The sequence below is a fragment of the Microbacterium sp. R86528 genome, from assembly GCF_044596335.1.
GTDB lineage: Bacteria > Actinomycetota > Actinomycetes > Actinomycetales > Microbacteriaceae > Microbacterium > Microbacterium marmarense.
This window is the reverse complement of the sequence record NZ_CP138996.1, coordinates 2,525,506-2,581,714: the sequence shown is the minus strand read 5'-3', so window position 1 is coordinate 2,581,714 and position 56,209 is coordinate 2,525,506. Positions and strand designations below refer to the sequence as shown.

The following is a 56,209-nucleotide window of genomic DNA, read 5'->3' as shown; positions in this document are numbered from 1 at the left end:
TCACGGCGCATGGCGAGATTCGAGCCGAACACCGGAAGGTGACCGAGTGCCGGCAGCGTCGTTGCGACGTAACTCGCGAGATAGGCAACCGCGATGGGGCCACGCAAAGCCTTGGGGCCATCGATAAAGCGCGCCCCACCCGTGAACACGGCAACGTCGGGGCGTCGAACGAATGCCTCGCAGATCGACTGCACCCAGATTCCCGACGGAACGCAGTCTGCATCGAGCCGCAGAATGAAGTCTCCGCTGGCGAGGTCGTAGCCGTGGGCACTCGCTGCGGGAATACCCGGCTCTTCGCATGTCACCACGGTTGCGCCTGCCGCTGTGGCCACGTTCGCGGAGGAATCAGACGAACCGTTGTCGACAACGATGATCTCGTCGATGTTGCGCGTCTGCTTCTTCAACGCGCGCAAGCATCGCGCCAGCGCAACGCTGTCGTCTTTCACCGGAATCACAACCGACACCGTGGCCTTTTCGGCGGCCAGCCGGGCGCTGTTCATCTCACCTCAGGCATGCATCGACACTACTTGGGGCGCACACAAGGCAAACGATGACGTTCAGCTCGGCTATCCTTTGCCGACTCGCGACGCTGTTGAGCATAAAAAAAGAGCGTCGGTTTCCCGACGCTCTTTCTCAATTACTGTCTCAACACAGTGTGCGCCCGAAGAGACTCGAACTCCCAACCTTCTGATCCGTAGTCAGATGCTCTATCCATTGAGCTACGGGCGCATGGTGCTTGCTCTCACAAGCACCGAGAATCAAGAATACCCCACGCGCGCGCTACTCGCGAATCGGGGCAGGATGCCGCGAATCGGCGCCGGCTCAACTGTCTAGTTCGCTCAGGTCGATGCCAGCTCGACGGGGCGCGGGCGCGTCTTCGCTCGGTGCCGCAGCGCTGACCTGTGCGGATTCCCCGTCTTTCAAATGTCGCCGGTGCGCGGCAAGTTTGGGCAGATCGACCAGTCGCAACGACTGCATTCGGGCATTGCGCATCATCTGATAGTTCGGGTCCAAGTCGGGGCGCATGCCCTCAACGTTGAGGCGACGCTCGAGGTTGGCCGCGACATCTCCCCACGCCGCATCGCGTGATTGCTCTACGAGCACTCTCACCGCGTGAGGGTCTTCGGCATGCAGACGCAGCTGCCTGGCTACGCCGCGGTACTGCTTGCGTCGCTTGCGGAGATTTCTCGTGTCGCGGTCGCGATAGTCATGGGTGCCGCCCGAATCGCTGAACTTTCCCCACGCCCGCTTGGCTTGACGCCTCGCGAGCTCAGCGGCTTCTTCTTGTTCCCGGGCAAGGTGGTTGAGCGTCTCTTGGGCGAACGAGGCGAACCTCGCCGCGTCGAAATCTTCGCCGCGAGCAATCGTGTCGACCAGAATGCGGTTGCGAATCACCAATTTGGCGGCGGCGTACGCAATAGCGACGCCTTCAGCAATGGCATCCGCTGTCTTTCCCATCACAACCTCCAACCTGAAGGCTAGCGTCAGTAGCACCCTGTTCCATCAGTGACAATAGACGGCGACCCTCTTCAATGACGACAAGGTGAAACTGTGGCCAGGAACAAACCCCTCGAAACGCGCGACAAGACAACCGTCATTACGGGCGCTGCGAGCGGAATGGGTGCTGATGTTGCCCGCGATATCGCTCGCCGCGGCGGCAGAGTCGCCCTGCTCGACCGCAACGAAGACGGTCTCGCGACAATCCTTGCCAGCCTGCCCGGCACGGGCCACACTTCTCATCTGATCGACCTCACCGATGACGACGCCGTGGTCGCAGTGGCAGCAGACATCGAGGCGTCTCATGCACACGTCCAAGCGCTGATCACATGCGCTGGGTCGTCGATGCTCGGAAACATCGATCAGCTGACCATGGCTGAAATGCGTTGGCTGATGGATGTGAACCTCTGGGGCACCGTCAACATCACGAAGGCGCTAATCCCGGCGATGCGCCGCGAATCCGCCGCTCATATCACTCATCTGGTCAGTATCTACGGGCTCGCCGCGCCCGCTGGCCGCATCCCGTACGCGATGAGCAAATACGCCGTACGCGGGTTCACCGAGTCGCTGCGACACGAGCTAGAGGGTTCGACGGTGAGCGTCGGTGGTGTGTACCCCGCGGGAGTCAAGACCGGCATCATTCTGCACGGCCGCTACGCCGCTGCCCTCGATCCCGCGATCGCGCAACGTGCCGCGCACGCCCAGGCGAAGATGTACCACACCGAGCCCGCAGACGCTGCGCGCACCATCGTCGATGCCACAGTCAACCGGCGTGCGCGCACCTTCATCGGTCGTGAAGCGCGACTTGTTGACGCGATCACCCGCATTGCACCGAGTCACTATTGGTCGGCCATGCGCAAAACACTGCGCGAGGCAGTCGACACCACAACGCCAATCAATGGGTAGACACGCACCCGCACGTCGTTTACCAATTCGTAACTCTTCATTCAATCAAAGATCTGTCATAGCAAGCACATAGGCGCGGGGCCCTCAATAGGAATGTAACGAATTCCCGGAGGACACCCCATGAGTCAACTCATCGTCATCGCCATCGATCTGCTCGCGATCGGCCTGCTTGCTTTCGCGGTGTATTACCCCCGCCATCGCCGGCGTGACCTTGCCGTCGCGTTTGTGGGCATTAACGTCGGCGTGCTGGCCGTCGCAATGGTACTCGGCTCATCCACGATCAGTGCTGGCCTCGGCCTTGGGCTGTTCGGCGTGCTGTCGATCATCCGGTTGCGCTCGCGTGAAATCGAACAGAGCGAGATCGCCTACTACTTTGCAGCTTTGGCTATCGGGCTGATCGCCGGCATCTCGGGTTCGATCACCTGGCTGAGCGCGCTGCTCATCGCGCTGGTTGTCATCGTGATCTCGATCGTCGACTCGCCTCAGCTGCTGCGGCGTTCGCAAGAGCGTTCGTTGACGCTGGACCGCGCGTACCTCAACGATGCTGAGTTGCAGACAGCGGTCGAAGAGCTGCTCGGCTGCGAAAATGCTACCGTCACCGTGCGCTCGATCGATCTGGTCTCAGACACCACTTCGGTCAACGTCCGCTACAACTCACCCCGAGTACCTCGCCGCGCAAACCCGAGCACACCCGCGACTCCCCCAACGACGAACTCGGCAACCATCACGTCGGCAACAGGCACTCTGCAGGTGCAGCGATGAGCGCCGCGATCGCGCAGCTGAGCGCACTGCCTACCGTTTCTCTTGCTGACCTCAATGAGCAGGCGTCGCTGCAGACCCGGGTCGACCGCAAGTACATCCTGCGCGCCGCCGACGTCGCAGCGGTGCTGGCCGAGCTGCCCGAAGGCGCCGCGATCCTTGAGATCGACGGCGAACGCGCCCTGCGATACGCCTCGCACTACTACGACACCCCGAGGTTCGACAGCTACCTCGGCGCAGCGCACGGTCGTCGACGCCGGTTCAAGGTGCGTTCGCGCACATACGTCGACTCGGGCGGCTCGTTTCTCGAGGTAAAGACCCGCGGTGGTCGTTCCGCCACTGTCAAAGACCGCGTTCCGGTTATCGACGAATCGCTCGACGACAACGGCGTGCGCTACGCCGCAGAAATGCTCGCTGATGCCGGCATTCCCGCTGCTGGCCGCATTGCCCATGGGCTGCAACCAGTCCTCGAGACGCGCTACCGTCGAGCCACGTTGCTTCTGGCACCCGAAGCGGGCGAGGCATCCACGGCGTCGCGCGCGACGATCGACATCGAACTTGAATGGGCCGATGCCAACGGAACTCGGATGAGCCTGCCTGGGGCGGTCATCATCGAGACCAAGTCAGGCCAGCGTGCTGGAGCTCTCGACCGAGCGCTGTGGCGACACCACCACCGTCCCGCCAAGATTTCAAAGTACGGCACCGGTCTCGCTGCGCTTCGCCCTGACCTGCCCTCCAACAAGTGGCGCAGGGTTCTCACGGAGCACTTCCCGCAGGCGATCGCCGCCTAGCGACCTCTCTCCCTCTGCAATCTGAACGAGACAGCCCCGTACGTGGCACTTCACGCCAACTGCGAAAGGCCCGTATGCACTGAGTGCATACGGGCCTTTGACATCCGGCGACTACACGGGCTTGGTGTAGGTCTCCTTGCCGAAGCCGATGATGAAGTAGCCGATGAATGCGAACATCCACAGCAGGAAGAACGAGAAGACGCCGCCCTTGTCGAAGGCGCGACCCACGCGAAGCGCGACGATGATCGAGAACACGATGTTGACGATCGGCACAAGGAAGAGCAGACCGAGCCAAGCAGAGAAGCCCGCGATCTTGGTGAGGATGAAGAAGTTCACGATTGGGATGATGGCGAGGATTCCCGGGTATCCCGCCTTGTCGAATACCCGCCACAGTGCGACAGCGACCAGCACGTAGACGATGATTCCTGGAATTGAGATTGACCCGAAGAGCGTGCCAATGTCTGCGGTTGACGTGACAGAGTTCATGTTCAGCATATTCACAGCATAGGGGTGATCGCGCGACGCCCGCGATACCCGATCGCGGAGCCCCAGCCATGGCAGTCTGGGCCGTCTAACAAGCCACCACGATTAGCGCAAGGGCCTTGTTCGAGAGGATGTCGGTTTCTATCGTGGAACACTAGAGCAACCCCGGAAGGAGCGCGACATGGGATTCATGGACGATGCCAAAGAGACCGCAGAAGCGGTTGGAGAAAGTATCAAGCGTTCTGCACACGACACCACCGACAAGATCGGCGATAAGGCTGACGAGATGAAGGCAGATGCTGACGTCAAGAAGGCCGAAGCGGAGCGCGACTCAGTCGAAACGCGCAATGAGATCAAAGAAGACCTGCGCGACAACTGATCGCGCGTTCGACCGCTGAGAGCGGCATTGCAAGGGCCTCGGAGAACACTCCGGGGCCCTTTGCATTGCCGAGACCGGCGAATCCCCGTCAGAGCGCGACAATTCTCCAGGACGCCACCGTGGTGTCACCGGGTTCGATCACGATAAGCCCGGTGTCGTAGTCGTAGGTGGCGTCGTTGAACGCGTCGGGCGCACAGGTCATCGGTTCAACCGCCAGACCGATTCGGTGCGTTGCCGCAACCCCGGTGTCGGCGGTATGCACCTGAACCCACGGGCACGAGGCATCCCACGACATTGAGACTCCGCACCCGTGGGAGTCGGTGAGATTCACCGTCGCACGGTCGTGAGCGTCGCGGGCGAGTCCGGTATAGGCGTGGTCGATCTCAGCGGTGCCGATCAGACGCGGCGCGCGAAAGTCGAACCGCGAGGGATTCACGGCATCGACCTGCTCAAGACGCTCGGGAATCAAACGTTCTTGCGTCACGGTCAGCACCTGCGCTGCGGGCAGTTCGAGCGTCCAGCCGTCGACGCTGCCCGCACCCGCCACGAGGTAGGGGTGTGGGGCGGTGCCGAACGGCGCAGCATCCGCCGACTCATTCGTCGCCTCGACGCTTTGCGTGAGCCCTTCCCTGGTAAGAGTGAAGGTCGTGCGAATCGAGATGCGCCACGGGTACGACGTCTGCGCGGGAATTACCGCAGCCAGAGTCACGTGGCTGGGTCCTTTGTCAACGGCTTCGTAGTCGAGCCACGCCGCGAGACCGTGCAGGGCATGGTCTCGTGCGGGTTCGGTGAGAGCGAGTTGATATTCCGTTCCGTCAAATGTGTACCGGCCGTCGGTCACCCGGTTCGGCCACGGCACGAGCGTCGCACCCCGATACGCGGGCCGCACTTCGTCTGGCGCGAAGGGCACGACGAGGTCGCGCCCTTCGAAGGTGAGCGAGCGAAGCGTGGCGCCCACGCTCGCAATGACAGCTTCATAGGCGCCGGTCCGAAGCGCATGCTGAGTGCCGGAAAGAGGAGTGCAAGGCATTGTTGTGGTCCTGAACGAGTCGCTAGTGATTCGGATTATGCCGCACCCCACTCGGAGTGGCCAGCGTGGGGGGCCAGCCATGTCGCAGCGTGGCGCGGCACCCATGCATTGACGTTACTGCGAGGCGCGAGATCAACACGACCCGGCACGCGTATTCTGGAACCGGTCAATGCAACTGAGAGGACCCCCGTGGCACGTTTTCCGTCGTTCGTATACGGCCGCGGTGATGAACCCGACGCACGCTTCACCCTCGCGAACGAGCGAACCTACCTCGCCTGGATCCGCACCGCGCTCGCTCTGGTGGCGGCAGGTGTGGCGTTAGAAGTGCTCGGCCTCGATCTCAACCCCGGCCTGCGCCTTGCCGCATCTATCGTTCTCGTTATCGCGGGCACACTCGTTCCCGTGCTCGCATGGATCAGTTGGGCTCGCACTGAGCGTGCGCTGCGCGAAGACAAGCCGCTGCCAGCCTCGCTGCTCGGAAGTGTGCTCATGGTTGCTGTCAGCGTTGCCGGAGTGCTCGTCACTCTCGCCGTCATCATGCGATGAGGCCATCTGACTTCGACAAGGGTCTGCAACCCGAGCGAACTGAGCTCGCGTGGCGGCGAACAATGCTCTCGATTGCCGTCGGTTCGATCGTGGCGATGCGGCTGCTCCCCACGATCTTGGGCAATCCGCTCTGGTTTCTGCCCGGACTGATCGGTCTCGTCGGTGCAGTCACGATCTGGCGTATCTCTGCGCATCGGTATCGACGCGTGAGCCACGCGACCATCACGCGCGGTGACAGAGCGATTCTGCCCGACGGAAAGCTCACCCTTGCGCTCGCCATCATGGCCGGCGGTATCGGCGCATTTGGGCTCGTTGTCCTTGTTCTTGTCACCACCTACGCGCCGCTGTAGCCGAGAGACTGAGGCCTTACCCAGGCGGCTTCGCTACACTCGAGCGACGATTCTTTTCGTGCATCTACCTCGCGCTCTCGGCGGTCCAAGGCGGCACACCAACACCGCCCTGGAGCAAAGATGACCGATACCCTGACGAGAGTTGCACCGCGCCCACCGACGCTTGTGGGCGAAGCGGGTTGGGGCTACTTTCCGATCGCCCTGACCGCACGCTTGCCGTTCGCGATGATGGTCGTCGGCATTCTCACGCTGATCGTGTCGGCTCGTGACTCGTTGGCGCTCGGTGGTATCACCTCTGCAATGACCGGCGTGGGCACAGCGCTCTTCGGTCCGCTGCTCGGTGCAGCTGCCGACAGGTTCGGCCAACGGCGCGTGCTGTTGATCACCGGCACCGCGAACAGCCTGTTGCTGATCGCTATCGCCTGGCTCGCGTTTACGACCGCCGCCGATGGTGCACTTCTTGCCTTGGCGTTCTTGATCGGCGCCACGATGCCACAGGTCTCGCCGCTCTCGCGAAGCCGACTGGTCGGCATCATCCGTCGCTCGTTCGAGGGACAGCGCAAAGCGAAAGTGCTGAGCGGAACGATGGCCTACGAGTCAGCGGCCGACGAGATCGTATTCGTCTTCGGTCCGGTTGTTGTCGGACTGCTCGCCACCACGCAAGGACCAGCAGCCCCCGTAATCGGCGCCGCTCTGCTTGCCCTCGTCTTCGTGACGGCCTTTGCGCTGCACCCGACGGCGAAGACTCCCGCATTACGCGAGGGAGAAAGCGCGGATCAGCAGGCCCCCGTCAAACAGCTGTTGCGACCAGAACTGCTGATCACGGCAGTCGGAACGCTGGGCATGGGGCTGTTCTTCGGTGCGATGCTCACTTCTCTTACAGCATTCATGGCAGAACGAGGAGTGCCCGAGCAAGCAGGCCTCGTCTACGGCGCAATGGGAATCGGCTCTGCGGTGTTTGCACTGGGCGTCGCCTTTCTGCCCGTGCGCTTCAGCCTGCATGCCCGCTGGCTCACCTTCGGCGTAGTCCTCTTCACCGCCTCGCTCGGGCTGATCATGGTCACGACCGTCACGGCGATGGCGCTGTGCCTGCTGGTGATCGGCATCGGCATCGGGCCCACCCTCGTCACCCAATACAGCCTCGCGGCGGCGCGCAGCCCCTGGGGTCGATCAGCGACCGTGATGACGATGCTGGGCTCAGGCGTGATCGTTGGTCAGTCCGCCGCAACCGCACTGACTGGCATTGTGGCTGAAGGTGCGGGTTGGGGTATCGCGTTGTTCGCCCCGATCGGCGCGGCAGCCGTGGTGCTCGGTGCCGGGATCATCAACGCGAGGTTGTCGCGGCGCTAGGCTCCACTTAGCGCGCGAGTGCCCGGTCCCGCACCAGCGGGACCGGGCACTCGCGAAGACGGCCTAGAAGTCGAAGTCACCGATGTTGTCTGCGTCAAACACGTAGGGGTCACCGAGAAGGACGACACCGTCGGCGCCGACTTCGTACGAGCCGAGCTTGCCGCCGTCGAACGAGTCACCTTCAGCACCGGAAATCTCGCCAGTAGCCAACGCCTGAGCAGCAAAAGCCGCGAGGTAGCCGAGGTCCGACGGGTTCCACAGCGCGAACGCGGTGACGGTTCCGTCCTCGACGTATTCGCGCATCTGGTTGGGCGTGCCCAGACCTGTCAGTGCAACCTCACCCTTGTACTCTGAAGTCGACAGGTAACGTGCGGCTGCTGAGATACCCACAGTCGTGGGCGAAACGATGCCCTTGAGGTCAGGATAGGTTTGCAGCAGCGCTGCAGTCTTATCGAATGACGTCTGATCGTCGTCGTCACCGTAGACCACCTCTACGAGCTCGATGTCGGGGTGGTTGGCAGCGAGATCTGCTTGCATCATCTCGATCCACGCGTTCTGGTTCGTCGCGTTGGCCGAGGCCGAGAGAACCGCGATCTGACCAGCATCGCCGATCTGCTCTGCGATGAGATCGACCTGAACTCCGGCGATGCCTTCCGCCGTGGCCTGGTTGATGAAGAGGTCGCGACAATCCGGGTTCGTGTCAGAGTCGAAAGTGACGATCTTCACGCCGGCCGAGCTTGCCTCGCCCAGCGCGTCACAGATCGCCTCGGGATCGTTCGCCGAGACCACCAGCGCGCCCACACCTTGCTGCGCGGCAGTCTGGATGAAGCTCACCTGTGACGTGGGAGTCGCTTCGGTCGGACCTACTTCGTCGAAGGCGCCACCGAATTCCGCGACCGCTTCCTCACCACCAGCACTTGAGGTATCAAAATATGGATTTCCCAAGTTCTTCGGCAAGAAGGTGATGGCGAGATTGGCATCACTGTCGCTCGTATCTGCACTGTCGCTGCCCGTGTTTGACGAGCACCCGGTCGCGACGAGCGCGACTCCAACTGTGATTGCGGCGGCCGCGAGCGCGAACCGCGGCTTGCGCTGTGTTCCAAACATCATTGTTTCCTTTCTGCGTGCTTGCGCACGTCGGGTGGAGTTGTTTTTGGGAGTAGACCTAGACCGCGTCAGCGGCAGTTCGTCCCTTCTTCTTCCCGATGGCCGCAGACCTACGATTCTGCAACCATGCGAGGAGGCTTGCCGACACCACGGAGGCCACGAGAAGCAGCCCCGTAATAACGTTGATGATGTCGCTGGTGATTCCGGCGAGACGCAAGGCGCTTCCGAGTGTGCCAATCAGAAGCACACCCGCAATGACGCCGTGCAAGGCGCCGCGGCCGCCGAATATCGACACTCCGCCCAGCAACACCGCAGCAATGATCTGAAGCTCCATACCCATGGCGTTGTCGCCCCGTGCATTGCTGTAAAGCAGGGTGAAGTACACACCGGCAAAGCCCGACACCGAGCCGCTAAACACAAACAGGATGAATTTCGTCTGGCCGACATCGATGCCCGAAAAAGCGGCGGCCTCTTTGTTGAGTCCAATCGCATAGAGCGAACGGCCGAACGGGGTGAAGTGAAGGAGAACGGCGAAGACGATCGCCAGAATTGCGAACGGAACCATGATCATCGGAACGGGTGTACCCGGAATGTTCGCTTTGGCGAGATCACTCCATGCTTCAGGGAAGTCAGTGATTGCGGTCGTGCCGAGCAGCCCGACCGCAATTCCACGAAACAGCGCGAGAGTGCCGATCGTGACTGCGAGGGAGGGCAGCCCCACAACGGTGACCAGGAACCCATTCACCATGCCTGCGACCGCACCCACCAGCACCGCGAGGATCGCGGCGAGAACAAACGGGAGACCCGCTTGCGTAAGGATGCCGACCATCACGCTGGAGAGTCCAACTATGCTCGCAACAGACAGGTCGATCTCTTCGGTGATGATGATCAGCGTCATCGGCAAGGCAATGAGCAGTATGGGTGCAATGTCGCGTAGCAAATACGTCACGGTGAGCGGACTGTCAAAATTGGGCACCGCAATCAATGAGAAGGCGATCACAATCGCGAGGATCGCGATGATCGTCGATTCACGGGTCAGGAGCACTCGACGCCAAGCTGGCTTTGCATGTGCTTGATAGACGCGCACGGGAGCGCCGGCGGTTGCCGCGGTCATCGTGTCTCCTCTCGTTGTGCGATCAGTCGTCGGTGTTGACGCACTGCCAGAACTCGATCGAGCACGATCGCTCCCAAAATCAATGCACCGACCACAGCGCGCTGCCAGAAGTCATCGATGCCCAGAATCGGTAGCGCACGGTTGATCGTCAGCAAGAGGAAAGCGCCGATGGCGGCACCCCACACTGTGCCCACACCTCCGGAGATGGCCACGCCGCCGATCACCGCAGCGCCGATTGCTTGCAGCTCCCATCCGAATCCTGCGCTCGAGCTAACCGTGCCGTACCGAGCCGCATACAGCACACCGGCAAGACCGGACAGCGCTCCGCTGACCACGAAAGCTGAAATCACACGCCGAGTGACGCGCAACCCGTAGAGGTGAGCTGCTGCAGGATCAGATCCGATTGCATACATCTCTCTACCGCTGCGCAGATTGCGCAAATACCACGCTGCCGCGATGAGCACCACGACCGCGATGATCGTCAGAACTGGAATGCCGACAATCTGGTCGGTGCCCAGCGAACGGAAGCTCTTAGGAAGGTCTGACGCGTTGATGCGGTCGCTGCCGGTCCATGCCACGTTGACTCCGCGGTAGATATACATCGTGCCAAGCGTGATGACCAGCGCTGGCACTCTTGCGAAGGCAACAAGCGAACCGTTGATCAACCCGAGCAACCCGCCGAGGAACACTCCACCGGCAAACACGGCGATCAACGGGACGCCGGGGAAGTCGATGAACATCCGCCCGGTGAGATAGGCCGTGAGGCCGACCACCGAACCAACCGATAGATCGACATTTCGGGTGATGATGACGATCGCCGAGCCAACGGCGACCAGGAGGAGCAAGGATGGCGTGAGCAGAAGGTCGCGAAACCCATCAGCCGAGAAGAGGAATGTCGGGTTGCTTAGTGTAGCCGCGACGATCACGACGACTAGCGCGATCAAGATACCCGTTTCTCGAGCGGTCGCGATCGACTTGACAAGCTTCGTCGCGGAGCTTGTTCCAGGCTGAACCGAAGCAGTCGAAGTGGTCATGACGCAAGCTCCACATCTGCAGTGGCCGCGTACATGATGGCCTCCGGCGTCGCATCGGCACGCGTGAATTCGCCGGTCAGACGCCCCTCGCGCATAACCAGAACGCGGTCGGCCATGCCGAGCACTTCCGGAAGTTCAGAAGAAATCATCAGAATCGCCAGTCCCTGCTGTGCGAGCTGGCTGAGCAGTCGGTGCACTTCTGCTTTCGTGCCGACGTCAATGCCGCGCGTCGGCTCGTCAACGATGAGCACCTTGGGCTCCGTTGCTAGCCACTTGCCGAGGACAACCTTTTGCTGGTTTCCCCCAGAGAGGGTGCCGGTCTCAGCATCCAATGCCGCCGTTTTGACTTCGAGCTTGCTCGCCCAGATCGCCGCAGCTTCATTCTCAGCGCCAGTCCACAGCAGTCCCCACTTGGAGAGCTTCGAACGAATGGCGAGGGTGATGTTGCGCGATACACCATCTTCGAGAACGAGCCCCTGCTTGCGACGATCTTCGGGAACAAGCGCGATGCCGCGTTCGGTTGCCTTGCGCGGATTGCCCTTCGGAAGCGTTTTGCCTTCGAGGGTGATACGCCCGCTCTCATAGGGATCGACGCCAAATATTGCGCGAGCAACCTCACTACGACCGGCACCTACAAGCCCGGCAAGCCCGACGATCTCACCGGCTCGAAGCGTGAACGAAATGTCACGGAACACCCCGGCGCGTGTAAGACCGGCGACCTCACACACGACGTCGCCGACCTCGGAGGGCAGCTTGGGGAACAGTTCCGTCACATCACGTCCGACCATTTGGCGCACCAGGTCGTCCACGGTGGTGTGAGCGATAGTTTCAGTACCGATGTACGAACCGTCGCGCATCACAGTCACCGTGTCGCACAGGTCAAACACCTCGTCGAAGCGGTGCGAGATGAACAAGAGCGCTCGGCCTTCATCGCGCAAACTGCGAGCGACGGCGAATAGCCGTTCCACCTCCACGCCCGAGAGAGCGGCGGTGGGCTCGTCCATGATCAGCACCCGCGCATTGAGCGAGATTGCCTTTGCGATCTCGATGATCTGCTGGTCAGCGATTGAGAGCCCTTCGGTCACTCGATCGGGGTCAAGTCCAACGCCCAGTCGTCCGAATATCTCTAGCGCCTCGGTCCGCATCGCTTTGCGGTCGATACGGCCCACTCGATTTACGGGCTGGCGGCCCATAAAGATGTTCTCGGTGACAGAAAGGTCAGGAAACAGGGTGGGCTCTTGGTAGATTACCGCGATGCCAGCCGACTTCGACTGCGCTGTGCTCGTGAAATCGACAGACTCTCCATCAAGCAAGAGCTCCCCGGCATCGCGGCGGTAGAGACCGGCGACGATCTTGACAAGCGTCGACTTACCTGCGCCGTTCTCGCCAATGAGCGCGTGGATTGAGCCGCGCTGGAGTGCCAGGCTTCCGGATCTCAGCGCAACTACCGGTCCGAATGACTTCACAACGCGGCGAAGTTCAAGCGCGGGATGCTGCACGGCGGGGGCGACATCATCAGTCACTGCGGCCTCCTCCTTGAGGTTGAATCCGAATCTGAATCGATTCAGAGAGGTTTCAGGCTACTCTAAGTTCACCGATGCAAAACGGTCAAGTCGTAAACCCGATGTGACCGAAACGTGATCCGACGACGAAGTGAGGCTGACTGTGGTGGTAAGCATCCGTGACGTTGCAACCCGTGCGGGGGTGTCCGTAGGCACCGTCTCGAATGTTCTGAACCGTCCTCATGAGGTCTCGGTCGAATCCGTCGACCGCGTCACCAAGGCCATTGACGCTCTGGGCTATGTGCGCAATGACGCTGCGCGAAAGTTGCGCGCGGGAGTCAGCACGACCGTCGGCTTCGTCGTGCTAGACGGCCAGAACCCGTTCTACAACGAAGTCGTTCGTGGAGCCGAAGATGAAGCAGCCCGCCACGGAATTGCCGTGCTGTACGGCAACACCGATGAAGATCTCAGCCGAGAAAAGGTCTACATTGACTTGTTCGAAGAGCAACAGGTGCGAGGCCTGCTCATTGCTCCATACGGTGATGTGACCGCCAGGCTGCAACGCCTGAAATCTCGCGGGATAGCGACAGTACTCGTAGATCGATTCAGCGGCGACGGGCGCTTTTCGTCGGTGTCTGTAGACAGCGTGGTGGGCGGCCGCATGGCGGTCGAGCACTTGATCGAAACTGGCCGCCGACGGATCGCCTTCGTAGGGGGTCCGTTCGACATCCGACAGGTAACAGACCGTCTGGCTGGTGCACGCGTCGCTGTTGAAAACGCTACCAACACCGCGACGCTTGAGGTTGTCGCTACGGCAGCGATGACGGTCGACGACGGTGTCGCCGCCGGCGCCAAGTTGCTCGCGCGACCGATGCACGACTGGCCTGATGCACTCTTCGCCGCGAATGATCTCATCGCTTTGGGCCTATTGCAGGCGCTCGCTATCGACGGCCGGCTAATTGTTCCCGAGGACGTGGCCATCATCGGTTTCGATGACAACGCCTTTGCCGCGGCGGCGGCAGTGCCGTTGTCTTCGATCCGGCAACCGAGCCGCATGATCGGGCGCACCGCGCTACGAATCTTGCTCGAAGAGGCTGACGATGCAGACAGCATTGCTCGCCAGACCGTGTTCCCGCCCGAACTGGTGATCCGTGCCTCCACGCATCCGCGGTGAGAACTCCGCTCAGCTGAGCGTGCGGCCCAGCCAGTCGCGAGCGCGACCGGATAGGCGTTTCGCAAGCTCTGTGTCTGCGGCCCACGACTCGAAGCCGTGCGGTGCGCCCTGCACGATGTCGAGCACCACATCCACTCCAGCTGCGCGAAGACGACGCGCGTAGGCGATGTCTTCATCGACGAAGAGTTCGATGTCGGATGCGTAAACCCATGCGGGCGGCAGTCCTGAGAGGTCTTCGCGCCGCGATGCCACCGCGTAGGGCTGCGTCGCTTTCTCGTACTGCTTGCCCAGGTAAGACGTCCAGCCGACAAGGTTGGCGCGGTTGTTCCAGATCAGGTGACCCGCGGCATCCAATGATCGATCGGCTGCTGTGCGATCGTCGATCATCGGGCAGAACAGCCATTGCGCGGCAACCTGATCACCCCGGTCGAACAGTTTTTGCGTGAATGCAGCGGCGAGTCCGCCCCCGGCGCTTTGACCGCCGACGGCAATGCGCTGGGTGTCGATGCGCAGCTGGTCGGCATGAGTGTGCATCCAATGCCACGCAGCATCAAGATCGTCGAGCGCAATCGGGTAGCCGTGTGTGGGGCTCGCTCGATACTCCACCGAAACGACGGTGATGCCCAGCCGGGCAGCCGTCTCACCACAGAATCGGTCATCCATTTTGGCGGCGCCGAGCACCAGCCCACCCCCGTGGATCCAGAACAGCCCACCGGCCGTCGTGCGTTGACCCGAGGGCTGATAGACGCGAAGATTCACGTTTCGCTCACGCACGACACGACGATCGACTCCGTCGACGTCGAACGAGGACACCAGTTTCGAACCGTGCACGAAGATCGCCCGCATCAGGCGGTTTTCCAGTCGGATGTCTGGCGCGCGTCGGGCGAGGGCCTGCAACTCGGGTGCGACGTCGTCGCGCGATACCGGCGTGTGCGAAGAACGACGGGGCCAACCAGCAAGGACTTCTTCAACCACAGCCCGTGGGTGCTGGGCGACATTCACAACAACACCGTGCTCATCAGCGGCGAGCGGGTCAAGCGTGGCGAGCTGTGAGATCAGCAGCGATGCCGGCATGAAGTGCCCTGCACGCGCGCCCAGGCGCTCTGCGAGCAGTTCAGGAGTGCCGACAAGGTGCGCAAAGACGAGGTCTTCAGCGTGCGCCCGCAGAATGTCTCGATGTTCGCGGCGCAGCGCTGAGCACGCGAGAACGACATACTCGCCACGCGCAGAGCGACGCGCAACCTCATCGCCGACGGCAGCAAGCCAGGGGCCGCGGTCGGCATCGGTCAACGGCGTGCCAGCCGACATCTTGGCGATGCTCGATTCAGGGTGAAAGTCGTCGGCATCGAGAAGTACCGCCCCCGTCGCGGCCGCGACGCCTTCGGCAATAGTGGACTTGCCCGAGCCTGTTACGCCCATCACGATCAGCGGCACAGAAACTCCAAGGTGTCGACGTCAGCGGGACTCTGTTTGCCGAAGCATCCAGAACTTCAGTGTAGGGAACCCGTGCGTGGGTTTGCGGTGCGGCTACTTGCCGGGTGCGTTCGAGACGTCGAGTCGTTCTTTGCCCCCGTGCGATGACCAAGCGCTTGCCACGCCTTTCGCCGCATGCGTCGACGCCCGAACTGCCCGCTCGTCAGCCCATTCGTTGAGCACATGGCCCGCGTGGCCACGCACGTGCTCGAGCACAACATCGGGCATTCCGGCAGCGCGCCGCGCGTCGCGCGCCACAATCAGCTGTTCGAGAATCTCGCGGTTCTTCGTGGGAGCGCCGGCTGAGGTCTTCCAACCGCGGCGACGGTGGCTGTCCATCCACGATTGATACGTGTCGATGGCGTACTTCGAGTCGGCCTGCACCACCAGGTTCTTCACGTCGACGTGGTCTTCGATCGCGTGAAGCAGCCCGAGCAGTTCGCCGATGTTGTTCGTGCCCTGGGGAATCGAGCCCGCTGCCCAGTGCCCGTCTTCAGCAACCCATGCCCATCCCGCCGGCCCGGGGTTTCCCTTGCAAGCGCCATCAGTGGCCACGGTATAGGTCTGCTCGTCAGTCACCGAGCAAGGCTAACTCGTTTGGCGGACGAGCACTGTCAGGATGCGGGCTGTGCGTCCTTGGGCTCGGGCGAAAGGGTGAGCCCGGATGGGCTGCTCGCCGAGAGCATGAGCTCTTCGACCCAGAGCCGGTTGATCGTCTGCGGTCGGCGATCGATGAAATGAAACTGGAGGGGTACGGACGCATGAATCCAGAAGCTGCGGCGGCCGGTGCCGTCTCTGAGTTCATGATCGAACATGAACGACTCTGAGCGACGAAGCTTGTTCATGACCACCAATCGAAGGTGCGCAAGGGTGCGATCGTCGATATCGATCGCGTTCGCTGACGTGTCATAGATGAATCTGCCCACACAGAGACAATAGCCCGTAGTTCACCGGCTACTGTGCGCGCGGGCGCCAAGTCGACTCGACGACCTCAAGTGCAACCGTGATGCCATTCTCGTCTGCCATGCGCTCCGCGAGCGCTCGGTTGGCTGACGCGTACACGGGCACGGCGTCGAGGGCCGTCCCGATCGTGTTGGCCGAAACCCTGCGATAAGGAATGGGTTTGGGTGCGAGCCCCGCGCGGTGAAGGTGCTTTCCCCAAAACGGCTGGTCAGCGATGAATGGCACCACAATCGACGTCGTGCCCGCCCGTGCTGCGGTATGCACAGTGCCGGCGCCACCATGATGAATCGCGGCAGTCGCCTGCGGCATCACCTGCGCGTGCGGTGCCGAGTCGGTGACGAAGATGTCAGCACCGAGAAGATCCTCGGTCACTTCAATGCCGCCCCAGCCTGTGACAATCAGCGTTCGGATGCTGCGTGCTCGCGCAGCCTCGATGATTGCGCGACCGCGAGCTGCGGCGTTGCCCGCGGCCATCGAACCGAAGCCCGCGTAGACGAATGGTTCAGCGATGAACTCGGCTAGTGCCGTATCGAGCGCTCTCTCTGTTGCGGGGGCCGTCCACGGCCCGGTCAGGTGAACGCTCTCGGGCCAATCGTCGGGACGCGCCAGCAGCTGCGGACTCACCGTGACCATGGTGGCTGCGGGCGCCGACGCACTGGTTGCTGAAGCGCCGAGCAACGCGGCAGCCTCGGAGAGTTCTTCCCGGAACATTCCGGCCGCCGCCCCCATGGCCTGGTATGTGAGTCTATTGACGGCACCACCGAGGCTTGCGGTCGTGGTGCCGGGTGCGGCAAACGCCCGTGTCGGGGCCGTGACCGGTACCGCCTCGACCACGATGTGAGGAATGCCGAGATGGTCGGCGACAAGGGGCGCCGAAACGATCTTCGGGTGGTACATGAGCACATCGGGCGCGAAATCACGCGCCGCGCGTGCACTGTTCACGATCACGGCACGCATCACCGGCTTCACCGTGGAGCGGAAGGAGCGCATCGCCGTCAGCGGCGACACTCCTTGATCGGCGATCATCGCCGAGAAGTCGGCACCAAGACTGATGGCGTCAAGCCCCGAGAGATCTACGCCGGAGTTGTCGGGGAGGGCGAGTCGCACCTTGTGCCCGGCTGCTTGAGCACCGCGGGCGAACGCGGCGAACGGTTCGACATCGCCACGCGAGCCCGCGGTGATCAGCATTATCTTCATCGGGCAACCCTAGCGAAGGCTGCTACGCAGCCGAGGTCAGGGCGAAGGTATGCCGCCATTCACGTTGAGAGTCTCACCGATTACATACGAAGACTCGGCCGACGCTAAGAACACGTACGCCGGCGCGAGCTCTGCGGGCTGCCCCATCCGTCCGAGTGGGGTGTCTTCACCGAAGTGAGCGATCTTCTCTTGCGGTTGGCCATCTGTGACTTGCAGCACCGTCCAGATGGGGCCCGGCGCAACCGCGTTGACCCGAATACCGCGCGGTGCGAGCTGTTGCGCGAGACCCTTCGTGAACGCGTTGATCGTCGCTTTGGTCGATGCGTAATCGACCAGCACAGCTGACTGCTTGTATGCCTGAATGGACGTCGTGTTGATGATGGACGCCCCCGCCGGCAGGTGGGCGAGCGCCGCTTTGGTGATCCAGAACATCCCGTAGACATTCGTCTTGAAGGTGTCGTCGAATTGTTCATCTGAGAGCGTTTCGAGGTCTTCGTTGAAAACCTGCTTGCCGCCGTTGTTCACGAGTATGTCGAGGCCGCCCAACTGATCTGCGGCGTCAGCGACGAGCGTGCGGCAATACTCAGCATCCCGAAGGTCACCGGGCAATTGAACGGCAACAACCCCCGCCTCCCGCACCAGCGCCGCTACACGGTCAGCATCTTCTGCTTCGCTCGGCAGGTACGACATCGCCACCGACGCGCCCTCGCGCGCAAAGGCGATGGCGACGGCGGCCCCGATGCCCGAATCTGCGCCGGTAATGAGCGCACGTCGCCCCTGCAGGCGACCGGTTCCGCGGTAGGTGCTTTCGCCGAGGTCGGGCTTGGGTTGAAGATCAGCCTCAAGGCCGGGTTCAGGCTGATGTTGCTTTTTCGGTTCGTATTCGGCGTGCAGCTTGGCAGGGTCTACAAGGGTGTATTGATCGCGTGTCATATTTACCTCCGCGACCACGGTACTCAGCGCCGCAAGCGCGATGCGAGGGGGTTGACAGCTCGACGAGATCGCCTACACATGAGCCGCGCAGGACGTCAGCTCAGACGTCTTTCGAGCCGCACAGTGACCGAGTCGCCAACGTCTTTGCCGAGCTGTTTGCGCACCTTGGCATTGAGCGAGAGCATGTGTCCACCCGTGCCGGTGACCATCAGCCCCACATTCTTCAACGTCACCTCGTCGACGACGGCATCTACTCGCACGGCCTTGCCGGTGCCAAAGAAGTCGCGCGAGCCCGGCATCTCCACACACGCCCACGTCTCACCCTTGACTTCCACTCCGATGGCGGCGGTGAAGGTGTGATCAAGCGGCTGAGGGTCGATTGCCATGCGACAAGGATTTCGGCTGTCACCCCATGCCGCAACCCTTATTTCGGTTGACTATCCCGCTTGGCTATCGCGCTTGGCTATCCCGCTTGGCTATTGCGCTTGGCGGGCTGCGACCCGCAACCGAATCGCACCAACGAACCCGAGCAGCAGGAACGCAGAGGCCACGAGCAGCGACCAGCGCGTGCCGTCCGCGAAGCCGGTGGCGAGAGCGTCGACAGCCGCCGCTGTCTGGTCACCGAGTGCGCTTGCGCTGCCCTCGGCACGCAGTTGAGTGATTGTTGTTCCCGCAGATTGCCGTGTCGTCTCGGCGAGAGTGTCGGCAGCATCGCCCGTGATCCCCGCGTCCGACAGTGCGGCCGGCAGGGTGAGCGCCAGCGAGACCGAAAGCGCGGCGCCCGCAAACGCCGTGCCGAGCGCCGAGCCAACTTGGCGCACAGTGCTCTGCGTGGCGGAGCCCTGACCAGATACTTCCACGGGAACATCTCGCAGCACAGTGCCGGTCAGCTGCGCCGAGGCGAGGCCGAGCCCCAGCCCGTAGACCACGAGCGGCATCGCCACGAGCCAGCCAGGAGTCGCGCCGTGAATGAGCAGCGCCAGCACCACGACGCCGAGCAGCTCGAGAGCAAGCCCGATCAGGACTGTGCCCGGTGAACCGAATCGCGCAGCGAGGTGTCGGGCTGAAGCGCCCGAGAAGAAAGCGCCAATCGCCATCGCGGCGAGCACCAGCCCCGCACCGAATACGTCAAGCCCAAGCGCGTTGATCAGATACAGCGGCAACACGAAGATGATCGCGAACTCGCCCACGGCGACCATGGCGGCGGTGAGGTTGCCCCATGAGAATGTCGGCAATTTGAAGAGGTTGAGGTCGAGCAAGGCTGACCGGCGAACCTTTTCGCGGTGCCGCTCCCACACAACGAAGAGCGTCAACGAGACAGCAGCAACGGCCAGCGTGATCGGGATGATCGAGATCGGAGCCGTTGACGGCCAAACCCAGCCGAAGATCGTCAATTCGCTGGTGGGCGTCCACCACCCCAGGTCGGGTCCCTCGATCACGCTGAACACGAGCGCGCCGAACCCTATGCCGCTGAGCAGCGCACCGTCGACGTCGGCGCCCGGTCGCCCCTTGGCGCCGCGAGATTCGGGAACGGTCAGCCATGCACCCACGAACACCAGCAGGCCGAGCGGCACGTTCACAATGAAGATCCAGTGCCACGAAGCCCACTGTGTGAGCGCACCGCCGGCTAGCGGTCCAATCGCCGCGGCTCCCGAAATCACGGCACCCCAGACCCCGAAAGCTGCCGCGCGGTAGCGGCCGCGGAACATCGCGTTCACACTCGACAGCGTCGCCGGCATAATCATCGCCGCCCCCACCGCCTGCACCGCTCGTGCGCCGATCAGGGTGCCGGCTGCATCCGATGCGGCCGCCATGATGCTGCCCGCCACGAAGATAACGATGCCCACGAGAAACAGCAGCTTGCGGCCCCACCGGTCGGCAAGCCGTCCCGTCGAAAGCAGCAACGCTGCCAGAATGACGGCGTAGAGGCTGTTCACCCATTGGGCGTCGGTGAGGTCGAGATTCAGGTCGCTGATGATGTCGGGAAGCGCGACGCCCACGATCGTGCCATCGAGAACGATGAGGCCGAGTCCGGTCGACAACACCGCTAGCGCTAGCCACTCGCGACGGGTGGGAGCGGGGGCGGTGTCAGGCACGGAAGCTGGTGAACTCACCCTGCCATGATGGCGCAACCGGGCACCGTGGCCCCCTCCCCCCGCGGCGCTATAGCGAAATCAGTTCGGATTCCAACCGCGCGTAGCTTGTCTCCATGCCGTCTGTCATGCCTGTGGCCAGCACGATGTCTCGCACTTCAGAGCTCGGGTACGTGATCAGCAGGCTCAACAGCGTTCCGCCGCTGACCGGGGTGAGCGTCATCTCGTTGATCGTGCCAGGGCCGTCCATGCCGATCATTCGTTCAGTCGTCACCTCTCGGTGTGGGGCATCTGATTCGAGTACCTCACCTTCGAAGCCGAAGCCCTCGGCGCCAGCGGCCGCTCCGTCCGCGATCGGGGCCCACTCATAGCGGTAGCCGTCGCCGACCTGTTCCGCGAGATCGCAGACCGTCATCGCCCAGCCGTCAGGGCCAAGCAGCCACCTCTTCATGAGCGAAGCATCGTGGTGGGCACGCCAGACCTGCTCGACGCTGCCCCGGATCACACGGGAGACGCGAACATGAATGTCGTCGAGAATCTGCGCGTCGGCGCCGCGCTCGCTCGCGAACGATGACAGGTCGGCCAGCACTGCGTCGATCTGACCCATCGCCTGGCGCATGCCTTCTTCCATGCCCATCTCGATCATCTGCTCAAGGCCCTCGAGTGAGGGGAAATGGGTGGTTGTGGTGAGGCGAGACCCAGCATCCATTGATTCAAAAGTGAAGGTCATGCGCACGGCGGGCATCTCGGCGTTCTCGGTGCCGTCGTCGCTTGCAAAGCCGTCACGCACCTGAAAGCTGTGGCCGGGATCGACGGCGAGAAACTCCCAGAAGCCGCTGGAGCGCTCACCATCGGGACCGGTCATCGTGTAGTGCGAGCGCCCGCCCGGATGCACATCGTGACGGTAGAACGTGGCCGGCCACGTGGGCGGACCCCAGAAGCGCTCTATCTGGCGAGGGTCGGTGTAAGCGTTCCAGAGCCGCTCGACCGGGGCAGTGAATTCGGCGATCACGACCATGGTGAGCGCTTCGGTGTCTTTGTGAACGGAGGTAATCGGCATGATCAGGCCTTTCGAGGTGTGGAGGATTCAGTTCGTACGAGGTGGTGCGTCGGCGAGCAACGCGTCGAGGCGGTCGATGCGCGATCGCCAGATCTGCTCATAGCGGTCAAGCAGCAGCTGTGCGCGGCGAATCGCCTCGGGGTTGCCGCGCACCTTGCGTTCGCGGCCGTGTGCATGCTTCGTCACCAGACCGGCTCCCTCGAGTACTGCGACGTGCTTCTGCACTGCCGCGAACGACATGTCGTAGGAGGTAGCGAGCTCTGATACCGACGCTTCGCCCTGCAAGGTGCGCCGGACGATGTCTCGCCTCGTCGCATCGGCGAGCGCCCGAAAGATCCGGTCCACCTCGTCGTCGCTGAGTTCTAATTGTGCAACCATTTGGTTGTACGTTACGCTCGCGGGGTTGAGGTGTCAACCCGTTTCTTGTCGGACTCGTCCGCGCGCATTTGTCGGCGAGACATGAGCTGGTGCGCGAAACATGGCGCCCGCGGGCCTGTTTCGCGCACGAACTCATGTCTCGCGAGATGGTGGCGGCGATGAGGGGCGGATGCTGCGCGAAGCGCGGCGCTCGCGGAGACGGACGCGAATGGAGCACAAAGCGAGGCGGAAGCGCTACGAGCCGGACGCGGAGGCGCTCGGCGGAGGCGCTCGGCGGAGGCGCTCGCAACGCGCTACGAGCCTGGCGCGAGCAGGCCCGTCTCGTACGCGAGGATCACGAGCTGCGCGCGGTCGTGCGCGTACACCTTGCTCATGATGCGGTTGACGTGCGTCTTAGCGGTATGCGGCGAGATAACCAGCACATCGGCGATCTCTTGATTCGAAAGGCCTCGCGCGACCAGCAACAGAACTTCGCGCTCGCGATCAGTGAGGTGGGCGAGCGCGGCAGGAGCCACGTTCGACGCACCGCCAGCCTCGGCGTCAGCGGGAAGGACGAACTTGGTGATCAGGCTGCGCGTCGCAGCGGGCGAAAGCAATGACTCACCCGCGTGCACGGCGCGCACTGCGTGCACGATGTCATGCGGCTCGGCACCTTTGCCGATGAAACCACTCGCGCCCGCGCGCAATGCAGCCACCACGTACTCGTCTTCTTCGAAGGTGGTGAGAATAAGCACCTTGGTCGCACGTAGTTCAGGGTGCGCGCAGATGGCCGAGGTCGCAGCAATGCCGTCTTTACGCGGCATCCGAATATCCATGACAATCACGTCGGGTCTCATGCTCAGAGCCGCCTCGACTGCCTGCTCGCCATCGCCCGCGCTCCCCACAACGTGAACGCCGTCGACTTGGCCCAAGATGTCTGCCACGGCTTGACGGATCAACGTTTGGTCGTCGACCACGAGCACCCTGATCATCTTGTGAGCTCTCTTGCGTCGGTGACGAGCGGAAAGTCTGCAGCCAGGCGCCAACCGCCAGCCACAGGACCGGTCTCTACCGTGCCATGCACCGCCGCTACGCGTTCGCGCAGCCCTACCAGGCCGAGCCCCGAGCCCGTTGCCTCGTCGTCGTTGCCGTTGCGTCGCTCGAGTGATGCGACGGGGTTCGTGATCACGACTGAGAGTGCATTGCCGGTCACCTCGATGAGCAAATGGGCGCGATGTTCAGCACCATGCTTGAGCGCATTCGTCAGCCCCTCTTGCGCAACGCGGTAGGCGACGAGATCGACAGCGGTCGGCACTGCAGCAAGGTCGCCGTCGACACGAACGGTAATCGCCAATCCCGCGTCGGCGAATGGGCGATGCAGTTCTGCGAGGCGACTCAGCCCTGGCTGTGGACTCGCGTCACGGGGCTCATCCGTGCGCAGCACCTCGAGCAGGTCGCCGATCTCGCCCAGAACGGTGCGCGCGGCGGTGCGAATAGTACCGAGCGCCGCCTCTGCCTTCTCGGGGTGATTTGACATGGTGGCTGACGCCACACCCGCGTTCAGGCTGATCACGGCGATCTGGTGCGCCATGACGTCATGCAGATCGCGCGCGATGTTCACCCGTTCTTCGGCGACGCGGCGCTTCGCCTCAGCTTCTTTCGTCGCTTCTGCGCGCTCCGCACGCTCAACCATCGCTTGAACGAACTCGCGCCGTGAACGAGTAGCGTCGCCCGCTGCCGCGGCGAATGCCACCGTGATCACAACCTGGAACACGCGCGGGTCGACGACCCCGGCTGCAGGGTCGAAGAGCGCGATCAGCGCGATCGCGATCACCGTCAGTACACCGACAAGCAACGTCATGCGCCTGGTCGAGCGGTTCGCCACTCCGAACGTCGCGATAGCGATAGCAATCACGATGCCCGCTGCAGGGACGCTCCAGAAGACCGCGATCGGATACAGCAACAGGCAGGCCACCAGCACGACTTTCGGCCGACGGCGACGCAGCGGCAATAGCGCAAGGGGAACAATCGCCACGGCGTATGCCCACATGTTCGTCACCGCAGCGCCGTCCATGGAGATGAACGGGGCCGCGGCGATGAACAGTCCGGCGACGACGTCACCTACCCACAGCGGCACGCGTCGCGTTATGCGCGCCGGGTCGGGCCGTCTCGTTTCGGGCTGCGTCATGCTCCCAGTGTGGCGTGCGGCCACCGCACACGCGTCACCCACGCGCGGCATCGCATGTACTGCGACTGCGGTACACGCAGTGTCTGCGACGGGAGGATGCTCACCGACAGCCGAAAGGCGAAGCTTGGTGCAAGCCAGCAGCATCCGAACAAATGGAGCAATATGACCACGCCGATTCTTTCGGTCAAGGACGTACACAAGTCCTATGGCCGTGGACAGAACCGATTCAATGCGCTCAAGGGGGTGAGTCTCGACATCGTCAAAGGCGAGAGCATCGCGATCGTCGGCAAGAGCGGATCAGGAAAGTCCACTTTGATGCACGTGTTGGCGCTGTTGGATGCAGCGTCGGCAGGATCGGTCGAACTCGACGGCGTCGACACCGCCTCGCTGCAGGGCCGAAAGCTCAACCGCACGCGCAACAAGACCTTCGGGTTTGTGTTTCAGCAGTTCTTTCTCACCGGAAACCAGACCGTCCTCGAGAACGTGATCCTGCCCTTGAAGATTGCCGGGGTCGGACGAGCAGAACGCAAACGGCGCGGACTAGCGGCGCTGGTGCAACTGGACCTCGACGACAAGGCGAAGAACAAGGCGGTGAACCTCTCTGGCGGACAGAAGCAACGAACCGTCATTGCTCGAGCACTCGTCAACAATCCGCAGATCATCTTCGCCGATGAGCCCACGGGAAACCTCGACTCTGCTACCGGGACGGTTGTCGAAGACATTCTCTTCACTCTGAACCGCGAAAATGGCATCACCCTCATCGTGGTCACCCACGACGAAGATCTGGCCAGTCGATGCGATCGGCGCATTCTCATTCGTGACGGCGAGATCGTCGAAGATTCCGCGGCGGTGGCAGCATGAGAACGTCAGACCTCGTCGGCTCAGCTGCCGCGAACACCTTCCGCTCAAAGACTCGCACGCTGCTCACGATTCTCGCCATCTTCATCGGCGCCTTCGCCCTCACCCTCACCAGCGGCCTGGGCACAGGCATCAACGCCTACATCGACGACACCGTCACTTCGATCGGCGCGACCGATGTGATGACGGCGACCAAACCGGCAGACAGCGCAGGCGGAGTCCCAGGTTCAGACACCGGGCCCGTTGAATACGACCCCGACGTCGTTTCTACCGGCATCCCCGGCGCTTCGGTCGTGGCTCTCACTCCCGACGATCTCGATGCACTAGCTGACATCGAAGGCGTGTTAGAGGTCGAGCCGACCCGCTCGATCTCACCCGACTACATCGAGGGTGCAAACGGAGACCAGTTCGTGGCGGGCGTAGGCACGCTCATTCCCGGCATGACCGTTCAGCTCGAAGCCGGCACCGTTCCCGACGACGACGCCACAGAGTTCGAAGCTGTGCTGCCGTTGTCGTACGTCGAACCAATGGGCTTCGACGACGGTGAATCCGCCCTAGGCGAGAGCATCACCATCGCGCTCACCGACGCGGAACGCACCACCCACCTCATCGAAGCCACAGTGGTCGGAGTGGCTGAAGAAGCACTCGCTGGCCCCACGGGCGAAAGCGTGCTGCCCAACGAAGCTCTGACGGACGCGCTGTTCGAGGCGCAGACCACCGGTCTTCCCGACGACGAGGTTGAGCGTTACCTGCAGGCAAGCGTCTGGTTCGACCCCAACGCTACCGACGAGGAGATCACCGAACTGAAGGACCTCCTGGCCGAAGAGGGATACAACGGCACCACCGTCGCAGATCAGCTCGGTGCCTTCACCACCATCATCGACGGCATCGTGCTCGTTCTCAACGCTTTTGCGATCATCGCTCTGCTAGCCGCGAGCTTTGGCATTGTGAACACCCTGTTCATGTCAGTGCAGGAGCGCACGCGCGAGATCGGGTTGATGAAGGCGATGGGCATGGGCAGCGGCCGCGTGTTCACGCTGTTCAGCCTCGAAGCGACGTTCATCGGCTTCTTGGGCAGCGCGATCGGGGTGGGCATTGCAATGCTCGTTGGCACTGCTGCGAGCAATGCCCTGTCAACGACGTTGCTCTCGAACCTGCCGGGCCTGACGCTCATCGCGTTCGATCCGATCTCGGTCACCGTGATCGTTCTGATCGTGATGCTCATCGCCTTCTTGGCTGGCACCCTGCCCGCAGCGAAGGCTGCGCGCGCCGACCCCGTGGAGTCGCTGCGCTACGAGTAGCTTCCGACGCCGCGCAGCCCGGCCTCGAGACATGAGTACGTGCGCGAGACATGGCCCCCAAAGCCCTGTCTCGCGCACGGCATCATGTTTCGGGCGCGAGCAGGTTTCGACGGGGCCCTCCTCGTCACCGAAGTGGCGGTCGTGGTGTTGCTCGTCGGCGTCGTGGTGACCACCATCTCGGCAGTTTCGCTCGGTAGACGGCATCCGGAGAGCTGACACAGGCATCTCGGATGCCATCACCGGCGCCATCACCCGCGAGACATGCGTTCGTGCACGAAACATGGCGCCCGCGAGACTGTCTCACGCACGAAGTCATGTCTCGCCGAATCGTGGGGTTCCGTGGCGAGCGAGTTAGATGCGCACGACGGATGCTGCGCCGGGTGCGAATCTGAAACGCACCACATCTCCGGGTCGCGCTGTGTCGCCCGGCGGAAGATCAGCAACCAGCTCTGCAGATTGACACGCGATGGTAGCTTCACGACGCGCGCCCTTGCGGGCCACGTGAGCGATCACGCCCGAGAACTCCGCCGAATCGGCGATTTGCACGCACTCTTGCCTGATGACCAGCAGCCCTTCGCCGTCCGGCGAATCGGCGTCTACGACAACGGACCCCAGCGCGGATCGGTGCGTTCCATCGGCAACAACCCCAGCAATTGCCGTGCGCCCACCCATGAACTGCGCGACCGCGAGAGACGTCGGACGGTGATAGATGCGATCAACGGTGTCGTGCTGCAACACTTGGCCGTCGGCAAGAACGACGATTCGCTCGGCCAAAGCGGCAGCCTCATCAGCGTCATGAGTCACCACCACCATCGTCGGTGGCAGCTCAGTTCTCAGCTCTGCCAGAAGAGCATGCATGTCGGCACGCAGTGCGGGGTCTAGCGCGCTGAACGGCTCATCGAGCAGCAGAATCGACGGTCGGGCGGCCATGGTTCGGGCGATCGCGACACGCTGCTGCTGCCCCCCGGAGAGCGAAGAAACCGAGCGTGAGCTGTACTCACCCAACTGCACGAGGTCGAGGTATGGTTGCGCGTTGTGCCGGGCTTCGCTGCGCGATCGTCCGGCAGCACGCAACGCAAATGCCACGTTGTCAAGCACCGAAAGGTGCGGAAACAGCAGTGCCCGCTGAAACACCATGCCGATGCCACGGCGTTCTGGCACAACTCCGGCGACATCTCTGCCGCCGATAAGAACAGCGCCCGCCGTGGGCTCATCGAGTCCAGCGACGATGCGAAGCAAGGTGCTCTTGCCCGAACCGCTCCGCCCCAATATGGCGGTGCGTGCGCCCGCTGCAAATTCGAGATCGACGTGGTTCAAGGCAAGATTCTCAGCCGAGCCGAAACGCTTGCTGACGCCGGCCAATGTGATGGCCGCGCTCATCGTGCCGCCTCCTTTCGCGAACGCCCTTGAACAATGATCGATAGCAGCACAATCGGTGGCACGACGGCCGCGAGTGCGAGCACCGCCACCATGGCATCATTTCCTATTCCGGATGCTGCCGCCGCCGTGATCAGCGGAAGCGTGACGATCTGGCCGCCCCCGATGATCACCGTGACCACGTAGTCACTCCACCCGACGAGAAACGCCAGGAAAGCTGATCTCGCCAGGGCTGACGAAAGCAACGGGAAGTGAACGTGCCACAGCACGTGTGAGCGCGATGCGCCGAGAATTCGAGCCTCTTCTTCATAGCCGATGTCGTGAGCGGCGTAGGCAGCCCGCATCGAGAACGTTGTGTATGGAATTGCCATCACCACGAGAACCCACACCACACCCACCAGCGCGGGAACGTGCGCCCGCAAGAACAGCACGTTGATGCCTAGCGCGGCCGCGAAAGGTGGCAGCAGCACCGGAGCGAACAGAAGCGCGGTCAATAGCCGCGGGAACGGCGCCCACCCGTAGACCAGCCCCCGTGCCGCAAGCGCGCCGATCGGCGTCGCAATGACAGCGACCACCAACCCCAAGACGATCGAACGCGCAAACGCTTCACCGCCACCTTGCGCAACAGCTGAGGTCAGCCCGTCTAACCCCCACTCAGTAGGGAAGCGTGCCGGGTACGACCAGCGATCTGCGAAGGCCCAGAGCACCAGCGGCACAAAGGGCAACGTGAACCACACCACGAGCAGCGCTGCCACCGCTCGTCTCAGCCAGCGAGTCGACGCAGATGCGGTCATCGCCACACCGCCGATCTGCGCAGCAGCGCGAACGCAATCCCGCCGGCTACGGCTGCCAGCGCCACTGCGGTCAGCGCCACCGCCGCAGCTTCGTCTCGTGCCGCAAGATTGGCGTCGTTATAGAGGCGGACCGCCATCACCGACAACGGTTCGGGGTACGTGCGCCCGAGAAGCCACGCCACCTCATATGAGCCCAGCGTGTAGACGAAGGTAATGGCACCCGAAATGATGAGTGCCGGTGTGGCCAACGGCAACCACACCAAGCGCAGACGCGTGCGCCGCCCTGCCCCGAGCAGTGCGGCAGTTTCGTCGAAGTCAGCGACGCGGGTGATCAGCGTGCCCGCAACAACCAGCGCCACGAACGCGGACTCTTTCCACGCGTACTCAATGATGACGGCGCCCCACCACGGACCCCCAACAAACGAAGGCCACGCTTCGGTCGGGATAGAAAGCGCTCTGGCGAGCACTCCTGAATCAGCGAGTAGCAGCCCAATGGCGGCCGCACCGATGAGGTGGGGAACGGTGACTGTCACCGCTCCTGCAGCGACAACTACCTTCGACGACCAACTCCCACTCGTAATCAGAAGCGCAGCGGCGCCACCCACCAAAATGGCAATCAGAGTGGATGCTGCGGCAATGCCGAGCGATACGGCGGCTGATTGCGGCAAATCGCCAGCGGCGTTGCTATAGGCCTCAACGCTCAGTGCGGCGGTTCCGACGAGCGGCATCAGACCAAGACTCTGCAACAGCATTGAGACCAGGCCGCCCAATACGACGAATGCTGTGGGGGCGGCAACGGCCACCACCAGCATCCATGGCCCTAACCTCTTCACCTGCTCGCGGCGACCTGGGTGCGCCAGCCCTCATCGATGGCTCGCACCCAATCCGCCTCAAGCTCCGGGTTCGCAGAAACCGAGAGTTCTTCAAACGACGGCACGACAGGTGAGGCCGGCAAGCTGTCGAACTCGCCGCGCTCGTCGTCGGTCAATGCGTCGTAGTCGAGCACGGTGAATTGGCCCCAGGTCGCCGGGTCTGCCTTCGCCACCTGTTGATCGACGCTGAGAGCGAGGTTGGCTACCACCATGGCGCCAGCGGCGTCGGCGGCGTTGGCGGGGATGGCGAGAAAGCTTGCGTTGCCGAGGGTTCCTTCTTCGAGCGTGAGCACTTTTGTGCCTGCCGGGTAGGTGCCGTCGGCCACCAACTTGGTGAGCGTTGCGGGGCCGTAGGTCATCGTGAAATCCACTTCACCATCTGCGTACAGGCTGTTGAGCTGTTCTGAGTCTGCGGGATACGTATCGCCGCCGCGCCAGAGCGAAGGCGCGATCTCTTCGAGTGCGGCATACAGCGCGGGAGAGAGCGTGTTGAAAGTCTCATCGCTGTACTCGGACGCGACCTCGTCATGGCCCCCAGCGGTGCTGTAGAGCACCTGTCGCAAGAAAGCAGAGCCCGTAAAGTCTGGCGGCGCGGGGTACGTGAACCGCCCGGGGTTGGCATCGATCCACTCGAGCAGTTCAGCCATCGTCGAGGGTGGATCGTCGACGGCATCCGAATCGTAGGCAAAAGTGAACTGTGCTTTGTTCCAAGGTGCTTCGCAGCCGTTGACCGGCGCTCCGAAGTCTTCGGTGAGGAGGGGGTCGGATGCAGAGACTTTCGCCATATTCGGCAGCAGTGGCGTCCACTCACACAACCACGCCCCTGCCTGCGACCCGGTAAGAAAATTGTCACCGTTCACCCAGATCAAATCGACGGACCCATCGTCTGACCGTCCCGCCTGCAGTTCCGTCAGCACACGATTGAGGGCGTCGGCGGTGTCGGCGATCGGGACCCGTCGCAGAGTCACGCCTTCTGCTGCCGCCGCGGGCGCGAGCACAGTGTCGACGTAGTTGTTGCCCTGTTCGTCACCGCCCCACATCCACAAGTCGACGCTCTGGCCTTCGGCGTCGCTCGCGACAGCGCTCCAATCCGAGAACGCGGTCGCGGTCGTGGGCGGGGAGGGCGCTGAACACGCGGTGAGAGCAAGAAGGCTCGTCATGCCCAATGCGGCACCCAATATGAGCGAGCGCCGCCGAGGAAAGGGGGGACGCGGCACAGCGAAGCTCCTTGGGTCAAAGGCGGGTGTGAGCAAGGCTAGTTGCCAACGTCACCATCGGAAGGTGATCTATGACACAGACGGATCTCTGGTATGCGACCTAGCATGTCTAAAATGCGGGTCTCGAAAATCAGCGCCAGATGGCGCATTGTCATATTTGCCGCATTCCTCGCCACTGTTGTTGCGATTGGCCTGCTCGTGCCACTGCCGAGCGTCGAAGAGATCAGGGCTGTGGCTGACGCTGGCGGGATCTGGGTGCCGATCGTGTTCGCGATTGTCTACGCCTTCGCAACCCTCACCCCCATTCCCAGCAGCGTAATGAGTATCGCGGCTGGACTCGTGTGGGGACTCGGGGTGGGTTTCCTAGCGGTATATGTTGGCGCGCTCGGCGGCGCGATGATCGCCTTCACCGCCAGCCGCGTGCTCGGACGCGAATCGATCGAGCGAATCACTGGTGCGCGGGTCGCGGCAGTCGATGATCTGCTGCGCAGTCGCGGGATGGCCACGGTGATCGGAATGCGTCTAGTGCCGTTGTTTCCGTTCGCCGTGCTCAACTACACCGCAGGGCTCACGAGCGTGCGCCGTCGCGACTACGCCCTCGGCACGATGATTGGCATCGTGCCGGGAACGCTCGCCTATGTCGCCGTCGGCGCATACGGGTTCAGCCTCGAGTGGCCGTTTTTCATCGCAATGGCTTTCCTCGGAATCCTCACGATCGGTGGCGCTGTCCTCGCCGTGCGCATCCGCTCACGTTCGCGGGCGACCGCGGCGAACATCGACTCAGAAACTTCAGCTGACTCCCCCACCGCCACCGGTTCTGCGGAATGATCGATTCTCAGCTGCGGCGGGCGCTGCAGCGGCCACTGGAGTGGGGCGCACGGGCGATCGATGTGACGTGGGTTACACCGAACCGCCTTACCTTGGCCGGGATGCTGCTCGGGCTCACAAGCGCGGCACTCGCGGCTTTCCAACTGTGGATCCCGGCGCTTGTCGTTTGGTTGCTGTCACGGATTCTTGATGGGCTCGACGGGACGTTGGCCCGTCGCCGTTCGAAGCACGGCTCCGCCAGCGAAGTGGGAGGGTTCCTCGACATCGTCGCCGACTTCGTTTCCTACGGCGCGAGCGTCGTCGGCGTCGCCATCGGAGCGGCCGCCGCCTTCGATGCGCCGTGGTGGCCATTCCTCTTGGTGCTGTTCGCCTACTACCTCAACGGCACAACTTTCCTGGCGTTCTCGTCGATCGCTGAACGTACCGGCCGGCGCATCGACGATGGACGATCGCTGTCTTTCCTCGGGCGGATCGCCGAGGGGGCCGAGACCATCTTCGTCCACAGTTTGTGGTTGATCTTGCCGTGGTTTGCATGGCAAATCGCGCTGGTGTGGGCGGCCGTGGTGTTCGCCAGCGCTGTGCAACGCGTTGTGCTCGCGGTACGAATTCTGCGCTAGCGAACGCGGAGCGCTCGCAGTCGGCGCAGCGCCTGAACCGCGACGGCAAACGCGCCTCGGCGCAACCGGTACCGCACATCTGCGACCGCGGTGTTCCACAACGGGTCATTGAACGTCGGATACGGGTGGATCACTCCCGCCAGCACGCTGGTTGACAGATTGGCCTTCATCGCAAGGGCCAACTCTCCCATCGTTTCGCCGGCGCGAGGGCCGACGATGGTGCCGCCGAGAATCTTCCCTCGACGGTCGACGACGATGCGGGCGAACCCTGCGGTGTTGTTCTCTGCAATCGCACGGTCGGAATGTTCGTGGTGCCAGGTCACAACCCGATGGCGCCCGGCTGTCGCATCAGCGCTTTGGAGGCCGACGGCGGCAACCTCGGGTGCGGTGAATGTGACGCGTGGCACGACGCGCGTCTCCGCCTTTCGGCGCAGTCCCAAGATGGCGTTGGTGGCCGCCACACTCCCATTGACTCCGGCAGTGTGAGTGAACTGCGCCAACCCGGTGATGTCGCCTGCCGACCAGATTCTGGGGTTTGTGGTGCGAAGGCTGTCATCGACTTCGACGTATCCCTTTGCATCACGATCGACGCCCGCAAGCTCAAGACCGAGCGAGTCGGCTTGCGGAGTTCTACCAAGCGCCGCGACGATCGCATCGAACGCAACCTCAGCACCGTCATCCAAGGTGACGACACCAGACTGTCCATCGGTCGAGCGAACGGCCACTGCCGAACGCCCGGTGAGCACGGTCACGCCGTCGTCGGTCATGGCCCGATGAACGATCTCGCTGGCTTCTTCGTCTTCTTTGGGGAGCAGCCGTGAGCCTCGGTGAACGATCGTCACCTGAGACCCCAGTCGCGCCATGGCTTGACCAAGCTCACTGCCGATCGCGCCCCCGCCCAGCACAACGAGGCGCGGCGGGAGGGCGGCGAGGTCCCAGAAGTCCTCGCTCGTGCGCATTTGCACTGTTTCGGCGCCTTCGATGTTGGGCAGAACGGGAGAGCTGCCTGTGGCGACAACGGCCTGACGAAAGGTCACCTGCTGACCGTTCACATCCAGCGTTTTTGCCGATGTGAAGCGAGCATCGCCGATCATGACCGAAACGTTCTCGGCTTCAAGCGCTTCAGGGGAATCCACAGGGGCGATGGTCGTGCTCGCTCGCGTCACCGACGACATTGCGCGCTCAAAATCAGATTGCGCAAGTTCAGGGTCTAAAGGCCCGCTGCGCCCCGCGCGGCGGGCCGCATCGACGTCGTGCGCGACCGCGATCAGCGTCTTTGAAGGGACGCAGCCCATCCAGAGGCAATCGCCACCGAGACGATCACGCTCGATCAGAAGAACCTTCGCGCCGAACCCTGCCGCTGTCTTGCTCGCGACCAGTCCGGCACTGCCGCCGCCCACGACAACAAGATCCCACGTGCCAGATTTCTGCATCCGATTCCCTTCACTGCTTACGCACTGACGTGCTGTAACTGTCTAACAGGGCGAAGCCTTCTGCTCTGTAACCGACAACACAGATAAGAGCTTTCGTGCGGCGTAGCATCGGCCCCATGAGCGCTACACAAGAACCATCCGCCGAATATTCCGACCTACGGGCAGTGTTCATCAACTGCACTCTGAAAAAGAGCCCCGATCAGAGCCATACGCAGGGCTTGATGGATCGAAGCATCGCGCTGATGCGCGCGCAAGGTGTCGACGTTGACAACATCCGCTTGATTGATCACGACGTGGCCACAGGCGTTTACCCAGACATGCGCGAGCACGGTTGGGCTAAAGACGCGTGGCCCGACGAGATCTGGCCAAAGATCGACGCCGCAGACATCCTCGTGGTTGGCGGTCCGCTGTGGCTTGGCGACAACGCCTCGACGACCAGACAACTCATCGAACGGCTCTATGCCATGAGCGGGCTGTTCAACGACAAAGGTCAGTATGTCTACTACGGAAAAGTCGGCGGCACGCTAATTACAGGCAATGAAGACGGTGTCAAGCACGCCGCTATGTCGACTCTGTACAGCCTGCAGCACATTGGTTTCACCATTCCCCCGGCGGCAGATGCCGGCTGGATCGGCGAAGTGGGCCCGGGGCCCAGCTACCTCGACCCCGGCTCGGGCGGTCCCGAGAACGACTTCACCAATCGCAACACCACATTCATGACGTGGAATCTGCTTCACCTTGCACGCATGTTGAAAGACGCCGGCGGCATACGCGCGTACGGCAACCTTCGCGAGGCGTGGAACGATGGCGAACGCTTCGGCTTCGACGCCAACCCGGAGTATCGCTAAGCGGTAGCGACCACGCTCATGAGCGGATTGTCAGGTGGTGGGCACATGATTGGTCAGTGCGCTGCCAACGTGGTGGCCGCACCGCTCTCGGGTCAACGCCCGTGGGCCCCCACTCAGCGAGAGAGCAACCCCTTGGTACTTGCCAACGATGAGCCGTTCAACTGCTTGAGCGCCGTCGAACTCTTTGCCGACCTTTCGCCAGATGAACTCGCTGCGATTGATCGGATGGCACCGTCTCGCACCTATCGCACGGGCGAACTCGTCTTCAGCCAGAGCCAACCGGTTCATGCGCTATTCGTGTTGCAATCTGGGCGCGTTCGCGTCTTTCGCGTCGCCGAAGACGGCAAAGCACTCACGATGGCGATACTTGAGCCCGGCGCTGTATTCGGCGAAATGATGCTGGTCGGCCAGCGCATGTACGACAACTATGCCGAAGCGATCGAAGAGACTCTGCTGTGCGAGCTGAGCGTCACAGATGTGGAACAGCATTTGCTCTCAGACCCGCGCATCGCGATTCGCATCTCTCGGCACCTCGGCGAGCAGGTTGCGCGCCTCGAAGAGCGCCTCACCGATCTCGCGCTGCGTCCGTTGCTGGCTCGTCTAGCGAGCACGCTCGTGCGTTTGGGTGAGCCGCAACGCCGTTCACGGACGGGCCACGTCACGATCAGGCTGACCCACGAACAGCTCGCGGGGTTGCTCGGCACCACCCGAGAGTCGACCAGCAAGGCGATGTCTGATCTCGCTTCGCGCGGCCTCATCAGGCAATCGAGGGGGCGCATCGTGTTGCTCGATGTGCCGGCGATGACCGCGCTGTCTACAGCGACTGCCTAAGCGGCGCCTACAGCGCGGTCAGCCACCGTTGGTCGCCATAGCGCGATCAGCCGCCGTCGGGCCACAGTTGGGCGCCACCGCGCGGTCAGCCACCGTCGGACGCCACCGCGGGGTCAGCCGCCGCTCGCGCGACGGGCACCCATCAGTTCTCAGATGCTGCGGTGATCCTGCACAGCAGCTTCCATGTCAGCGAGTCCAGGCACGATCATCGCGTCGACGGCCAAGGAGTCCGTCGCGTTGAGTTGCTGCATACCTCGAGCAGACTCCGGCGTGGCGTTGATCTCATACTCGCCAGCGGCGAGGGCTGCCATTAGCGTTCCCACCACATCGGCGACCGACGCAGTTTCCCAACCCGCGTTGTTAGTGGTCATCATCGCCGTGTCCGTTGCGCCCGGGTACAAAGTGGCGACGTGCACGCCAGTGCCATGAAGCTCACGGCGCAGCGATTCGCCAAAGGCAGCAAGCCCAGACTTGGCCGCTGCGTAGACGGCGTAGAAAGGCATAGCGACGAGGGCGATCGAGCTTGAGACGTTCACGATGACACTGCCGTCTGCCGCACCGCTCGCGCGCAACTGAGGCAGAAGCGCCCGTGTCAGCAGGATCGGCGCGCTGAGGTCAAGATCCAGCATCGCGCGCACGTCATTCTCGCTTGAGTTCTCGAGACGACCGGCACGCACGTTGCCGGCGTTGTTGACCAGCAAGTTCACGGCGTCCCACGAGGCAACAGCCTGAGCGACCGCATTGACACCGTCTGCAGTACTGAGGTCTTGGGCAAGAATCTCTGCGCGGCCGCCCGCAGCCTTGACGAGCTGTGCGGTCTCATTCAACGTCTGTTCGCGACGGCCCACGAGAAGCAGGTGTGCGCCCTCGGCCGCAAACTTGAGAGCAATTTCTCGACCGATTCCTTGGCCTGCGCCGGTGATGATTCCGCGACGGTTGCGAAGTTCCATGGTGATCCTCTTTCTCTCGACTGGTACGAGCAGGCACACGCCAACGCCGCACAAGATGTATTCGGTACCGAACGGTAACATAGTTCAACCAGCTTTACTACCGAGCGGTTTCAAATTCGTCTGCATCGGCGTAGAGTGTCGCCATGAGCGCGATAGCCAGCACCTCCGTCGGCCGGCCGCGCCTCTTCAACGAAGAGCGCGTGCTGGCTGAGCTCACCGCGCTCTTCTGGCGCAAGGGCTATTCCCAAACCACGATGAGCGACATCGTCGAGTCCAGCGGAATGCACAAACCGAGCCTCTATCGCACCTTCGGCAGCAAAGAAGAACTGTTCGCAATCGTGCTGCGCCGCTACCTCGCGGAGCGGATGCAGATGTTCTCCCAACTCATCGCCGAATCCGGCAGCGGCATCAGTGCGGCTCACAAGTTCCTGACCCTGTTTGAGATCGATGCCGTGTCAGAGCGTGGTCGCGATGGATGCCTGATGGTGATGGCTTCGAACGAGCTGCGCGGCACGCTGCCCGGCTATGACTTCGCATCCGACTACCGACAGCAGATGCGTCAACAGCTGTCGACGCTTGTCGCAGCGGCGTGGCCCGGCGGCGAAAGCGAGGCCGAGTTCGCACGGGCGCGCACTGATGTGCTCACGACCTACCTCCTTGGACTCCACGTCGTGATGCGCTCGGGCGCCAGCGCGGAAGAGATCCACGAGTACGTGCAGGCGATGCACCTCACCGTCGACGCCTGGTAGCGACTCGCGAGTACCGCGGTGATGCGCACCGCACGCGCTGGCGCAACCGACTTTCCCCCAAACATGACCTCGTGCGCGAGACGAGCTGTCGTGCGGCCTGTTTCGTGCGCGAAGTCATGTTTCGCGGAAGTGGGTCAGCCGCGTTCTCACGCTTTTACCAGCGCTCACAAGGGGTTCGTCCAGAGCGAGCGCCCAGACTCGTTCACTTGCGCTCACCCGACTACGCAACTGCCGCGGAGTTCGGCACCGAGTCCCCTCAGAAAGAACGCCTCCCCCATGCTCTTCCCCCAGCCCGCTCGCACTGAAAACCCTTCACTGCGAAGCATGACCGCCACTCGCTCCGCCGCCTTCGGGCTGAGCCTCTCGCTGCTGATCGCCGCCGGTATCGCCACGGCTACCCCGGCGAGCGCGCAGACTCTCAATCCGGCATCGCCGGTTGCCGCGCTCACCGAAGCGAGCGAAGACGCGCAAACCCTCGACGACATCTCTGCCCAGGCGCGGACCGCCCTCGATGCAGCCAACGCCGCGCTGACAGCGGCTGCAGCGGTCGCCGGCGACATTGCGGCATCCGAGCTCGAACTCGACGACACCTCGATCGACACAACGGCGCTTCGCGACTACATCGAGAAGTTCGATGGGCTCGAGGTAATGCCGTTGCTGATTCTTCCTGGGCTCACTGCTGACACCGTTGCTGAGACCGAACTCGTGCAGGCGCGCGCCGACGAGCTGAGCGGAGAACTAGCAGACGCCGAGGCGAAAAAGGCCGCCGAAGAAGCTGCCGCGGCTGCCAAGAAGACGGCAGAAGAAGCCGCCGCGAAGGCAGCGGCTGAACAGCAGGCCGCCGAAGAAGCCGCCGCGGAAGCTGAGGCCGCGGCAGCCGAGGAGTCGGCTGAACAAGCCACGGGCACTGGCGCCGCCGTTGCGTCTACCGGTTCGAACTCCGCTGGCGATGCGCAAGCGTACGCACAGGAGCTGGGCGCCTCGCAGTACGGATGGGGCGCCGACCAGTTCTCATGCCTCGTGTCGCTGTGGAACCGCGAATCGGGCTGGAACTACCAGGCCTACAACGCCAGCAGTGGGGCGTTCGGCATTCCGCAGTCGCTGCCCGGCAGCAAGATGGCGAGCGCCGGTGCGGATTGGCAAACGAACGCAGCGACTCAGGTTGCGTGGGGCCTCGGGTATATCTCGGCGGCCTACGGCACGCCTTGTGGTGCATGGTCGCACTCTGAGTCTGTCGGCTGGTACTGATCTAGCTAGTCGCGCACCAGATCAAGCAGCGACGTGACATCGTTCAGCCGCTGCTCGGGGGTGTCGGCGACGGGTGCAAGCAGCAGGGTGGTCACCCCAGCGGCTTCGAACGCCGCAATGCGGCGCTTCAACTCCTCACCGTCGCCGAAGAGCGCAACGCCATAGAGCAGTTCGTCTGGCACGGCCGCGATCGCCTCGGCTTGACGCCCCGAGAGGTAGAGCTCTTGGATCTCGGCCGCTTCAGCCTCGTAGCCGTAGCGCACCGCAATGTCGTTGTAGAAGTTTTTGCCTTTCGCACCCATGCCGCCGATGTAGAGCGCCAGCTGCGCACGCACGGCCATCAGCGCCTTCGGCGACGGGTCACCGAAGGCGAAGAACACTTGCACCTGAATCTGGAGCGTGCCGAGCTGCGGGTCGCGACGCGACAACCCCTGCTCCAGCGATTCGCCCCAGACGCGGTCAGCTCGGTTGGGGTCGTAGAAGATGGGCTGCCACCCCTCAGCGATCTCTGCGACTTGAGCAACGCTCTTGCTGCCGAGCGCCGCGATCGAAATGGGGATGTTCGTTCGCTCCGGCGTATTGATGAGCTTCAGCGGCTTTCCCATGCCGGTGCCGCCCTGTTCCCGCGACAGCGGCACAGAATAGTGTCGACCGTCGTGAACCACCGGGTCGCGGCGCCACACCTGACGGCAGATGTCGACGATCTCGCGAGTGCGACCCAGCGGCGCGTCGTACTTCACCCCGTGAAAGCCTTCAATCACTTGGGGTCCCGAAGCGCCAAGCCCCAGAGTGAAGCCCCCTCCGGCGAGCGAGTCCAGGCTCGCTGCGGTCATCGCGGTGAGGCTTGGCGTGCGGGTATAGAGCTGGAAGATGTTGGACATCAAGCCGATGCGCGTGGTCTTGGCTGCCAGATAGCCCAACCGGCTGACGGCATCGAATGAATACGCCTCAGCGACCGCGATCGTGTCAAGGCCGGCAGCCTCGTACGTTTCCACTGCGTCCGCTATCTCATGAATGTCGCTCGAGTAGTTCTGAATGAGTCCGAAGTGCATCGTGTTGCCTTCCATCGAGGGCCCGCCGCATTGCTGTGCCATCGGGAACGATACCGGAACGATGTGAGCCCTCTTTTGGGGCATTCACAGCGTTCTGTAAGGTAGAGCGAACGATTCACGACGAATGAAACGAACTAGTCGTAGTCCCGCCAAGTGGGACACGCAGAGGAGACACGTCGATGACCGCACCAAGTGGCTCTGATACGCCTAAAAAGGCAGACCCCAAGAAGATCCTCAAAGAGGTGACTCACCCCGCACTGATTCCGGGAATCGGCGTCGAAGACACCCCCCGACAGTTCAGCACCAACTGGGCGGTATTCGGAATCGCTGGCGTCATGGTGCTGGGCGTTGTGATCTGGGGCTTCGCCGCTCCCGACAGCATCAGCGCCGTTGGGTCGGCATCCCTGACCTGGGTGACGACGAACTTCGGCTGGCTGTTCTCAACACTCGCCATGGTGACCATCGTGTTCATGTTCATCGTCGGTTACGGCCGTACGGGTGGCATCCGCCTCGGCGCCGATAATGAGGCGCCCGAGTTCTCCACCGTCTCGTGGATTGCGATGCTGTTCTCGGCGGGCATGGGCATCGGCCTCATCTTCTGGGGGTCGGCAGAGCCGCTGTTCTACTTCAACAATGTGCCGCCCGGCTTCGACGCGGAACCGGGCTCTGAAGGAGCAATGCTCGACGCGCTCTCGCAGTCGATCCTGCACTGGGGCCCGCTGGCATGGGCCTTCTATGCGCTCGTCGGCGGCGCGATCGCCTATGCCGCCTACCGACGCGGACGTCGCCCGCTCATCTCGGCGATCTTCCAGCCGATCTTCGGTGAGAAGACCGACGGACCGCTGGGCGCAGCAATCGATGTGTTCGCGATCATCGTGACGCTGTTCGGTACCGGCGTCACGCTCGGCATGGGAACGCTTCAGATCGCCAGCGGCGTGGAGTTCGTGACCGGGGCCGGACCGCTCGGCAACAGCGCAATCATCATCATCATCACGGTGCTGACCGCCGCATTCGTCGTGTCTGCTGTCTCGGGAATCAAGCGAGGCATTCGCGCGCTGTCGAACATCAACATGGTGCTTGCCGGCGTGATCGGCCTGTTCGTGTTCATCATGGGCCCGACGCTGTTCTTGCTGAACATCATTCCCGCGAGCGTGCCGGCCTTCATCAACGATCTGTGGATGATGCTCATGCGCAACCCTGCGCAGGGTGAAGACGCGGCCGCCTTCATGTCGAGCTGGACGAACTACTACTGGGCTTGGTGGATCTCGTGGACGCCTTTCGTCGGCATGTTCATCGCCAAGATCTCACGCGGTCGCACCCTGCGACAGTTCGTGACCGTCGTGATCATTGTGCCGTCGGCCGTGTGTATCGTCTGGTTCGGCATCATGGGCGGCACCGCAATGCTGATGGAGCTGCAGGGGTTGGGCATCAGCGAAGCCGGCGGCTCACAGGCCGTGCTGTTCGCCATGCTATCGAACCTGCCGTTCGGTGGTGTCGTTTCCGTCATCGCCATGATCTCGATCGTGCTGTTCTTCGTAACGTCGGCTGACTCGGCTGCCATCGTGATGGGCTCGATGAGCCAGCGAGGCAAGCCGGAGCCTTCGACGTGGGTGACCATCACCTGGGGTCTCTTGCTCGGCGCAGCAGCGCTCGCTCTCCTCTTGGCAGGCGGCGAGACTGCACTGTCTGGATTGCAATCGATCATGGTCGTGACGGCACTGCCGTTCGCCATTATCGTCATCGGCATCATGTTCGCGTGGGGCCGAGAACTGCAGACCGACCCGTATATGTTGCGCCGTCGCTATGCGAGGGCCGCGATCGCTCAGGGTGTTCGCCTCGGTATTGCAGAGCACGGCGATGACTTCGTCTTCGGCTCGACCGAAGTGGGCGCCGACGAGGGCGCGGGAGCCGGATTCGATTCCGAAGACCCGGCACTCACCGAGTGGTACGACACCGCAACCGGTCAAATTGCAGTGGTCACTGCCGACGACGTGCGCCGCACGCTGGAGCCGGGCCGTATTGAGCCCAAGGGCCCAGAGAACCCGCGTCACACAGCGTCGGGTGATGCATCGCTAACGGTTGGCGAAAACCGACGCGCAGAGCGCGAGCAGCGTAAGCGCGAGAAGAACGAGCAGAGCGAGAAAGACAAAGAGTAAGCAATAACAAGTCCGGGTGAAGTGCGCCGCATCAAGCGTGCTTCACCCGGACTTCTTGCTGTCCTAGCCGCCTGGGCCGCCTGGGCAGCCTGGGCACGTGGGCAGCCAGGGCCGCCTGAACGCTTGAACGCTTGAACGCCTGAACGCCTGAACGCCTGAACGCCTGGGCAGACGAACGCGTGGGCACGTGGGCATCTGAGCACCTGGCCATCCGAACGTCCGTCCACGTGGCGATACCAGGCCCCCAGACCTCGCGTCACACCGGCAGAACGCGTGTGACCGTCCAATAGAGGCCGACCAAACCGACTGCGACGCAGACCGCAATTCGCACATACTCAAGCTGTCGGGGCAAGAGCCAGCCCAGAAGCGCGTAAACCGCGAGCACGATTGCCACAACCGCCAGTTGCGCGACGTCAATGCCGAGGTTGAACATCAGCAGCGCCACAATGTGGTTTTGGGTCGCGAGGCCCAACCGTGCCAGGCTCGACGCGAAGCCGAGCCCGTGCACGAGCCCGATCACACCGGCGATCCACCACGGATGCTTGCCCAGCCTGCCCAGCGCGGCGAGCGCTGCGACGGCCACGATCGATAGCGCAATCGCGGGCTCAACTATCTCGGCGGGCACCGGAAAGATCTCAAAATACGCCAAACACAGGCTGATCGCGTGTCCCACGGTGAACGCCGTCACAAGCTTCACCACCCGCCACATGGTTGAACGATCGACGCGCGCGCCAACCACGCCCAGTGCAAGCACAATCAGGAACAGCGCGTGGTCAAGGCCCAGCCGAATGTGCTCAATACCTTGGAAGAAGAAGGATGCTGCGGTCGCCCACCCATCAAGGGTGAAGGTCACGGCACCGTCATCGCTCAAGTGCCCGATAACCAGCTCGTCGTTTTGCGAAACCACGACACTGTTGGTCGGTGAGGTGAACTGCCACACGACCTCAAGTTGCGCAACATCTTCGTCGCCAAACTCTGCCGTAGCGAACGCAAGTCCGATGTACTCAGAAGCAACGACCGACTCGTCTGCGCCGAGCCCAGCACCAATGATCTCGACCGCACCACCGTTGACGGTGAGCTCGACGTTGTCTTTGACAATCGATACCAGGTTCTCGGCAAGCGCTGACTGCTGCGCGCCGATCTCTGACTGATCGATCAGCCCGTCACCAGACGTGTCTTCGAGGCCCACGTCTTCGAACGCGACGAGTCCCGTTCCAACGATTCTTCCGTCCTCGACGGCGAGCGTGAGGGCGATGGTTCCATCGTGCGCTGCCGCAGGAGAGGCGATCGTGAGGAGCCCCAGGAGCATCGCCACACCGATCAGTACCGACACACCACGGCTTCTCGTCGTGGGCTCAGTATGAAACGAATTCACCTATCAGCCGTTCCCACCGGGAGGCCCGCCGCCGTCGTCGGGGCCGCCGCCTTCGCCGTCAGGTAACGCGATGTTGTCGCCGTCAGGACTCGACAGCTTGCCGTCGGCTGCCGCACCAACCCGGCACAGCGGCAGGTTGGGCGAGTCATACGACAGGTGATAGTGGTACACCTCACCGAACTCATCCGTGTCTGAGACGTGTCCGCCACAGGCATCGAGATCGCTCGGCACCGCACCGTCTTCTTCTGGCCCATAGATGACGTAGCCATCAAACGCGAGTCCGATCGAGGCCTCTACTTCTTGGGTGACGTCGCAGATGAGGCCGGTGTCGGCGTCATCGAGGTTCGTCTGGATCGACTCAGCACCGAAATGCCAGTGGTAGTAGCCGCTCGGGTCAATATGTCCGCCACACGCGTCCAACGCGGGTAGACCACCACGGTCTGCGACAGAGGGCGCATCACCAAAGATCGTGACACCGTCGAACGCAAGCCCGATCTGCGAGATCTCAGTGAGGTCTACCGGCTCATCAAGCAGCTCCGGCGCCGTAGGAATCAACACTTGCAGGTGGTACGAGCCATCGGGGGTCGCTTCCAAGCAAGAGTTCTCAGTTGCAGTCTCTGAGGGCGCGGCAGGGTCAGAGATCGAGATGTTGCCATCAGCATCCACGAAGTCATAGCCTTGCGCCGACATCATGTCCCAGTACTCGCTGTCGAGTGCGTAAAGTCCGGGATTATCTCCGTCCCAGACCCAGATCCCGCCAATGTCACTGGTGGTCGCTGGGCAGTACGGTCCGTCTGTTTCGACCGTGGACGGCAGGCTCGCGACCTCGAACTGGTAGCACGTCGTGTCGGTGCCGTTTTCGAGCGTGCAGTCGACGGTGGTGGCTTCACTGGTGAGGGCGTCATCGCCAAACATGCTGATCAGCTCGACCTGCGTGGACTCAGGAGTCTCAACCGTGACGGACTCGGAGTCCGAGGTCTGCGTCGAAGCATCCGTATTCTCGGCTGCACACGACGCCAATAGCAACGCCGAACAGGCAATCGGAACGAGCAGAAGTTTTGAAGAAAGCTTCATTGTTGATCCTTGGGTTGCAATCAGGCGTCAGCGCTAGTCGTTGGGTCCACCGGCGGGCGGCCCGCCAGCGCCCTCTTCGTTAGCGACTACCTGACCGACAAAGCACTCGATGACGAGATTCTCTTCGATGGCATTGGCGTGGTAGTGATACCCCTCGGCCTCGGTGGTATGCCCGTTGCATTCGTCCAACTCAACGGACTCGAGCTGCTCTTCGGTGTAGGGGCTGAAGACCGGGTAACCATCCATGGCATAGCCGAACTGTCCGGTTTCGTCTTCGCTGGCGGACTCGACTTCTGAGCATCCGGCCGCACCATGCAGGTGATAGCCCTCAAATGGGTTGTAGTGTCCGCCGCAGTCGTCGAACGCGGCGATCGTGTACGCGCCGAGGATTGCGTCGACTGGAGCCGACAACGCAATCACGACGCCATCAAGGGTCACCCCGAGGTTGCCCTGCGTTGACGACGCTGCGGACGCGGCGACGGGTTCCGCCGGGATCGTCACGGTCGTTTCGATAGGCTCGCTGTTGTCGAGAAAGTCGATGCTGCCCTCGATGCAGTAGTTCTGGTATTCCGGATCGACGTCGGGCCGAGCGGCTGCCTCGAAGGCCTCGATAGTTTCGGTTACATACACGTTGCCGTCTTCGTCATACATCTGCCAGCCGCTGCCGTACAGATCTGCAAGACCAGCGATGAACTCGCCATCGAGATCGTAAACGTCTTCCCCATCGAACCAGATACCCGCATCGTCAGCACTCGTTGTGATGGTGTCTGGACAGAATGGGCCGGTCTCATAGGTGCTCGGGTAGCCCGAGATCGTGAACTCGTAGCACGTGGTTTCGGTGCCTTCGCTGAGGGTGCAGTCAACTAGCTCAGGCTCGCCGACGATCGCGTCGTCGGCGAAGAGCGTGAGGTCAATGCCGGTCGGAGCGACAACGGTTTCGGTGGCAGTGTCGCTTGCTTCTGACGTGGCAGACGACGACGAAGAGGCTTCTTCTTCGCTCGCCGCACATGAAGCAGCAAGAAGTGCCACAGTGGCCGCAAGACCTGCGACGAGGAGTGTGCGGGAGACCCGGCGTGAGCGAGAGAGCATCATGCCCACAGCATGCCGCTTGGTGCTGTGGCGACGCTGTGGCTGTGCTCCTCGTGATTGCACTTGCTAGGTTCAAACCCGTGACCAGTGAAACCTCTGCAACGCTTCGCCATCGCGTTCTGGTCGTTGAAGACAACGAAGCGATCAGCGACGTCGTCGTGACCGCGCTGCAATTTCAAGGTCACACCGTTTCGCACTCGGGCGACGGATTCGATGCACTGACACAACTGCGAGCCCAACCAGTCGACCTGATTGTGCTCGATGTCATGCTCCCGGGGCTCGACGGATTCGAAGTCTGCAGGCGACTTCGCTCAGCTGGCACAGATACCCCGATTCTGTTCCTCAGTGCTCGCGCTGATGCCGACGATCGCATTCGAGGATTCGCGACCGGCGGCGATGATTACCTCACCAAGCCGTTCACGGTCGACGAGTTGGTCTTTCGGGTGGCGGCAATACTGCGTCGCAGCTATCCCTCGCCTGCCCACGGCCTGCTGCAGGTGGGATCTCTGACACTCGACCCAGCAGCGTACGAAGTACGCCGAGCCGGAGTGCTGGCTGATCTTTCGGCCACTGAGCATCGCCTGCTGCAGTACCTCATGGAGAACCGTGGCGTCGTGGTGTCGAAGTCCCAGATCTTGGCCGAAGTCTGGGGAGAAGATTTCACGGGCAGCGAGAACGTTGTTGAGCTGTTCATCGGCTATCTGCGTCGCAAAGTTGATGACGGGCACCCGCCGCTCATACACACCCGGCGGGGCGTGGGCTATGTTCTGCGCGAGGGGCCACGGTGAGAAGGCTTTCTCTGCGATGGATGCTGCTGATCCCGATCGTCACCACCATCACCTTCGGCTTCATCGCTTTCGCGCTCTTTGTCGACGCTAGTGAGCGCTCACAGCGGCTCGATGAAATCGACCGCGAGCTCTCTCGCGCCGAGCTCACGCCGCTCTCAGCATTCGCCCCGGTTGATCCCAACGCACCGCTCGAACAAGGCGACCCATCATCGACTCCCCCGCTCCGTCCCACCGATGCTGCTGAGTTGTCTGATGATGCACTGCCCGTGCAGCTCGTAATGACCAGTGGCGGCGAACTGCTCGCTCAGCGGGGTGGAGTGAATCCCTTCTCGGCCGAAACGTTGACACAACTCGCCACCGAGCCGTTCGGCAGCACGCTCAGCACCGACGGATACCGAGTGCTGGTGTCACAGGAGAATGACGAACTGACACGAGTCACAGCCCTCTCGCTCAGCAGCTTCGACGCGGCCATCACGAGCTTGCGACAGGCGTTGCTCGTCGGGGGAATCGTGATCGTGATGCTTGAGGCAACAATCGTCTGGGTTGTCGCGGGGCGCCTTTCCCGACCGCTCACTGAGACCACGGCCGCAGTGAGTCGCATCGCGGCCGGTGAGCTTAACACCGTGATCAAACCGTCGGAGGGATCCCGGGAGATCGCCGAGCTCACGGCAGACCTAGGCCGCATGGTTGATCACCTGCGCGCAGCGATCGCAGCGCGGGAACAATCGACGAGCGACGCGACCCAGGCGCGCGACGATATGCGCCGACTTCTCGCCGATGTGTCACATGAGATTCGAACCCCTCTGACAGCGCTCAAGGGGTACGCCGACCTCTATGCGCAAGGCATGTTGGCCGACTCAGAAGCTCTCGATCGAGCGATGTCGCGCGTAGGCGATGAGAGCATCCGTCTCAACGAACTGGTGACCTCGATGATGCGCCTTGCGCGAGACGACAGCCCCCTGGCCGCCGAACACGAAGAAGTAGACCTCGCGGTGCTCACGTCCAACGTTGTCGATGACTTGCGCGCAGCTTTCCCTGAGCGCACCATCGAGGCGCACTTCGGCAACCCGCCATCAGCACGAGTGTCAGGCACCCCGGGCAGACTCCATCAAGCGCTACTGAATCTTGGCGCCAACGCGTGCAGCCACACGCCCCCGACTAGCCCCGTATCAATCACTGTTGCGCAGGCGAACGACATCGTTCTCGTTTCGGTTGTCGATCATGGGCCCGGCGTTCCCCTCGCGGAGCGCGAGAAGATCTTCTTGCCCTTCTACCGTTCGGATCCGTCGCGCACACGCCTGCACCACGACGGGGCTGGTCTCGGGCTTGCGGTGACCCAGCAGATCGCGGCGGAACATCGCGGGTTCGTGTCGGTTCATGAAACCGCCGGCGGCGGCGCGACCTTTGAGCTAGAGCTCCCCCTAGCCGAAGCCGAAGCCGACGCCGACGCTAGTCACGCACGCTGACACCGACATGCGCGGCGATATCATCCCATCCGCATGACGCGCATCGCACCGCGCGCTCGTAGCGTGAACAATGCATCCACTATGCGGTGCGCCCAAACTTGAAAGGTTTTGCTTATGAGCATCTGGGACTTCTTCGTCTGGTTCTTTTGGATCTACATCTTCATCACGTGCATCTGGATCTTCATCACGGTCTTCGTCGACATCTTCCGCGACCACACTCTCAACGGGTGGGGCAAGACGCTGTGGATCATCTTCTTGGTCGTGTTGCCGTTCCTTGGTGCGTTCGTGTACCTGATCGCTCGCGGCCGCAGCATGGGCGAACGCCAGATGAAGCAGTCGCGCGATGCTCAGGCAGCATCCGCCGAATACATCCGCAGCGTCGCTGCCCCGACGTCACCGTCGGCTGAAATCGAGTCGGCCAAGAAGCTGCTCGACTCGGGAGCGATCACGCAGGCAGAGTTTGACTCGCTGAAGACTCGCGCGCTCGCAAGCTAGGCACCATCATCCGGTCGGGCATGAGACATCACCCCGACCGGATGATGACAAAATCATGAATCGGGCGGATGCTGAAGAGTGTCCACAACCGCTGACCTACGGAGGTCTCGCCCATGACCACATTCGACTACGGCCCGATCGAGTTCTACACGATCGGATTCGATGGCGATCGGCCGGGTCCGGCCGTTCTGCAAGCGATCGATGACCTCGTCGCATCGGGCACCGTGAACCTGCTTGATCTGATTTTCGCGACGCGCGATGCGAATGGTGATCTCACCATCGCCGAGATCACCGACACCACCGACGATGCGGGTGTTCCGGCCCTCGATCTCGCCGGTTTGGCGAGCGAGGAAGACATCGAAGCGCTGGCCGACGCAGTTCCTGCGGGCGCGTCCGCCGCGATCCTCGTCGTAGAACTGCTGTGGGCAAAGTCGTTCGCGGCGACTCTTTACGACGCTGGCGGTTTCGTCGTGAGCCGGCAGGGCATCCCCGCTCCCCTCGTAAACGCGTACCTGTCCGAACACCTCGATTGAAGGAGACACCATGTTGCGAAGAGGTCGTCCAGGCCTGATTGGCATGGCAGCGCGCACGGCGGTTGTCGCTGGCACCGCCACGGCAGTATCAGGTGGCATGCGCTCCCGCCAAGCCAACAAAGCCAACCAAGCCGCTGAAGCTCAAGCGTGGGAAGCGCAGCAGCAACAGGCGGCGATGGATGCCGCCGCTGCGCAAGCTGTCGCCAACGCTCAGCCTGCAGCGCCCGCCCCGGCGCCCGCAGCTCCTGCTGGCGGTGGTTCAGACCTCATGGCTGAGCTCACCCAACTTGCCACGCTGCACTCGCAGGGCATTCTGTCGGATTCGGAGTTCGCAGCCGCGAAGGCGAAGCTGCTCGCATAGCGCAGTGCAAAAGTGTGAGCGCCCGATGGTTTGGGCGCTCACACTTTTCGTTGGTCTAGGACGTTGAACGGCTGCGAAACAGCCCGAGTTCCAAAGCCGTGGCGACATCTGCAATGGCTGCTTGAGCGCGCACACTGTTGCCGGCCTCATCGAGAGGCGGCGAGAAGGCCGCGATCGCAAGCTCGCCCGGCGCTACGGCAACCACGCCGCCGCCCACGCCGCTCTTGCCGGGCAACCCGACTGTGTACGCCCAATCGCCCGAGCGCGTGTACATGCCCTCCATCATCATCTCTGCGAGCAAGTGCGGCACGAGTTCGCTCTCAACGACCCTTGCACCAGACACCGGATTGACGCCGTCAAACGCCAGCGTCGCTCCCATGGTCGCCAGGTCGACCGCCGAGATCATCGTCGAGCACTGCCGCGTGTAGATCTCTACGGCTTCCATGGGGTCGCAGTGCATGGCACCGCCGCCGTAAAGCAGCCAGGCGATCGCCCGGTTGTGAAAGTTCGTCTGTTGCTCTGAACTATTCACCACCTCGCTCAGTTGCAGATCACGGCCGGTGAACTCGCTCTGCATCTTCAAGATCTGGCGCCAGCGATCCTCTGCGTCCTTTGCCACAACCAGGCTGGTCGACGCCATCGCCCCCGCATTGACCATCGGTGAAAGCGGAAGGTCGCTGTGCATTTCCAAGGCCATCACCGAGTTGAACGCCATGCCCGTGGGGTCAGCGCCCACCTTGGAATGGAACGCGTCGGGGCCGATTTGGCTCATCGCAAGAGCCATTGTGGTGAGCTTGGAAATGGACTCGATGGCAAAGTCGACGTGCGAATCGCCTGCGACGTGCACGCTGCCGTCGACGGTGACTACCGCTACCGCGAAGAGTGATGAGTCGACAGAAGCTAAATACGGAATATAGCTTGCGTTCGCACCGCCAGTATCTGAGCGATGCGCGGTGTATGCCGCCGTGACAGCGGCTGCGATCTCAGCGTCAGTAGGGGAATCCTTTTCAGCGATGGTGATCTCCTATTGCTGCGACATTGCGACGCGCAGGCGTTCCTGCGGGTCGACCATGTGGTTGTGGTCGTCATCTCCCAGGTCGATCTGCACCCAGTGGATCTTTCCCGTGAACTTGCTCGACTTCGCGTCATAGTCCGACGAGACCATGGTGCCCGTCTCGTGACCGACGTCGGTTGTCTCATCTGCGGAGAAGATCAGCGCTTGCGTCGCCGCAACCGAACCGGAACCGGTCTGTTCGCCGTCGTAGTACAGCGTGACGTCGCCGCCCTTGCCGAGTCCACCGCCCGCATAGTCGAATTCCATCCGCACCTGGTGAGTCCCGGCCGGAATGACGCCGTCGGCGACGGTGGCGAAGGAATGAATGCCGAGCACGTTGTAGACGAAGGTGAGTCGGCCGTCTTTGACGTACAGCGACCAGCCACCGAAGCGGCCGCCCTGAGCAATGATGACCCCCTCACCCCCGCCGGCCGGCACCGTGACCTCGGCCGTCACCTGGAAAGACTTGTTCTTGATGCTCACAACGCTGTTTTCAGAGAGGCGGCCCATCCCGGGGTACAGCCGCTGAGAAGTGCCGTGGATCAGCGTGGGCCTACCGGCAAGACCCGGTTCAAGACGCTCTGCACCACGGTCATCGATGGGCAACACGTTGTACTTGGTCGCTTCGATGATCCACTGCCGCTGGAGCTTCTCAAGCATCTCGGGGTTGTCGGCGACGAGGTCTCGCGCCTGGGTGTAGTCGCTCTTGCCATCGTAAAGTTCCCACACATCGTCGTCGAACGCAGGAAGGTCTGCACCGACCATCTCCCAGGGCGTGTGGTGCTTGGTGACCGCGCTCCACCCCTTGTAATAGAGGCCGCGATTGCCGAACATCTCGAAGTACTGCACGTCGTGCTTCTCCGGAGTTTCCGGATCGTTGAGGCAATAAAGCATCGACGTGCCTTCCATCGGCGACTGCTGCACACCGTTGACCATTGTCGGCTCCGGTAGTCCAGCCGCTTCAAGAATCGTCGGAGCAACGTCGATCACGTGCGTGAACTGCTCGCGCACGCCACCGGGGTCGCTGATCCCATTAGGCCAGTGCATGATGGTGCCGTTGCGCGTGCCGCCCCAGTGCGAAGCAACCTGTTTGGTCCATTGAAATGGCGTGTTCATCGCATGAGCCCAGCCCACCGCGTAGTGGTTGTAGGCCGACGCGGTGCCAAATTCGTCCATCTTCGCCTGCATGAACTCCGGCGTCTCGAGAGCCGCCAAGCCGTTGAAGTTTGCCATCTCGTTGAACGCACCGTTCAGAGTGCCTTCGGCCGAAGCCCCGTTGTCTCCGATGATGTAGTAGATGATCGTGTTGTCGAGTTCGCCCAGCTCTTCGATCACATCGACGATTCGCCCCACGTGGTGATCGGTGTGCTCCAAGAAGCCCGCGTAAACCTCCATCTCGCGCTCGAGTACCGGCTTCATGTCAGCAGGCATGTCATCCCACGCCGGGATCTCGTCGTGACGAGGGGTGAGCTCCGCATCCGGTGGGATAACACCCATCTCTTTCTGCCGAGCGAAAGTGGTCTCGCGCACGCGGTCCCAACCGCCCGCGAACTTTCCCTTGTACTTGTCCGACCACTCCTTCGGCACGTGGTGGGGCGCGTGCGTCGCGCCAGGCGCGAAGTAGACGAAGAAGGGTTTCTCGGGCATGAGCGACTTTTGCGTGCGAATCCATGTCACCGCGTTGTCGGCGAGGTCTTCGGTCATGTGGTAGCCCTCTTCGACTGTCGCCGGCGGCTCGACCGGTGTGGTGCCGTTGTAGAGCGCGGGCTCCCACTGGTTGCTTTCGCCGCCGATGAAGCCGTAGAACGTCTCGAACCCACCGCCGGCTGATGGCCATGAATCAAACGGCCCCATGGGCGACGACTGCCATACGGGCACCTCGTGGCACTTGCCGAACTGAGCAGTGGAGTATCCGTTGAGTTTCAGCGTCATTGCGAGCGGCGCTTTGGTGTTGGGACGAAGTGAACTGTTGCCGGGTGCTGAAGTCGCGGTCTCGGTGATGCTGCCCATGCCCACCGAGTGGTGGTTGCGACCGCTCAGCAGTGCAGCGCGCGTCGGGGCGCACAGTGCGGTCGTGTGGAATCGGTTGTACTTCAATCCGCCGGCCGCAAGTCGTTCAGCGTTGGGCGTGGCGCACGGGCCTCCGAAGGCGCTCGATGCGCCGAAACCGGTGTCATCAATCAGCACGATGAGAACGTTCGGCGCACCTTTGGGTGGCTGCAGTGGTTCGATCGGTGGGTACGCCGTGTCGGGGTCCTTAGCGTCGTACGTGGTCAGCCCGGGCGCCGGCCGATCAGGAATGGGCAGCATCGTGCGAGCGTGACGATCCGAAATCATGATCTCTCCTTGCATAAGGTACTGCCCCAGCAAACCATCAACCGCGTTCGCACACGTCATGCAGAGTGCATGATGCGCCGCGAATCGCAGCGCCGTAGCGTCGACCCAACACTAAATGAGGTGAGGATGCTGATGCCTACATATCGCGATCGACTGCGGTCTCTGTCAGTGAGCGACCCCACCACAGCGAGTAGCCACTCGAGGCTGCGTGGTGAGGTGACGCCGAAAACGCTGGCGCTAGCGCGACTTGCGGCTCTGGTCGCGATAGGAGGCGCTGGCGCGTCTTTCGGCGAGCACACCGACGCGGCAATCAGCGCCGGCGCGAGCCCTGACGAAATCGTCGACGTACTTGTTGGAGTGAGCGCGGTTGTCGGCGCGCCGCGGGTCGTCGATGCGGCCCCCAAAGTTGCATCAGCACTCGGCTACGACTTAGACGAATCGTAACGAGAACGCTGCGTCGCGGCTCAGGCCCCGAGCAAACCGACCTCGATCGCGCGGTTCACCGCATCCATGCGAGAAGAAACCCCTAGCTTGCGATAGATCGCGCTCACCTCGGTGCTGACGGTGTTGCGCGACACAAACAGTCGAGCGCCAATCTCTGGATACGTCAGGTGAGTTTGAAGGTAGGGCAGCAACCTCAACTCGGCCGGCGTGAGCGGTGGCCCGTTCAGCCCGTCAGACGAATGCGCGTCAAGCCGACGCTTGAATCGGGCGACCTCATCGATCAGCACGCCGAGTTTCGGCCGCTGCGCAATGATGTCGTCGATCTCACGCACGAGGTGGCGCGCCGTCGACACATCAGCCAGCGACACGTACATATACGCGGTGTGCAAGCGCAACCTCACCCCGAGGGTCGGCAGCACATGGGTGCAGATAGTGCGCACGCGCATCGCCGAGGCCAGCTCTCGCTGTGCATCCTTTGTGCGACCTTGATGCAGCGCGAACCGCGCAGCCGCCGGAAAGACCATGGCCGCGGCGGCATAGTCTTCGAGGTGGTGTTCAGAAACCGTGGTGCGCGCTCGATTCACCACTGTCTCGGCGATATCCCAGTCCCCCGCTGTCATCGCAATCAAGCCAATCTCCGCATCGCAGATCGCGCCGATCTCTCGATTGCCACCCGTGCGGGCAACCTCAGATGCTTCAGCGAAATGGGCTTTTGCTGCGCTCACATCTCCGAGCGCAAGACGCGCCTCGCCCGCGACGGCTAGCGCAAGATCGCGCCACGGACTCCACGATGGTTCTTGGGCGAGCGCGAAATCGGCATCGCGTCGCGATTGCTCGGGACCGTCAACGCACAGATACGACCGCAGCATCGCGCGACCCGAATCAAACGAGGCGGTGCCATCGGTCGGGGTTCCCTCAAACGTCGCGTGCTCGACAAGCGCCGCCCAGCGTTCAGCTTCGCGGGCCTGACCGGTAAGCGCCATGATCCACCCCGCCATGACGGCCATGGGTGGATACTCCGCAATCGCGTCATCGCCCAGCACCGACAACCAGCGTTGCACGGTGGCAACCTGACCTGATTCGTAGGTCGGCAACATAAGTTGCGCGGTGACCTGCACCGCGCGGGCGACCTCTTCTGCTTCTAACAGATGCTCCACTGCGCGCGCTGGCGAGCCATGATTCTCGTGCCAATCCGCGGCGCGCGCGTGCAGATGAGCGGCTTGTCCTGGTTCGAGGCGATCAAGCTCGCTGAGCAAGAACTCCTGAAACAGCGCGTGATAGCGAAACCATTGCCGCCGACGATCCAAACGGATCAGAAATAGACCGGATGCCTCAAGCTCAAGCAATTTCGCCTGTGAAGACGACTCGTTCAGCACGTAGTCACAGAGCGACGCAGACATCCTCGCGAGCACGGCGGTTCGACGCAGGAACTGTTGGATCGGCTCGGGTAGCGAGGCGAGCGTGGTGCGGTACAGATAGTCCGCGATGGTGAGGTCGTCTCCGGTGATTGCGGCGACATTCCCCCCGTCACGCGAAACAATCGCTGCCAGTTGCATGCCCACCGGCCAGCCCTCAGTGCGCAGCACGACCTCTCGCGACTCGTGCGGCGAGAGTTCAACCCGCGATGCCGCAAACACCTGCGTTGCGCCCGAGGCGTCAAGCGCCAAACTCTCCATACCGACCTCGACGACATCGTCATCGGCTCGCAGCCAGGCAACGTGCGGTTGTTCGTGTCGGCTTGCCGAGACGAACAGCGACCCCTCGGGCATGTTGCTGATGATCACGCTCAACACGTCATGACAGTCAGGCGACGCCAACTCGTGCAGGTCATCAATCATCAGCACGAATGGCCTGTCACTGTTTCGAAGCACAGCACCAACCAAGGGAGCCGATCGACCCAACGCGGCCGTTCCGCGACCTTGAACATCGGCAATGAGCCGGGGGTCGCCGCCGACCGAGCCGACAAAGGCCGAGATGATCAGGGCGAGAAGCGTCCCCGGGTCATCGTCGTACCGATCAAGCGATACCCATGCCACCGGCCGTTTCTCAATCGCTGCCCACTCCGCGAGCAAGCTCGACTTGCCGTAGCCAGCTGGCGCCGACACTGCAACCGCGCGCACGCGCGCAGTGCGCACCCGCTCGATAAGCTCACGCCGACTGACGAGTCCAGCGCGCGGCATCGGCACGTTCAGCTTTGTGCTCAGCAACAACGCGTCGAGATCTTCACCCCGCGCGGCATCCCCTGTTCGCAGAATCGACACCATAGGAGCCTAGGGCCTTTGCGCAAGCCACACTCAACCGGACCGCCACCAGCCGACGTTCGCGAATACTCAGCTCCGCGTCGCGAGGAGCTCGCGAAGCTCGGCCAGCGCTGCCTCAGACTGACCAAGCAACTCACGCACCCGTTCGTCACGGTCGTCACCTTCGAGATCGTCGGATCCGCCGGCTCGCATGCCTGCCGCGACGGCCCCCGACGTTGCTCCGCCGGCGACGCCCCGGGCGGTTGGCGAGCTTTCCTCTCCCTCGGCTACTTGGGCATCATCCTCTGGAGCGCCAGCAGCATCCGTCTCGGAATCATCGTCGGAACGAGACCCGAGAAACGCGTTGGCGAGATAGCCGGTGAACGTACCGAAGATACCCACACCCACAATGATGATGAGCACGCCGATCAAGCGACCTGCCTCGCTCACCGGGTACTGGTCGCCATAGCCGACCGTCGAGATCGTGACGACCGTGTACCAGAGCGCATCTGATGCGCTCGTGATGTTCGCACCCTCAACGCCATCTTCGGCTGCGAGAATCGCGAGGCTGCCGAACTGAAGCACAAAAACGCCCATGAGCAGCAGCGTCATCAACGCGCTGTCAGCGCGATCGCTCACCAGCGTGCGCAGCACGGTGCGCGCGCCGACGTCTCTCAGCAATCGCGCGACGCGCACGAGACGGAATACACGAAGGATCTTTAGCTGCGGGAACGGCAGGCTCGCAAGCAGATCTGCCCAACCGAAGGATCGGAAGAAGTACGTCGACGCCGACGCCGCCGTGGTGATGCGGTAGATGAAGTCGCCGAGAAAGATCAGGCTAAAGAGCCCATTCATCACGTTGAGCACAATGCGCATCGCTTCGTCATCGGCGAGCGCATACACCAGCACGATGTTGACGATCGATAGAAGCGAGAGAATTCCGATGAAGATCTCGTAGGCGGTGTCTTTCAACTCGGCGCGCGCCGCTTTGCGGCGCACGCCTTTGCTCTGTTTGCTCGCATTCATGGCACCAAGTCTGGACGACCTTGATCCCACCTCGCGATTCGGAGGCCCAAAAGACGTGAGCTTTACGCTTTTCCGACGTCAGAAGCACCGGGGATCTCACGTCGGCGCCGCGGCACGATGGTCGAGACCGCCTCCGCCGCATCCGGAGTTCGAGACGAGTGAGCCGAGTACCAACGGTGGTAAGCCGCCACCAGTGGGACCGATGACAATCCATGCAGCAGGATGCTGAGGGCAACCGTCACCACGACGGTCGTGAGCACGACTTCAGCTTCAGGAATTCCACGCTCAAGAGCGAGCAGAGCAAACACCAGGGATGCGAGTCCGCGAGGGCCGAACCAGCCTATGAATGCGACCGTCTGCATTCGCGCTCCACGACCGGCGAGCGCAATCGCAACCGGCAACATGCGCACGACGGTCAGGCTCAGGATCGCATAGACGACGACCTGCCAGGTGATGTGCGGGATGGCGAGCGATAGCGCCAGTGCGCCGAACGCGATCCAGGTGATCGCG

The 56,209-nt window shown here is 62.4% G+C and carries 58 protein-coding genes and 1 tRNA gene (2 of these 59 running past the window's edge); 24 read left to right on the top strand and 35 right to left on the bottom strand.

The window, feature by feature from the left end:
* From SJY18_RS11910 to SJY18_RS11900, 3 genes are all read right to left on the bottom strand, one after another.
* On the bottom strand, window positions 1-500 hold the 5' portion of the coding sequence (locus SJY18_RS11910; protein ID WP_396667741.1) for a glycosyltransferase family 2 protein. 295 nt of this gene lie to the left of the window's left edge; the window shows 500 of its 795 coding nt (coding positions 1-500); its start codon is at window positions 498-500; its stop codon lies beyond the left edge, outside the window.
* 156 nt (window positions 501-656) lie between these two features.
* Window positions 657-729: transfer RNA gene (locus SJY18_RS11905), tRNA-Arg, on the bottom strand.
* A gap of 93 nt (window positions 730-822) precedes the next feature.
* Entirely contained in the window at window positions 823-1,458 is a 636-nt protein-coding gene (locus tag SJY18_RS11900; RefSeq protein WP_396667740.1) for an asparagine synthase, read from the bottom strand.
* Window positions 1,459-1,551: 93 nt separating this feature from the next.
* Here SJY18_RS11900 and SJY18_RS11895 point away from each other — a divergent pair, with 93 nt between their 5' ends.
* The 3 genes from SJY18_RS11895 to SJY18_RS11885 all read left to right on the top strand — a co-directional run bounded on the left by SJY18_RS11895 (window position 1,552) and on the right by SJY18_RS11885 (window position 3,953).
* Window positions 1,552-2,403 carry an SDR family NAD(P)-dependent oxidoreductase gene (locus SJY18_RS11895; RefSeq protein ID WP_396667739.1) on the top strand — a complete coding sequence of 284 codons (852 nt, stop codon included), beginning with the start codon at window positions 1,552-1,554 and terminating at the stop codon, window positions 2,401-2,403.
* Window positions 2,404-2,523: 120 nt separating this feature from the next.
* A complete protein-coding gene (locus tag SJY18_RS11890) occupies window positions 2,524-3,165 on the top strand; it encodes a DUF4956 domain-containing protein (RefSeq protein WP_396667738.1) in 642 nt (213 codons plus the stop codon).
* Window positions 3,162-3,953, top strand: a complete 792-nt coding sequence (locus SJY18_RS11885; RefSeq protein WP_396667737.1) for a polyphosphate polymerase domain-containing protein — start codon at window positions 3,162-3,164, stop codon at window positions 3,951-3,953. The genes SJY18_RS11890 and SJY18_RS11885 overlap by 4 nt, the downstream gene beginning before the upstream one ends.
* A 111-nt stretch (window positions 3,954-4,064) precedes the next feature.
* On the opposite strand, the gene SJY18_RS11880 is transcribed toward SJY18_RS11885, so the two are convergent.
* Window positions 4,065-4,448, bottom strand: a complete 384-nt coding sequence (locus SJY18_RS11880; protein WP_396667736.1) for a DUF5684 domain-containing protein — start codon at window positions 4,446-4,448, stop codon at window positions 4,065-4,067.
* A 169-nt stretch (window positions 4,449-4,617) separates the two neighbouring features.
* On the opposite strand from SJY18_RS11880, the gene SJY18_RS11875 reads away from it, so the two are divergent.
* On the top strand, window positions 4,618-4,815 hold the full coding sequence (locus SJY18_RS11875) for a hypothetical protein (RefSeq protein WP_396667735.1): 198 nt from the start codon (window positions 4,618-4,620) through the stop codon (window positions 4,813-4,815).
* An 88-nt stretch (window positions 4,816-4,903) separates the two neighbouring features.
* On the opposite strand, the gene SJY18_RS11870 is transcribed toward SJY18_RS11875, so the two are convergent.
* Window positions 4,904-5,845 (bottom strand): aldose 1-epimerase family protein, encoded by a 942-nt coding sequence (locus SJY18_RS11870; RefSeq protein ID WP_337337263.1) that lies wholly within the window; start codon window positions 5,843-5,845, stop codon window positions 4,904-4,906.
* 189 nt (window positions 5,846-6,034) lie between these two features.
* On the opposite strand from SJY18_RS11870, the gene SJY18_RS11865 reads away from it, so the two are divergent.
* From SJY18_RS11865 to SJY18_RS11855, 3 genes are all read left to right on the top strand, one after another.
* Entirely contained in the window at window positions 6,035-6,391 is a 357-nt protein-coding gene (locus SJY18_RS11865; RefSeq protein ID WP_337337262.1) for a DUF202 domain-containing protein, read from the top strand.
* On the top strand, window positions 6,388-6,741 hold the full coding sequence (locus SJY18_RS11860) for a DUF202 domain-containing protein (RefSeq protein ID WP_396667734.1): 354 nt from the start codon (window positions 6,388-6,390) through the stop codon (window positions 6,739-6,741). Before SJY18_RS11865 ends, SJY18_RS11860 begins: the two co-directional genes overlap by 4 nt.
* Window positions 6,742-6,861: 120 nt before the next feature.
* On the top strand, window positions 6,862-8,091 hold the full coding sequence (locus SJY18_RS11855) for an MFS transporter (RefSeq protein ID WP_396667733.1): 1,230 nt from the start codon (window positions 6,862-6,864) through the stop codon (window positions 8,089-8,091).
* A 63-nt stretch (window positions 8,092-8,154) separates the two neighbouring features.
* Here the strand turns inward: SJY18_RS11855 and rhaS are convergent, their stop codons facing one another.
* The 4 genes from rhaS to SJY18_RS11835 are packed head-to-tail and all read right to left on the bottom strand — an operon-like array spanning window position 8,155 to window position 12,869.
* Window positions 8,155-9,198, bottom strand: coding sequence for a rhamnose ABC transporter substrate-binding protein (gene rhaS / locus SJY18_RS11850; protein WP_396667732.1), 1,044 nt, complete (start codon window positions 9,196-9,198; stop codon window positions 8,155-8,157).
* Between the two features lie 58 nt (window positions 9,199-9,256).
* The gene (locus SJY18_RS11845; RefSeq protein ID WP_337337258.1) at window positions 9,257-10,312 is read right to left on the bottom strand and encodes an ABC transporter permease; all 1,056 of its coding nucleotides are present in this window, start codon (window positions 10,310-10,312) and stop codon (window positions 9,257-9,259) included.
* Window positions 10,309-11,346 (bottom strand): ABC transporter permease, encoded by a 1,038-nt coding sequence (locus tag SJY18_RS11840; RefSeq protein ID WP_337337257.1) that lies wholly within the window; start codon window positions 11,344-11,346, stop codon window positions 10,309-10,311. Before SJY18_RS11840 ends, SJY18_RS11845 begins: the two co-directional genes overlap by 4 nt.
* On the bottom strand, window positions 11,343-12,869 hold the full coding sequence (locus SJY18_RS11835) for a sugar ABC transporter ATP-binding protein (RefSeq protein ID WP_337337256.1): 1,527 nt from the start codon (window positions 12,867-12,869) through the stop codon (window positions 11,343-11,345). Before SJY18_RS11835 ends, SJY18_RS11840 begins: the two co-directional genes overlap by 4 nt.
* Window positions 12,870-13,011: 142 nt before the next feature.
* Between SJY18_RS11835 and SJY18_RS11830 the strand changes: the two genes are divergently transcribed.
* On the top strand, window positions 13,012-14,022 hold the full coding sequence (locus SJY18_RS11830; RefSeq protein ID WP_337337255.1) for a LacI family DNA-binding transcriptional regulator: 1,011 nt from the start codon (window positions 13,012-13,014) through the stop codon (window positions 14,020-14,022).
* 9 nt (window positions 14,023-14,031) lie between these two features.
* Here SJY18_RS11830 and SJY18_RS11825 read toward each other — a convergent pair whose 3' ends face one another.
* The 11 genes from SJY18_RS11825 to SJY18_RS11775 form a co-directional block, all read right to left on the bottom strand.
* Complete coding sequence (locus SJY18_RS11825) at window positions 14,032-15,456, bottom strand: gluconokinase, GntK/IdnK-type (RefSeq protein WP_396667731.1); 1,425 nt, start codon at window positions 15,454-15,456, stop codon at window positions 14,032-14,034.
* A gap of 93 nt (window positions 15,457-15,549) precedes the next feature.
* Complete coding sequence (locus tag SJY18_RS11820; RefSeq protein WP_396667730.1) at window positions 15,550-16,074, bottom strand: ribonuclease H; 525 nt, start codon at window positions 16,072-16,074, stop codon at window positions 15,550-15,552.
* A gap of 35 nt (window positions 16,075-16,109) precedes the next feature.
* Window positions 16,110-16,421 carry an ATP-dependent DNA ligase gene (locus SJY18_RS11815; RefSeq protein WP_337337252.1) on the bottom strand — a complete coding sequence of 104 codons (312 nt, stop codon included), beginning with the start codon at window positions 16,419-16,421 and terminating at the stop codon, window positions 16,110-16,112.
* Between the two features lie 28 nt (window positions 16,422-16,449).
* Window positions 16,450-17,655, bottom strand: coding sequence for a glycosyltransferase (locus SJY18_RS11810; RefSeq protein ID WP_396667729.1), 1,206 nt, complete (start codon window positions 17,653-17,655; stop codon window positions 16,450-16,452).
* A 36-nt stretch (window positions 17,656-17,691) separates the two neighbouring features.
* Window positions 17,692-18,588 (bottom strand): SDR family oxidoreductase, encoded by an 897-nt coding sequence (locus SJY18_RS11805; protein WP_396667728.1) that lies wholly within the window; start codon window positions 18,586-18,588, stop codon window positions 17,692-17,694.
* 95 nt (window positions 18,589-18,683) lie between these two features.
* Window positions 18,684-18,974 (bottom strand): DUF1905 domain-containing protein, encoded by a 291-nt coding sequence (locus tag SJY18_RS11800; protein ID WP_337337248.1) that lies wholly within the window; start codon window positions 18,972-18,974, stop codon window positions 18,684-18,686.
* A gap of 90 nt (window positions 18,975-19,064) precedes the next feature.
* Window positions 19,065-20,702 (bottom strand): MFS transporter, encoded by a 1,638-nt coding sequence (locus SJY18_RS11795; RefSeq protein WP_396667727.1) that lies wholly within the window; start codon window positions 20,700-20,702, stop codon window positions 19,065-19,067.
* 49 nt (window positions 20,703-20,751) lie between these two features.
* Entirely contained in the window at window positions 20,752-21,741 is a 990-nt protein-coding gene (locus SJY18_RS11790; protein WP_396667726.1) for an SRPBCC domain-containing protein, read from the bottom strand.
* 27 nt (window positions 21,742-21,768) lie between these two features.
* Window positions 21,769-22,119 carry a metalloregulator ArsR/SmtB family transcription factor gene (locus SJY18_RS11785; protein WP_337337245.1) on the bottom strand — a complete coding sequence of 117 codons (351 nt, stop codon included), beginning with the start codon at window positions 22,117-22,119 and terminating at the stop codon, window positions 21,769-21,771.
* Window positions 22,120-22,412: 293 nt separating this feature from the next.
* Window positions 22,413-23,090, bottom strand: a complete 678-nt coding sequence (locus SJY18_RS11780; RefSeq protein WP_396667725.1) for a response regulator — start codon at window positions 23,088-23,090, stop codon at window positions 22,413-22,415.
* Window positions 23,087-24,286, bottom strand: a complete 1,200-nt coding sequence (locus SJY18_RS11775; RefSeq protein WP_396667724.1) for a sensor histidine kinase — start codon at window positions 24,284-24,286, stop codon at window positions 23,087-23,089. Before SJY18_RS11775 ends, SJY18_RS11780 begins: the two co-directional genes overlap by 4 nt.
* Window positions 24,287-24,448: 162 nt before the next feature.
* Here SJY18_RS11775 and SJY18_RS11770 point away from each other — a divergent pair, with 162 nt between their 5' ends.
* Genes SJY18_RS11770 through SJY18_RS11760 form a run of 3 tightly spaced genes read left to right on the top strand, consistent with a single transcriptional unit; the run spans window position 24,449 to window position 26,661 of the window.
* Window positions 24,449-25,147, top strand: a complete 699-nt coding sequence (locus tag SJY18_RS11770; RefSeq protein ID WP_396667723.1) for an ABC transporter ATP-binding protein — start codon at window positions 24,449-24,451, stop codon at window positions 25,145-25,147.
* Window positions 25,144-26,445 carry an ABC transporter permease gene (locus SJY18_RS11765; protein ID WP_396667722.1) on the top strand — a complete coding sequence of 434 codons (1,302 nt, stop codon included), beginning with the start codon at window positions 25,144-25,146 and terminating at the stop codon, window positions 26,443-26,445. The genes SJY18_RS11770 and SJY18_RS11765 overlap by 4 nt, the downstream gene beginning before the upstream one ends.
* A gap of 39 nt (window positions 26,446-26,484) precedes the next feature.
* Entirely contained in the window at window positions 26,485-26,661 is a 177-nt protein-coding gene (locus SJY18_RS11760; protein ID WP_396667721.1) for a hypothetical protein, read from the top strand.
* Between the two features lie 135 nt (window positions 26,662-26,796).
* Here the strand turns inward: SJY18_RS11760 and SJY18_RS11755 are convergent, their stop codons facing one another.
* Genes SJY18_RS11755 through SJY18_RS11740 form a run of 4 tightly spaced genes read right to left on the bottom strand, consistent with a single transcriptional unit; the run spans window position 26,797 to window position 30,705 of the window.
* Window positions 26,797-27,825 carry an ABC transporter ATP-binding protein gene (locus tag SJY18_RS11755; protein WP_396667720.1) on the bottom strand — a complete coding sequence of 343 codons (1,029 nt, stop codon included), beginning with the start codon at window positions 27,823-27,825 and terminating at the stop codon, window positions 26,797-26,799.
* Window positions 27,822-28,616 (bottom strand): ABC transporter permease, encoded by a 795-nt coding sequence (locus tag SJY18_RS11750; protein WP_396667719.1) that lies wholly within the window; start codon window positions 28,614-28,616, stop codon window positions 27,822-27,824. Before SJY18_RS11750 ends, SJY18_RS11755 begins: the two co-directional genes overlap by 4 nt.
* Window positions 28,613-29,428, bottom strand: coding sequence for an ABC transporter permease subunit (locus tag SJY18_RS11745; protein ID WP_396667718.1), 816 nt, complete (start codon window positions 29,426-29,428; stop codon window positions 28,613-28,615). The genes SJY18_RS11750 and SJY18_RS11745 overlap by 4 nt, the downstream gene beginning before the upstream one ends.
* A gap of 17 nt (window positions 29,429-29,445) precedes the next feature.
* A complete protein-coding gene (locus SJY18_RS11740; protein ID WP_396667717.1) occupies window positions 29,446-30,705 on the bottom strand; it encodes an ABC transporter substrate-binding protein in 1,260 nt (419 codons plus the stop codon).
* A 114-nt stretch (window positions 30,706-30,819) separates the two neighbouring features.
* On the opposite strand from SJY18_RS11740, the gene SJY18_RS11735 reads away from it, so the two are divergent.
* Both SJY18_RS11735 and SJY18_RS11730 read left to right on the top strand, forming a co-directional pair.
* A complete protein-coding gene (locus SJY18_RS11735) occupies window positions 30,820-31,533 on the top strand; it encodes a TVP38/TMEM64 family protein (RefSeq protein ID WP_396667716.1) in 714 nt (237 codons plus the stop codon).
* Window positions 31,530-32,150 (top strand): CDP-alcohol phosphatidyltransferase family protein, encoded by a 621-nt coding sequence (locus SJY18_RS11730; protein ID WP_396667715.1) that lies wholly within the window; start codon window positions 31,530-31,532, stop codon window positions 32,148-32,150. Before SJY18_RS11735 ends, SJY18_RS11730 begins: the two co-directional genes overlap by 4 nt.
* Here SJY18_RS11730 and SJY18_RS11725 read toward each other — a convergent pair.
* Window positions 32,147-33,583 carry a dihydrolipoyl dehydrogenase family protein gene (locus SJY18_RS11725; RefSeq protein WP_396667714.1) on the bottom strand — a complete coding sequence of 479 codons (1,437 nt, stop codon included), beginning with the start codon at window positions 33,581-33,583 and terminating at the stop codon, window positions 32,147-32,149. The genes SJY18_RS11730 and SJY18_RS11725 overlap by 4 nt on opposite strands.
* A 116-nt stretch (window positions 33,584-33,699) precedes the next feature.
* On the opposite strand from SJY18_RS11725, the gene SJY18_RS11720 reads away from it, so the two are divergent.
* Window positions 33,700-34,431, top strand: a complete 732-nt coding sequence (locus SJY18_RS11720) for a flavodoxin family protein (RefSeq protein WP_396667713.1) — start codon at window positions 33,700-33,702, stop codon at window positions 34,429-34,431.
* Between the two features lie 18 nt (window positions 34,432-34,449).
* Complete coding sequence (locus SJY18_RS11715; protein WP_396667712.1) at window positions 34,450-35,262, top strand: Crp/Fnr family transcriptional regulator; 813 nt, start codon at window positions 34,450-34,452, stop codon at window positions 35,260-35,262.
* Window positions 35,263-35,411: 149 nt separating this feature from the next.
* On the opposite strand, the gene SJY18_RS11710 is transcribed toward SJY18_RS11715, so the two are convergent.
* Window positions 35,412-36,212 carry an SDR family NAD(P)-dependent oxidoreductase gene (locus tag SJY18_RS11710; protein WP_396667711.1) on the bottom strand — a complete coding sequence of 267 codons (801 nt, stop codon included), beginning with the start codon at window positions 36,210-36,212 and terminating at the stop codon, window positions 35,412-35,414.
* 143 nt (window positions 36,213-36,355) lie between these two features.
* Between SJY18_RS11710 and SJY18_RS11705 the strand changes: the two genes are divergently transcribed.
* Together SJY18_RS11705 and SJY18_RS11700 are read left to right on the top strand one after the other, a co-directional pair.
* Entirely contained in the window at window positions 36,356-36,961 is a 606-nt protein-coding gene (locus SJY18_RS11705) for a TetR/AcrR family transcriptional regulator (RefSeq protein WP_396667710.1), read from the top strand.
* 324 nt (window positions 36,962-37,285) lie between these two features.
* The gene (locus tag SJY18_RS11700) at window positions 37,286-38,209 is read left to right on the top strand and encodes a hypothetical protein (RefSeq protein WP_396667709.1); all 924 of its coding nucleotides are present in this window, start codon (window positions 37,286-37,288) and stop codon (window positions 38,207-38,209) included.
* A 5-nt stretch (window positions 38,210-38,214) separates the two neighbouring features.
* On the opposite strand, the gene SJY18_RS11695 is transcribed toward SJY18_RS11700, so the two are convergent.
* On the bottom strand, window positions 38,215-39,303 hold the full coding sequence (locus tag SJY18_RS11695) for an LLM class F420-dependent oxidoreductase (protein WP_396667708.1): 1,089 nt from the start codon (window positions 39,301-39,303) through the stop codon (window positions 38,215-38,217).
* A gap of 137 nt (window positions 39,304-39,440) precedes the next feature.
* Between SJY18_RS11695 and SJY18_RS11690 the strand changes: the two genes are divergently transcribed.
* Window positions 39,441-41,417 (top strand): BCCT family transporter, encoded by a 1,977-nt coding sequence (locus SJY18_RS11690; protein ID WP_396667707.1) that lies wholly within the window; start codon window positions 39,441-39,443, stop codon window positions 41,415-41,417.
* 256 nt (window positions 41,418-41,673) lie between these two features.
* On the opposite strand, the gene SJY18_RS11685 is transcribed toward SJY18_RS11690, so the two are convergent.
* The 3 genes from SJY18_RS11685 to SJY18_RS11675 are packed head-to-tail and all read right to left on the bottom strand — an operon-like array spanning window position 41,674 to window position 44,958.
* Window positions 41,674-42,750, bottom strand: coding sequence for a HupE/UreJ family protein (locus SJY18_RS11685; protein ID WP_337337217.1), 1,077 nt, complete (start codon window positions 42,748-42,750; stop codon window positions 41,674-41,676).
* 45 nt (window positions 42,751-42,795) lie between these two features.
* The gene (locus tag SJY18_RS11680; protein WP_396667706.1) at window positions 42,796-43,866 is read right to left on the bottom strand and encodes a YHYH protein; all 1,071 of its coding nucleotides are present in this window, start codon (window positions 43,864-43,866) and stop codon (window positions 42,796-42,798) included.
* A 33-nt stretch (window positions 43,867-43,899) separates the two neighbouring features.
* Window positions 43,900-44,958, bottom strand: coding sequence for a YHYH protein (locus tag SJY18_RS11675; protein WP_337337215.1), 1,059 nt, complete (start codon window positions 44,956-44,958; stop codon window positions 43,900-43,902).
* A 77-nt stretch (window positions 44,959-45,035) separates the two neighbouring features.
* Here SJY18_RS11675 and SJY18_RS11670 point away from each other — a divergent pair, with 77 nt between their 5' ends.
* The 5 genes from SJY18_RS11670 (at window position 45,036) to SJY18_RS11650 (ending at window position 48,598) form a co-directional block, all read left to right on the top strand.
* Window positions 45,036-45,743 carry a response regulator transcription factor gene (locus SJY18_RS11670; protein ID WP_396667705.1) on the top strand — a complete coding sequence of 236 codons (708 nt, stop codon included), beginning with the start codon at window positions 45,036-45,038 and terminating at the stop codon, window positions 45,741-45,743.
* Entirely contained in the window at window positions 45,740-47,209 is a 1,470-nt protein-coding gene (locus tag SJY18_RS11665; protein ID WP_396667704.1) for a sensor histidine kinase, read from the top strand. The genes SJY18_RS11670 and SJY18_RS11665 overlap by 4 nt, the downstream gene beginning before the upstream one ends.
* Window positions 47,210-47,323: 114 nt before the next feature.
* On the top strand, window positions 47,324-47,704 hold the full coding sequence (locus SJY18_RS11660; RefSeq protein ID WP_337337212.1) for an SHOCT domain-containing protein: 381 nt from the start codon (window positions 47,324-47,326) through the stop codon (window positions 47,702-47,704).
* A gap of 113 nt (window positions 47,705-47,817) precedes the next feature.
* The gene (locus SJY18_RS11655; RefSeq protein WP_337337211.1) at window positions 47,818-48,237 is read left to right on the top strand and encodes a DUF6325 family protein; all 420 of its coding nucleotides are present in this window, start codon (window positions 47,818-47,820) and stop codon (window positions 48,235-48,237) included.
* A 10-nt stretch (window positions 48,238-48,247) separates the two neighbouring features.
* The gene (locus tag SJY18_RS11650; RefSeq protein WP_337337210.1) at window positions 48,248-48,598 is read left to right on the top strand and encodes an SHOCT domain-containing protein; all 351 of its coding nucleotides are present in this window, start codon (window positions 48,248-48,250) and stop codon (window positions 48,596-48,598) included.
* Window positions 48,599-48,653: 55 nt separating this feature from the next.
* On the opposite strand, the gene glsA is transcribed toward SJY18_RS11650, so the two are convergent.
* Both glsA and SJY18_RS11640 read right to left on the bottom strand, forming a co-directional pair.
* Complete coding sequence (gene glsA, locus SJY18_RS11645) at window positions 48,654-49,613, bottom strand: glutaminase A (protein ID WP_396668915.1); 960 nt, start codon at window positions 49,611-49,613, stop codon at window positions 48,654-48,656.
* 9 nt (window positions 49,614-49,622) lie between these two features.
* On the bottom strand, window positions 49,623-51,989 hold the full coding sequence (locus SJY18_RS11640) for a sulfatase-like hydrolase/transferase (RefSeq protein ID WP_396667703.1): 2,367 nt from the start codon (window positions 51,987-51,989) through the stop codon (window positions 49,623-49,625).
* A gap of 132 nt (window positions 51,990-52,121) precedes the next feature.
* Here SJY18_RS11640 and SJY18_RS11635 point away from each other — a divergent pair, with 132 nt between their 5' ends.
* A complete protein-coding gene (locus SJY18_RS11635) occupies window positions 52,122-52,433 on the top strand; it encodes a carboxymuconolactone decarboxylase family protein (protein ID WP_396667702.1) in 312 nt (103 codons plus the stop codon).
* Between the two features lie 20 nt (window positions 52,434-52,453).
* On the opposite strand, the gene SJY18_RS11630 is transcribed toward SJY18_RS11635, so the two are convergent.
* From SJY18_RS11630 to SJY18_RS11620, 3 genes are all read right to left on the bottom strand, one after another.
* On the bottom strand, window positions 52,454-54,694 hold the full coding sequence (locus SJY18_RS11630) for a LuxR C-terminal-related transcriptional regulator (protein WP_396667701.1): 2,241 nt from the start codon (window positions 54,692-54,694) through the stop codon (window positions 52,454-52,456).
* Between the two features lie 69 nt (window positions 54,695-54,763).
* Window positions 54,764-55,699: an ion transporter gene (locus tag SJY18_RS11625; protein ID WP_396667700.1), complete on the bottom strand. Its 936-nt coding sequence runs from the start codon at window positions 55,697-55,699 to the stop codon at window positions 54,764-54,766.
* Window positions 55,700-55,761: 62 nt separating this feature from the next.
* Window positions 55,762-56,209 carry the final stretch of a cation:proton antiporter gene (locus SJY18_RS11620; protein ID WP_396667699.1) on the bottom strand. 830 nt of this gene lie beyond the right edge of the window, so only the last 448 of its 1,278 coding nucleotides appear in the window; its start codon lies beyond the right edge, outside the window; it ends in the stop codon at window positions 55,762-55,764.

Coding starts and splice junctions, on each gene's coding strand:
- SJY18_RS11655 (WP_337337211.1), top strand. CDS start 47,818: ATGACCACATTCGACTACGGCCCGATCGAGTTCTACACGATCGGATTC.
- SJY18_RS11745 (WP_396667718.1), bottom strand. CDS start 29,428: ATGCTGGTGGTGGCCGTTGCCGCCCCCACAGCATTCGTCGTATTGGGC.
- SJY18_RS11790 (WP_396667726.1), bottom strand. CDS start 21,741: ATGCCGATTACCTCCGTTCACAAAGACACCGAAGCGCTCACCATGGTC.
- SJY18_RS11730 (WP_396667715.1), top strand. CDS start 31,530: ATGATCGATTCTCAGCTGCGGCGGGCGCTGCAGCGGCCACTGGAGTGG.
- SJY18_RS11640 (WP_396667703.1), bottom strand. CDS start 51,989: ATGATTTCGGATCGTCACGCTCGCACGATGCTGCCCATTCCTGATCGG.
- SJY18_RS11880 (WP_396667736.1), bottom strand. CDS start 4,448: ATGCTGAACATGAACTCTGTCACGTCAACCGCAGACATTGGCACGCTC.
- SJY18_RS11660 (WP_337337212.1), top strand. CDS start 47,324: ATGAGCATCTGGGACTTCTTCGTCTGGTTCTTTTGGATCTACATCTTC.
- SJY18_RS11765 (WP_396667722.1), top strand. CDS start 25,144: ATGAGAACGTCAGACCTCGTCGGCTCAGCTGCCGCGAACACCTTCCGC.
- SJY18_RS11635 (WP_396667702.1), top strand. CDS start 52,122: ATGCCTACATATCGCGATCGACTGCGGTCTCTGTCAGTGAGCGACCCC.
- SJY18_RS11810 (WP_396667729.1), bottom strand. CDS start 17,655: ATGAAGATAATGCTGATCACCGCGGGCTCGCGTGGCGATGTCGAACCG.
- SJY18_RS11860 (WP_396667734.1), top strand. CDS start 6,388: ATGAGGCCATCTGACTTCGACAAGGGTCTGCAACCCGAGCGAACTGAG.
- SJY18_RS11725 (WP_396667714.1), bottom strand. CDS start 33,583: ATGCAGAAATCTGGCACGTGGGATCTTGTTGTCGTGGGCGGCGGCAGT.
- SJY18_RS11650 (WP_337337210.1), top strand. CDS start 48,248: ATGTTGCGAAGAGGTCGTCCAGGCCTGATTGGCATGGCAGCGCGCACG.
- SJY18_RS11705 (WP_396667710.1), top strand. CDS start 36,356: ATGAGCGCGATAGCCAGCACCTCCGTCGGCCGGCCGCGCCTCTTCAAC.
- SJY18_RS11695 (WP_396667708.1), bottom strand. CDS start 39,303: ATGGCACAGCAATGCGGCGGGCCCTCGATGGAAGGCAACACGATGCAC.
- SJY18_RS11780 (WP_396667725.1), bottom strand. CDS start 23,090: ATGATCAGGGTGCTCGTGGTCGACGACCAAACGTTGATCCGTCAAGCC.
- SJY18_RS11775 (WP_396667724.1), bottom strand. CDS start 24,286: ATGACGCAGCCCGAAACGAGACGGCCCGACCCGGCGCGCATAACGCGA.
- SJY18_RS11715 (WP_396667712.1), top strand. CDS start 34,450: ATGAGCGGATTGTCAGGTGGTGGGCACATGATTGGTCAGTGCGCTGCC.
- SJY18_RS11885 (WP_396667737.1), top strand. CDS start 3,162: ATGAGCGCCGCGATCGCGCAGCTGAGCGCACTGCCTACCGTTTCTCTT.
- SJY18_RS11800 (WP_337337248.1), bottom strand. CDS start 18,974: ATGGCAATCGACCCTCAGCCGCTTGATCACACCTTCACCGCCGCCATC.
- SJY18_RS11625 (WP_396667700.1), bottom strand. CDS start 55,699: ATGAATGCGAGCAAACAGAGCAAAGGCGTGCGCCGCAAAGCGGCGCGC.
- SJY18_RS11675 (WP_337337215.1), bottom strand. CDS start 44,958: ATGATGCTCTCTCGCTCACGCCGGGTCTCCCGCACACTCCTCGTCGCA.
- SJY18_RS11735 (WP_396667716.1), top strand. CDS start 30,820: ATGCGGGTCTCGAAAATCAGCGCCAGATGGCGCATTGTCATATTTGCC.
- SJY18_RS11890 (WP_396667738.1), top strand. CDS start 2,524: ATGAGTCAACTCATCGTCATCGCCATCGATCTGCTCGCGATCGGCCTG.
- SJY18_RS11690 (WP_396667707.1), top strand. CDS start 39,441: ATGACCGCACCAAGTGGCTCTGATACGCCTAAAAAGGCAGACCCCAAG.
- SJY18_RS11720 (WP_396667713.1), top strand. CDS start 33,700: ATGAGCGCTACACAAGAACCATCCGCCGAATATTCCGACCTACGGGCA.
- SJY18_RS11770 (WP_396667723.1), top strand. CDS start 24,449: ATGACCACGCCGATTCTTTCGGTCAAGGACGTACACAAGTCCTATGGC.
- SJY18_RS11805 (WP_396667728.1), bottom strand. CDS start 18,588: ATGACACGCGATCAATACACCCTTGTAGACCCTGCCAAGCTGCACGCC.
- rhaS (WP_396667732.1), bottom strand. CDS start 9,198: ATGTTTGGAACACAGCGCAAGCCGCGGTTCGCGCTCGCGGCCGCCGCA.
- SJY18_RS11785 (WP_337337245.1), bottom strand. CDS start 22,119: ATGGTTGCACAATTAGAACTCAGCGACGACGAGGTGGACCGGATCTTT.
- SJY18_RS11845 (WP_337337258.1), bottom strand. CDS start 10,312: ATGACCGCGGCAACCGCCGGCGCTCCCGTGCGCGTCTATCAAGCACAT.
- SJY18_RS11680 (WP_396667706.1), bottom strand. CDS start 43,866: ATGAAGCTTTCTTCAAAACTTCTGCTCGTTCCGATTGCCTGTTCGGCG.
- SJY18_RS11755 (WP_396667720.1), bottom strand. CDS start 27,825: ATGAGCGCGGCCATCACATTGGCCGGCGTCAGCAAGCGTTTCGGCTCG.
- SJY18_RS11750 (WP_396667719.1), bottom strand. CDS start 28,616: ATGACCGCATCTGCGTCGACTCGCTGGCTGAGACGAGCGGTGGCAGCG.
- SJY18_RS11870 (WP_337337263.1), bottom strand. CDS start 5,845: ATGCCTTGCACTCCTCTTTCCGGCACTCAGCATGCGCTTCGGACCGGC.
- SJY18_RS11855 (WP_396667733.1), top strand. CDS start 6,862: ATGACCGATACCCTGACGAGAGTTGCACCGCGCCCACCGACGCTTGTG.
- SJY18_RS11700 (WP_396667709.1), top strand. CDS start 37,286: ATGACCGCCACTCGCTCCGCCGCCTTCGGGCTGAGCCTCTCGCTGCTG.
- SJY18_RS11875 (WP_396667735.1), top strand. CDS start 4,618: ATGGGATTCATGGACGATGCCAAAGAGACCGCAGAAGCGGTTGGAGAA.
- SJY18_RS11710 (WP_396667711.1), bottom strand. CDS start 36,212: ATGGAACTTCGCAACCGTCGCGGAATCATCACCGGCGCAGGCCAAGGA.
- SJY18_RS11840 (WP_337337257.1), bottom strand. CDS start 11,346: ATGACCACTTCGACTGCTTCGGTTCAGCCTGGAACAAGCTCCGCGACG.
- SJY18_RS11900 (WP_396667740.1), bottom strand. CDS start 1,458: ATGGGAAAGACAGCGGATGCCATTGCTGAAGGCGTCGCTATTGCGTAC.